We start from the raw sequence: 56,132 nt of genomic DNA, 5'->3' as shown, positions 1-56,132 counted from the left end.
CGTCCAGGCTGATCAACAGCAGAGCCCCCAAGGCCAACCGCATAAACGCTCCATAAATCACCGCAAATTGCAGCTTAGCCAGATTAGACGAGGACACCGGATGCAATTTTGGCCTTGCTCCGCTAGCATTAGCCGCTTCTGCTTCCTTCGCTGCGACGGTTTTCGATGAGTTATCAGGTTCTTGCACGTAAATGGCGTCCGCGCTCGTTCCGCGAAATGGTCGGCCAGACCCATGTGCTCAAGGCTCTGATCAATGCCTTGGACAGCCAGCGGCTGCACCACGCCTACCTGTTCACCGGTACGCGGGGGGTCGGCAAGACCACCATCGCGCGGATCATCGCCAAATGCCTGAACTGTGAAACAGGTATCACTTCTTCGCCGTGTGGCGAGTGTTCGGTATGTCGCGAGATCGACGAGGGCCGCTTTGTCGACCTGATCGAGATCGACGCCGCGAGCCGTACCAAGGTCGAAGATACCCGCGAACTGCTCGACAACGTGCAGTACGCCCCGAGCCGTGGGCGCTTCAAGGTCTACCTGATCGACGAAGTGCACATGCTCTCCAGCCATTCGTTCAATGCGCTGCTCAAAACCCTCGAAGAGCCGCCACCGTACGTCAAGTTCATTCTGGCCACCACTGACCCGCAGAAACTTCCTGCAACGATTCTGTCGCGGTGCCTGCAGTTCTCCCTTAAGAACATGACCCCGGAACGTGTGGTCGAGCATTTGACCCACGTGCTGGGCGTCGAGAACGTGCCGTTCGAAGACGACGCACTGTGGTTGCTGGGCCGCGCCGCCGATGGTTCGATGCGCGACGCCATGAGCCTCACCGACCAGGCGATTGCCTTCGGCGAAGGCAAGGTGATGGCCGCCGACGTGCGGGCGATGCTCGGCACCCTCGATCATGGTCAGGTCTACGGCGTCCTGCATGCGTTGATCGAAGGAGACGCCAAGGCCCTGCTCGAAGCGGTCCGTCACCTGGCCGAGCAAGGTCCGGACTGGAGCGGCGTGCTTTCGGAAATTCTCAACGTGCTGCACCGTGTCGCCATCGCCCAGGCCCTGCCTGAAGGCGTCGACAATGGCCACGGCGACCGTGACCGGGTGCTGGCGCTGGCCCAGGCGCTGCCGGCCGAAGACGTGCAGTTCTACTATCAGATGGGCCTGATTGGCCGACGCGATTTGCCGCTGGCGCCGGATCCCCGTGGCGGCTTTGAAATGGTGCTGCTGCGGATGCTCGCGTTTCGACCGGCAGATACCGCGGATGCACCGAGGCAACCGCTAAAGCCAGTGGGGATCAGCCAGGCCACAGTTGATTCCGCAAATTCAGTGGCTGCCGCGCCAGTTGTTGCGCCGGTAGTCGCTGCGGCAGTTGCACCCACACCCGTTGCGCCTGTCGCCCCGGTGACGCCAATCCCTGAGCCTGAACCGGTTGCAGCGGTGGTGGAGCCCGAGCCGGTGGTCGAAGCCGCTGTGGCTGAAGAAGTGGTCGACTTGCCGTGGAATGACCCGGTCGAGCCTGCTCCGGTTCAGCAGCCAGCGGTCGAGCCGGTACTGGAAACCACCAGCGAACAACCCGAATTACCGCCGATGCCGTTGCCGACGCCGGACAGTGTGGTGCCGGACGCGCCTGAGTGGGCCGCTGCGCCGATCCCGGAGCCGTCCGTGGCCGAAGTCGATGCCGCCACGCCGGGCATCGACATGGACGACGAGCCGCCGCTGGATGAGGACTACATCGAGCCGGACATGGACTCGGCCTACAGCTACCTCGACGAACTGGCCAGCGAACACACTGCCGAACCGGCACCAGAGCCGGAACCCGAGCCTGCCGCTGCACCGGCCACGGGGCTGGCCCTGCAATGGCTGGAGTTGTTTCCAAAGTTGCCGATCTCCGGCATGACTGGCAGCATCGCCGCCAACTGCACGCTGATTTCGGTGGAAGGCGACAACTGGTTGTTGCACCTGGACCCGGCCCACAGCGCCTTGTTCAACGCAACCCAGCAACGCCGGCTCAACGATGCCTTGAACCAGTATCACGGGCGGACCCTGACGCTGACCATGGAGCTGATCAAGCCTGAGCAGGAAACCCCGGCCCAGGCAGCGTCGCGCCGTCGTGCCGACCGTCAGCGCGAGGCTGAGGAGTCGATCCACGGTGATCCGTTCATCCAGCAAATGATGCAGCAGTTCGGTGCGGTAATCCGTAACGATACTATTGAACCTGTCGAAGCCCTGGTCAGTCAGGGCTAATAACTGAGGGCGTTCGGCCGTCAGGGCCGGACGCTGTTTTAATCCAAGTACTTTTGAGGTGATTCCCATGATGAAAGGTGGCATGGCCGGCCTGATGAAGCAGGCGCAGCAGATGCAGGAAAAAATGGCCAAGATGCAGGAAGAGCTGGCCAACGCCGAAGTCACCGGTAAAGCCGGTGGCGATATGGTCACCGTAGTAATGACCGGACGTCATGACGTCAAGCGCGTGACCATCGACCCAAGCATGGTAGAAGGCCTGAGCGAAGACGATCGCGAGATGCTGGAAGCCGTGTTCGCTGCGGCAGTCAACGACGCCGTGCGCAAGATCGAAGCCAACAGCCAGGACAAAATGTCCGGCATGACCGCAGGCATGCAACTGCCGCCGGGCATGAAACTGCCGTTCTGATTCGCCTTTGCGCAGCAGATGAGCTACAAAAAATGCCAGGCATCGCGCCTGGCATTTTTGTTTCTGGCGGTTAGAGGTGGGGTGCGTGCCAGGGCGCCATCGCCAGCAGGATCGAGGTGATCCCCGTGGGAGCCGGCCTGCTGGCGATGATGTCACCTCGGTCCAACTGACGAATCATCGAACGCACCACCGCCACAAAGGTCTTCTCCCTAAACCACCCTATTCATCAATCAAGGAGAGCTGCCATGTCCGACCCCATGACCCTCAATCAACGTATCGTCCTGGTCTCGCGCCCGGTAGGCGCGCCGACACCGGAAAACTTCCGTCTGGAACGGGTCGCTTTGCCCGATCTGGCCGACGGTCAGGTGCTGCTCAAAACCCTTTATCTGTCGCTGGACCCGTACATGCGCGGGCGCATGAGCGATGCTCCGTCCTATGCCGCACCGGTGGAAATCGGCGACGTGATGACCGGTGGCGCTGTCAGCCGTGTTGAGCGCTCGCTCAATCCAAAATTTCAGGAAGGCGACCTGGTGGTCGGTGTCACGGGTTGGCAAAGCCACAGCATCAATGACGGCCGCGGCATCATTCCGGTGCCCAACGGCTTACCGAGCCCATCCATGGCCTTGGGCGTATTGGGTATGCCGGGCATGACGGCCTACATGGGCTTGATGGATATCGGTCAGCCGAAGTCCGGTGAAACCCTGGTGGTCGCGGCGGCGTCTGGTGCGGTGGGTTCGGTGGTTGGGCAAGTGGCGAAGATCAAGGGCCTGCGCGTGGTCGGCGTGGCGGGTGGTGCGGACAAATGCCGCTATGTGGTCGAGGAGCTGGGCTTCGATGCCTGCGTCGACCACAAGAGCGCGAGTTTCGCCGACGAGCTGGCCCAAGCGTGTCCTGACGGCATCGATATCTACTACGAAAACGTCGGTGGCAAGGTGTTCGATGCCGTGGTGCCGTTGCTCAATCCCAAGGCGCGGATTCCGCTGTGCGGCCTGATCGCCTCGTACAACGCCAGCGAAGCGCCAAGCGGGCCGGACCGCCTGCCGCTGTTACAGCGCACGCTGCTGACCAAACGAGTTCGTATTCAGGGTTTTATCGTGTTCGACGACTACGGTGATCGCCAGCCGGAATTCATCAGTGCGATGGCGCCGTGGGTGCGTGATGGCAAGGTGAAATTCCGTGAAGACGTGGTCGAGGGCCTGGAGAATGCACCGCAAGCGTTCATCGGCCTGCTGGAAGGGCGCAACTTCGGCAAACTGGTGGTGCGTGTCGCGCAGAGCGAGTAATTGGCGACGCCATTTGACGCTAAACAGAGGCGCGGGTATAAACCGCGTCTCGTTGTTTTGTCGGACTTTTTCCTCATGAGCTTCAGCCCTTTGATTCGCCAACTGATCGACGCCCTGCGAATTCTGCCAGGTGTGGGTCAGAAAACCGCCCAGCGCATGGCGTTGCAGTTGCTTGAGCGTGATCGCAGCGGCGGCTCGCGCTTGGCGCTGGCCTTGAGCCAGGCCATGGAAGGGGTCGGTCATTGCCGGTTGTGCCGTACGCTGACCGAAGATGACCTCTGCCCGCAGTGCGCCGACACTCGCCGCGACGATACGTTGCTGTGCGTCGTGGAAGGGCCGATGGATGTCTACGCTGTGGAGCAAACCGGTTTTCGTGGCCGCTACTTCGTGCTCAAGGGGCATCTGTCGCCGCTCGATGGCCTGGGGCCGGAAGCCATCGGCATTCCACAGTTGATGGCGCGGATCGAAGAGGCGGGCAGCTTCACCGAAGTCATCCTCGCGACCAACCCGACGGTGGAAGGCGAGGCCACGGCTCACTACATCGCGCAGTTGCTCAGCAGTAAAGGCCTGATCGCTTCGCGCATTGCCCACGGCGTACCGCTGGGCGGTGAGCTGGAGTTGGTGGATGGCGGCACGCTGGCGCATTCGTTTGCCGGGCGTAAGCCGATTTCGTTGTAACGGCAGAACATCGCAGCCTTCGGCAGCTCCTACAGAAAAGCATCAATCCCCGTAGGATTTGCCGAAGGCTGCGATCTTTTAATCTTGTAAACCAAGCAAGCGCTCGGTTAACTTCGCTGAACCCTTCAGTGGAGTTCGCCGATGCCTGCTTTTCAGGAATACTTCGACCCCAGCCACCAAATGGTCCGCGACAGCGTCAGACGTTTCGTCGAGCGCGAGATTCTTCCGGACATCGACCAGTGGGAAGAAGCCGAAAGCTTTCCCCGTGAGCTCTATCTGAAGGCCGGTGCAGCGGGGATTCTCGGCATCGGCTACCCGGAGTCTTACGGTGGCAGCCACGAGGGCGACCTGTTCGCCAAGGTCGCCGCCAGCGAGGAGCTGATGCGCTGTGGTTCGGGTGGCTTGGTGGCCGGACTCGGATCGCTGGACATCGGTCTGCCGCCGATCCTCAAATGGGCCAGGCCTGACATCCGAGACCGGGTGGTGCCGCAGGTGTTGGCCGGGGAGAAGATCAGCGCCCTGGCCGTCACCGAACCCGGCGGCGGTTCCGACGTCGCCAACCTGCAAACCCGCGCCGTGCGTGATGGCGATTTTTACCGGGTCAGCGGCAGTAAGACCTTCATCACCAGTGGCGTGCGTGCCGATTACTACACCGTCGCGGTGCGCACCGGTGCGCCGGGGTTTGCCGGCATCAGCCTGTTGTTGATCGAAAAGGGCACCGCCGGTTTCACTGTCGGACGGCAGTTGAAGAAAATGGGTTGGTGGGCGTCAGACACGGCTGAGTTGTTCTTCGATGATTGCCAGGTGCCTGTAGGCAATTTGATCGGCACGGAGAACATGGGCTTTGCCTGCATCATGGGCAACTTCCAGAGCGAGCGTCTGGCGTTGGCCCTGATGGCCAACATGACGGCGCAAATGGCGCTGGAGGAAAGCCTGAAGTGGGCGCGGGCGCGTGAAGCTTTCGGCAAACCGATCGGCAAGTTTCAGGTGATCAAGCACCGCCTCGCCGAGATGGCCACGCAACTTGAGGTTTCACGGGAGTTCACTTACCGCCAGGCGGCGAAAATGGCGGCGGGGCAGAGTGTGATCAAGGAAATTTCCATGGCCAAGAATTTTGCCACCGACACGTCGGATCGAATCGTTAACGATGCCGTGCAGATATTGGGCGGTTTGGGCTATATGCGCGAAAGCCTGGTGGAGCGGTTGTATCGGGATAACCGGATTCTGTCGATCGGCGGGGGGACGCGGGAAGTGATGAATGAAATCATCAGCAAGCAGATGGGGCTGTAGATGCAAAAGATCGCAGCCTCGGCAGTTCCTACATTGGATTGCGTGCTCCTGTAGGAGCTGCCGAAGGCTGCGATCTTTTGAAGTTTGTTACTTATCGCTCAACGCAAACTGCGTCAGGCAGAACGTCGGGATGCCCATGTCTTGCAGACGCTGCGAGCCGCCCAGTTCCGGCAGGTCGATGATTGCCGCCGCTTCATGCACCCGTGCACCCATGCGGCGAATCAGGTTCGCCGCGGCAATCAGCGTCCCGCCGGTGGCGATCAGGTCATCGAACATCACCACCGAATCGCCCTCGCACAGGCTGTCAGCGTGCACTTCGAGGAACGCTTCGCCGTATTCGGTCGCGTAACCCTCAGCCAGCACGTCGGCCGGCAGCTTGCCTTGCTTGCGGAACAACACGAGCGGCTTGTTCAACTGATAGGCCAACACCGAGCCAATCAAAAAGCCACGGGCATCCATCGCACCGATGTGCGTGAAATCAGCTTCGACGTAGCGGTGGGCAAAGCTGTCCATCACCAGGCGCAGCGCGGTGGGCGACTGGAACAGCGGGGTGATGTCGCGAAAGATCACGCCGGGCTTGGGAAAGTCGATCACGGGGCGGATGAGGGATTTGATGTCGAAGGAGTCGAAGACCATCGTCGAGGTGTCCTGGCAGGCTGCAAACGTCACAGTATAACGGCGGCTGAACCGTTTCGCTCAGCCGCGCTCGTCTGAATCAGCCTTCGATCGAACCGCCGGCCAGGGCGCACAGTTGGATCGGGTCGAGGATGCGGATTTCCTTGCCTTCGGCAGCGATCAGTTCGTTTTGCTGGAAGCGCGTGAACACCCGCGATACGGTTTCCACCGCCAGGCCCAGGTAGTTGCCGATTTCGTTGCGCGACATGCTCAGGCGGAACTGGTTGGCCGAGAAGCCCCGGGCACGGAAACGTGCCGACAGGTTGACCAGGAAAGTGGCGATGCGCTCGTCGGCGGTTTTTTTCGACAGCAGCAACATCATTTGTTGATCGTCACGGATCTCGCGGCTCATCACGCGCATCAATTGACGACGCAGCTGCGGCAGTTGCAGGGCCAGTTCGTCGAGGCGCTCAAAGGGGATTTCACACACCGACGTGGTTTCCAGCGCTTGCGCCGAGACCGGGTGTTTTTCCGTGTCCATGCCCGACAGGCCAACCAGTTCGCTCGGCAGGTGAAAACCGGTGAGCTGTTCTTCGCCGGCATCGCTCAGGTTGAACGTCTTGAGTGCGCCGGAGCGGACCGCGTAGACCGAGTCGAAAGTGTCGCCCTGGCGGAACAGAAATTCGCCTTTTTTCAGCGGGCGACCACGTTTGACGATTTCGTCCAGCGCGTCCATATCTTCCAGATTCAGCGAAAGCGGCAAGCACAGCGGGGCCAGGCTGCAATCCTTGCAATGGGCCTGATTATGAGCGCGCAATTTTACTGGCTCGGACATTTCTTCAATCCTTGTGGGAAAACACACATAAGACGTAAGGGTAACTCACCCAAGGACATCGAGGCCAGCTTGTGGCGCTTTTGTCGCACCTGTCTAGATCACCCGGGAAAAGCGTTGGCGTCCGTGTTCTTCCAGGTACGCATCAAACACCATGCACACCGAGCGCACCAGCAAGCGTCCGGCAGGCAGTACAGTGATTCTTTCGCTATCCATCTCGATCAGCCCGTCCTTGGCCATGGCTTGGAGTTGCGGCCAGAGTTCACCAAAATAGCCCTGGAAATCGATGTTGAAGGCGTGTTCGATGTCGGCGAAATCCAGGCTGAAATGGCAGATCAGCTGCTGGATCACGGCGCGGCGCACGCGGTCATCGGCGTGGCACAACAAGCCGCGACTGGTGGCCAGTTGCGCAGAGGCCAGGGCGTTCTGGTATTGATTCAGGTCGCTGCTGTTCTGGCAGTACAAGTCGCCGATCTGGCTGATGGCCGAAACACCCAAACCGATCAAATCGCAGTGGCCGTGGGTGGTGTAGCCCTGAAAATTGCGTTGCAGGGTCGATTCTTCCTGGGCAATCGCCAGTTCATCGTCGGGCAGGGCGAAGTGGTCCATGCCGATATAGCGGTAACCGGCGTTGGTCAGTTGCTCGATGGTGCGCTGGAGCATTTCCAGTTTTTGCGCCGGCGTCGGCAATTCGTTGCTGTTGATCCGCCGCTGCGGCATGAAGCGTTCCGGCAGGTGTGCGTAGTTGAACACCGAGAGACGGTCCGGTTGCAGGTTGATCACTTCGTCGACCGTGCGGGCAAAGTTTTCCGGGGTCTGTTTTGGCAAACCGTAGATCAGGTCGATGTTGATCGAACGAAATTGCAGGGTCCGGGCGGCGTCGATGACGGCGCGGGTTTCCTCCAGGCTTTGCAGGCGATTGACCGCGCGCTGCACGGCCGGGTCGAGGTCTTGCAGGCCGATGCTGACCCGGTTGAAGCCCAGTTCACGCAGCAGGCCCATGGTCGACCAGTCCGCCTCGCGCGGATCGATTTCGATGCCGTAGTCACCGGAGTCATCGTCGAGCAGGTTGAAGTGTTTGCGCAGGTGCGCCATCAACTGACGCAGTTCGTCGTGGCTGAGAAAGGTCGGTGTGCCGCCGCCGAAGTGCAGTTGCTCGACTTTCTGCGTGGGGTCGAGGTGGCAGGCGATCAGCTGGATTTCCTGCTCCAGGCGCTGCAAATAGGGGAGTGCGCGGCCACGGTCCTTGGTGATGACTTTGTTGCAGGCACAGTAGTAGCAAATGTTCGCGCAGAACGGCACGTGCACGTACAGCGACAACGGACGCAGCGCCTTGCGGCTGTCGCGCAAGGCGTGGAACAGGTCGAAGGTGCCGATCTGACTGTTGAATTGCACGGCGGTCGGATAGGAGGTGTAGCGCGGTCCCGCCAGGTCATAACGGCGGATCAGATCGGTGTCCCAACGAATGGCGTCGAGCATCATGCGGGCATTCCCCCGGATAGGCTGGCTGTGTCGGCCAGTCTAGGGGTGGGGGTGTTTTGGCATCTTGATTTGCATCAATCGGTTAGAAGATCAAAAGATCGCAGCCTTCGGCAGCTCCTACATTGGAATGCATTCTCCTGTAGAAGCTGCCGAAGGCTGCGATCTTTTGATCTGGGCTTCAATGCCCCATCAGCCAATGCTGATGCGGCCCCGGCAAGGTCCAGATGCCGAACAGCATCACCAGCAACCCACCGGCCATGCGCACGCTGCGTTTGCGCAACAGTGCGGTCACCCGTTCGGCGGCTAGCCCGGTGGCGAGCAACACCGGCCAGGTGCCGAGGCCGAACGCCAGCATCAGCAAGGCACTGTCCACGGCATTGCCCTGACTGGCCGACCACAGCAAGGTGCTGTAAACCAGGCCGCACGGTAACCAGCCCCAGAGCGCGCCCAGCAACAATGCGCGGGGGAGGCTCGACACGGGCAGCAATTTGTTGGCAACCGGCTGGATATGCCGCCACAGGCCGCGACCGAGGCTTTCGATACGCGTCAGGCCGCTCCACCAGCCGGCCAGGTACAGGCCCATGGTAATCAGCAGCAGCCCGGCAATTACGCGCATGAACATCGCCGCCGGGCTGTTGGCCACGGCCCATCCGGCCAGGCCGATCAACAGCCCGGCGGTGGCGTAGCTGAGAATTCGCCCAAGGTTATACGCCAGCAACAAGCGTAAGCGGCGGCTGCGTTGTTCCTTGGGAATGGCCAGGGTCAGCGCGCCCATCAGGCCGCCGCACATGCCCAGGCAATGACCGCCGCCAAGCAAGCCGAGAATCAGCGCAGACACCAACAGGGGCGCCAACTCAAGCATGGGGCGGGGCCTTGTCGTCGGGTTTGGCCGAATGACCACTGGCTTCGTCAACCGCCGCGGTGTGATTCGGGTCCTGGTCGTCGAACAGGATGCTGTGGGCCGGGCCGTCGAGGTCGTCGTACTGACCGCTGTCGACCGCCCAGAAGAAAATGTAGACAGCGATGGCCACGATCAGCAAAGCGGCCGGGATCATCACGTAGAGAGCTGGCATCTGGACTCCATGCCCGCGCGGCTCAGGCCGGCAGCGGGCGGGTTTCTGGCGTGGCACTGGCACCCTGGACACCCGGCAGGCGAGTGAGACGGAGCGCATTGAGCACCACGGTCAACGAACTGATCGACATGCCGACGGCGGCCCATACCGGAGTGATCCAGCCGAGGGCGGCGAACGGCAACATGAGGCCATTGTACAACCCGGCCCACAACAGGTTCTCGATGATTACCCGACGGGTGCGCCGCGCCAGGCTGAAGGCTTGCACCAAGGCGTCGAGACGGTTGGACAACAGCACCGCGTCGGCGCTGGTTTTCGCCAGGTCGGTGGCCGACCCCATGGCCACGCTGATGTCCGCCGCGGCCAGCACCGGCACGTCGTTGACGCCATCGCCGAGCATCAGCACTTTGCGTCCTTGCTTGTGCAGCTGTTGCAGCACTTGCAGTTTGTCGTCGGGACGCAAGCCGCCCCGGGCTTCATCAATACCCAGTTCGGCGGCCACACTGGCAACCATCGGCGAGCTGTCGCCGGACAGCAGCAAGGTGCGCCAGCCACGCGCCTTGCACGCTAACAGTAAGGCGCCGGCATCCGCGCGCAGACGGTCGTCGAGGACGAACCAGGCCAGCGGTCCGTGGCTGTCGCCGAGCAGCAACCATTGGCCCGCTTCGTCAGGCATCACGGGCACGGCAGCGCCGCTGAGTTCGCAGACAAAACCCGGGTGGCCGATGCGCAAGCGTTGTTCGCCCACCACGCCTTCCAGGCCAAGCCCCGGCGTGCTGTGCACTTCTTCAGCGGCCAACGGTGCACGACCAAAGGCGCGGGCGATCGGGTGTTCGGAGCGATTTTCCAGCGCGGCGGCAAGCCCCAGGCACTGGTCGCTGCCGAGCTCGCCGAGCGGGCGAATCGAGCGCAGTGCCAGACGGCCCTCGGTGAGAGTGCCGGTCTTGTCGAAAATCACTGTGTCGATCTGGTTCAAGCCTTCCAGAACATGGCCGCGTGTGAGCAGTAAACCGAGTTTGTGCAGGGTGCCAGTCGCCGCCGTGAGGGCGGTTGGCGTGGCCAGCGACAGCGCGCAAGGGCAGGTCGCGACCAGCATCGCCAGGACAATCCAGAACGCTCGCGAGGAATCCAGCTCCCACCACAGCAAACCGATGGCCGCAGCGGCGATCAGCGACAGCAGCAGGAACCATTGCGCGGCGCGGTCGGCAATTTCCGCCAGGCGCGGTTTTTCCGCTTGGGCGCGGTCGAGCAAGCGGACGATAGCGGAGAGCCGGGTGTCCTGTCCGAGCGCCTGGACTTCAACAGTCAGCGCACCTTCAACGTTGAGGGTGCCGGCAGTCACCGCATCACCCGGCACCCGGGGCTGCGGCAGGTATTCACCGGTCAACAGCGACTCGTCGATACTCGATTGGCCGTCGAGGATCTTGCCATCTGCCGGAAGGACCGCGCCCGGATGCACCAGCACTTGGTCGCCCACCCGCAGTTCGCTCAGCAGGATGCGTTCGCTCTGGCCGTCGGCGCTTAACCGCAAGCACGAGGCCGGCAACAGGTTGACCAGCTGCGCGGTGGCGGCGGCGGTGCGCTCGCGGGCGCGTCGCTCCAGATAACGACCGGTCAGCAGGAACAACGCGAACATGCCGACCGCATCGAAATACAGTTCGCCAACCCCTGTAATCGACGTCCAGATCCCGGCGACGTACGCACTGCCAATCGCCAGCGACACCGAAACGTCCATGGTCAGGTGACGGGTGCGCAGGTCACGCATGGCGCCTTTGAAGAAGGGCGCGCAGCTGTAGAACACAATGGGGGTGGTGAGGAACAGCGCGACCCAGCGCAGGATGGTGTGCAGTTCGGGGCTGAGGTCGATGTTGAATTCGGGCCAGGTGGCCATGGTCGCCATCATCGCCTGGAACCACAGCAACCCGGCGACCCCGAGCTGACGCAAGGCCAGGCGATTTTCGCTGGCCAGTTGTTCGCTGGCACGGTCGGCCTGATAGGGGTGGGCGGCGTAGCCGATGTGGCGCAGTTCGCTGAGTATTTTGCTCAGCGGCAGTTGTGCGTCGGCCCAGCGCACGTGCAGACGGTGGTTCGACAGATTCAGTCGGGCTTCAACCACGCCGGGCAATGTACGCAGGTGTTTTTCGATCAACCAGCCGCAGGCGGCGCAGCTGATGCCTTCCATCAGCAAGGTGGTTTCGGCGAGCTCGCCTTCGTGGCGAACGAAGGGCTGCTGCACGTCGATGCGATCGTACAGCGCCAGTTCGTCCACTAACTGCACCGGCAACGCTTCGGGGTTGGCCGAGGCTTCGCTGCGATGCTGGTAATAGCTCTCAAGCCCCCCTGCGACGATGGCTTCGGCCACGGCCTGGCAGCCCGGGCAGCAGAACTCGCGGGATTCCCCGAACACGACGGCGGTAAAGCGGCTGCCGGGTGGGACCGGTAGGGCGCAGTGGTAGCAGGGGAGTGGGGTGGTCATGAAGTGGAGTCTATATCGTCTGGAAGGACCTCATCACTGTAGGAGCTGACGAGTGAAACGAGGCTGCGATCTTTTTGGGATCGCTGCAAAAGCAAGATCAAAAGATCGCAGCCTTCGGTAGCTCCTACTGGTGTTCAGCGCCTTGCAGCGGCTCGTCACCGAGCAGCAAATCCTTGTCATGGCTGACCAGTTCTTCTTCGAACATGCGCCAGATATGGTCGTCTTGGGTGCCCAGCAATTCGATAAAACGGCGACCTTCGATCTTGTCGCTCAATTGGCCGATATAGCGGCCCTGTTCGGTTTCGCTGCGGCTCAGGACGATCTTGCGGTCTTTCTCGGGCTGGGTCGGCGAGATCAGGTTCAGTTCCAGGGTCTTGGGCTGGCTGTTGCCGCTCAGACGCAGGTCGACTTCGCCAGTCACGTCATCCAGATGCACGCTGGCGCGCATCAGCAGGGTTTGCGCCAGCAGTTCGCGATCGAGGGAGCGGTTGATGCCTTTGCCGGCCTCGTAGTAGTTGTCGTTGACCAGGTTGTCCGGGTTGTTCACCGCGATGGTCACCATGGACAGGGTCAGGGTGACCGAGCAGGCCAGAATTCCGATGATGATCCACGGCCAAAGGTGTTTGTACCAAGGACTTGCGGCAGTTGCTGCGGGCATGATCACTTCTCTCAACGATTTTGTGGGCCGATGAATCGGCTCTTGGCTTCAACTTGAATACTGGCGTCATCGGCGTCCTTGAGAATGAACTTCACCTCATTGGTGCTCGATGGCAGGTGTTCCGGCGCCACGGACAATTCGGCCGGCTGGCTGATGATGTCGCCGGCCGCCACCTTGATCTCGCGCCGACCTTGCAGCTTGAGGTCCGGCAGGCCAGTGGCTTCGAGTACATAGGTGTGGTCGCGCTGGTCCTTGTTCATGATCTTCAGGCTGTAAACGTTTTCGATTCGGCCCTCGGCGTTCTCGCGGTACAGCACGCGGTCCTTGCTGACGTCGAAACCCACCAGCGAACGCATGAAGAACGCGGTCACCAGCAAGCTGATCATCGCCAACAGCACCACGGCATAGCCGATCAGGCGCGGACGCAGTTTATGGGTTTTCTGCCCCGACAGGTTGTGCTCCGTCGTGTAGCTGATCAGGCCGCGCGGGTACTCCATTTTGTCCATGATGGCGTCGCACGCATCGATGCAGGCGGCGCAACCGATGCATTCGATCTGCAGGCCGTCGCGGATGTCGATGCCGGTCGGGCAGACCTGGACACACATGGTGCAGTCGATGCAGTCACCCAGGCCCTGAGCCTTGTAGTCGACGCCTTTCTTGCGTGGGCCGCGGCCTTCGCCACGGCGCGGATCGTAGGACACGATCAGGGTGTCCTTGTCGAACATCACGCTCTGGAAGCGCGCGTACGGGCACATGTAAATGCACACCTGTTCGCGCAGCCAGCCGGCGTTGCCGTAGGTGGCGAGGGTAAAGAAACCAACCCAGAAGTAGGACCAGCCATCGGCCTCGCCGGTGAAGAAATCGATCATCAGTTCGCGGATAGGCGAGAAGTAACCGACGAAGGTCATGCCGGTCACGAAACCGATCAACAGCCACATGGCGTGTTTGCTGAACTTGCGCAGGAACTTGTTGGCGCTCATCGGCGCTTTGTCGAGCTTGATGCGCTGATTGCGGTCGCCTTCGGTGACCTTTTCGCACCACATGTAGATCCAGGTCCACACGCTTTGCGGGCAGGTATAACCGCACCAGACCCGGCCGGCGTACACCGTGATGAAGAACAGGCCGAACGCGGCGATGATCAACATGCCCGACAGCAGGATGAAATCCTGAGGCCAGAAGGTCGCGCCAAAAATAAAGAACTTGCGCTCGGGCAGGTTCCACCAAACGGCCTGATGACCACCCCAGTTCAACCAGACCGTGCCGAAATACAGCAGAAACAACACGGCACCGCCCGCCATCCGCAAATTGCGGAACAGGCCGGTGAAGGCGCGGGTGTAGATCTTTTCTCGAGAGGCGTAGAGGTCGACGCTGTTGTTCGCGTTCTTGGAGGGTGGCGTGACGTCGTGTACCGGAATCTGGTTGCTCATCATTGCATCCCACGGCAGTGGAAAAATGCCTCGGTCAGTACGTGCCGACCGCGGTCAAAAAGGTCTGTTGCAGTGGCGCAATGATACGCCTGTCGCTCTAGCCCAAGGGTGCGACCTTTGGTCACGTTTGGCAAAATCAATTGATGGTGTAATGACTTGAATCAATTGACTTGTGAATTATGGACGGGTTTGCGAGGGCCGAGGCTCAATCGGCCCATGGGTTAATCAGCTGCACGCCACTGGATTGAAAATCGCCGACGTTACGGGTGACGACAGTCAGGCCATGAACCAGCGCGGTGGCTGCAATCAACGCATCTGCCTCGTTGGCGCGATCCGGCACATGCAAGCTGGCACACCGAAGGGCCACGGCAGCATCAATCGGCAGGATACGCGCATCGAAAGCCGGGATGACGTGACGCTTGAGCCAGGTGCGCAATACCTTTCCCTGCGCGGGATCACGGCGCTCCATGCGTAGAACGCCGGTCTCCAGTTCTTTCAAGGTAATGGCCGAAATGAACATGCGCGGAGCGATGATGCTTTTGGCCCAGGCGACGACGTTCGCATTAGCCTGGGGTTTGCGTAACTCCGAAATCACGTTGGTATCAAGTAGAAACATCAAGACAAATCCACAGGGCGGTGAGTGATCACGGCACGCTCGGTTTCGAACTCGATGTCTGCCGCTTCTGGCATTACCAACAGCTCGACGATATCGGCATTGATGCCGGTCAGTTTTTGGTAATCCTCAATGCTTAGCAGCACATGGGCCGGTTTGCCTCGGTCGGTGATGAAAACCGGCCCCTGACGCGTGGCTTTTTTGGCACCACTTGTGTCCTGGTTGAATTCGCGGCTGGAAATGGTGGTGATGGCCATCATGGGTGACCCTCCAGAATGTGCAGACGTAGCAACGTTACTACCAGCTCGTTCGGCTCGCAACCTCGTCTCGCCAGCGCTCGACCGCCGGTCGTTGTACATCGGCTGGAGCCGTCGCGACTATTTTGATGACGTACCGGTGTTCCTCAGCGCTGGTGCTTCCAATCAGACGTATCTGATCGCCGATATCGCGCCGGATCGCAAGACGCGGAAAGTCCATCAAGTCAATGGCAACAATTGGCCGAGCCGTCAGCCGATTGCAGTCATTCCTGTCCGATAAACAAAACGCAAAAAAAGGCCCCGTCAGATGACAGGGCTTTTTTTACATCACGCGTTTGCCTTACTGGGCGTCCGCCGCCGGAGCCTTCTCACCGTGAGACAGGCTGTAGACGTAAGCGGCCAGCAGGTGAACCTTGTCGTTACCCTGCATTGCCTCTTGCGCAGGCATCTGGCCCTGACGGCCGTAACGGATGGTCTGCTGCAGTTGAGCGAAGCTCGAGCCGTAGATGAACGCGCCCGGGTGGGTCAGGTTAGGTGCGCCCATGGCCGGGGTGCCTTTGCCTTCCGGACCGTGGCAAGCCACGCAGTTGGCGGCGAACAGCTTCTGGCCGGCAACCGGGTCAGCCTTGGCGCCTTCCGGCAGCTTGCGGCCGTCGAGGCTGGTCAGGACAAACGCCGCCACGTCGGCCACGCCTTGCTCGCCGATCACTTCAGCCCACGCTGGCATGACCGCGTGACGGCCGCCCATGATGGTGGTCTTGATGGTTTCCGGCTCGCCGCCCCAGCGCCAGTCGGCGTCGGTCAGGTTAGGGAAGCCATAAGCGCCCTTGGCGTCAGAACCGTGGCAAACCGAGCAGTTGGAGGCAAACAGGCGGCCACCCATCTTCAAGGCTTGCGGGTCCTTGGCCACTTCTTCGATTGGCATGGAAGCGAACTTGGCGAAGATCGGGCCGAACTTGGCGTCCGACTTGGCCATTTCCTTTTCCCACTCGTGGACGCCGGTCCAGCCAGTCTGGCCGTTGGCGAACGCGGTCTGCTTCTCGTTATCCAGGTAGTTGTAACCTGGCAGCAGGCCTTTCCAGTTGCCCAGGCCCGGGTACAGCACCAGGTAGCCCAGAGCGAAAATGATGGTGCCCACGAACAGCATGAACCACCATTTCGGCAGCGGGTTGTCGTACTCCTCGATCCCGTCGAAAGAGTGCCCAACCGTCTCTTCGGTGGCCTCGGTGCGCTGGCCCTTGCGGGTCGACAGCAGCAGCCAGGTCAGGGAAAAGATCGTACCGAGACTGAGGACTGTGACGTACAGACTCCAGAATGTAGTCATTCTTTGTTACTCCTAGAAGCTTGCTCGACGTGCTTGATGGCTTCGGGATCATCCGCAAAAGGCAGCAAGGTCGCGTCTTCAAACTCCGACTTGCGCTTGGGGCTGAATACCCACAACGCCAGACCGATGAAGGCCACCATCACAACGACGGTGCCCAGGCCACGAATCATCCCGATATCCATTTAGATCACCGTTTGCTTTTGATGATGGTGCCCAGGCCTTGCAGATAGGCCACCAGCGCGTCCATTTCGGTTTTGCCCTTCACAGCATCCTTGGCACCGGCGATGTCTTCGTCGGTGTAAGGGACGCCGAGCGTGCGCAAGACTTCCATTTTCTTGGCGGTGTCTTTGCCGTCGAGCTTGTTTTCCACGAGGAACGGGTAAGCCGGCATTTTCGACTCAGGCACTACGTTGCGCGGGTTGTACAAGTGCGCACGCTGCCAGTCATCGGAGTAACGACCGCCGACACGGGCCAGGTCCGGACCGGTACGCTTGGAACCCCACAGGAACGGGTGATCCCAGACGCTTTCACCGGCGACCGAGTAGTGGCCGTAGCGTTCGGTTTCAGCACGGAACGGGCGGATCATCTGCGAGTGGCAGCCGACACAACCGTTGGCGATGTAAACGTCCCGGCCTTCCAGTTCAAGGGCGGTGCGGGGCTTCATGCCCTCGACCGGCTTGTTGGTGACATCCTGGAAAAACAGCGGAACGATCTGGGTCAGGCCGCCGACACTGACGGCGATAACCATGAAGAAGGCCAGCAGGCCAATATTCTTCTCGACTGCTTCATGCTTCATCAGTGAGCTCCAACTACAGCGATCTGTTCGGCGGCTTCGGCTTCTGCCGGGTTCGAGGCGCGTACGGTACGGAATACGTTGTAGGCCATGAACAGCATGCCGGTGGCGAAGAACGCGCCGCCCAGTGCGCGAACGATGAAGCCAGGGTGGCTGGCTTGCAGCGCTTCGACGAACGAGTAGGTGAGGGTGCCGTCATCGTTGATTGCGCGCCACATCAGACCCTGGGTGATGCCGTTGACCCACATCGAAGCGATGTACAGAACGGTACCGATGGTCGCGAGCCAGAAGTGGGTGTTGATCAGGCCGGTGCTGTGCATCTGCGCACGACCGAACAGTTTCGGGATCATGTGGTAGATCGCGCCGATCGAGATCATCGCAACCCAACCCAAGGCACCGGCGTGTACGTGGCCGATGGTCCAGTCGGTGTAGTGCGACAGCGAGTTCACGGTCTTGATCGCCATCATCGGACCTTCGAAGGTCGACATGCCGTAGAACGCGAGGGAAACGACCAAAAAGCGCAGGATCGGGTCGGTGCGCAGCTTATGCCAGGCGCCCGACAGGGTCATCATGCCGTTGATCATGCCGCCCCAGCTTGGAGCCAGCAGGATGATCGACATCGCCATGCCCAGGGACTGAGCCCAGTCCGGCAGTGCGGTGTAGTGCAGGTGGTGCGGACCGGCCCAGATGTACAGGGTGATCAGCGCCCAGAAGTGCACGATCGACAGGCGATAGGAGTAGATCGGACGTTCGGCCTGTTTCGGCACGAAGTAGTACATCATCCCCAGGAAGCCGGTGGTCAGGAAGAAGCCCACGGCGTTGTGGCCGTACCACCACTGGATCATTGCGTCGGTCGCACCCGAGTAAGCCGAGTAGGACTTGAACAGGCTGACCGGCAGCGACATGTGGTTGACGATGTGCAGCATCGCGGTCACGACGATGAACGCGCCGTAGAACCAGTTACCTACATAGATGTGCTTGGTCTTGCGCTTGACGATGGTGCCGAAGAACACCAGACCGTAGGTGACCCAGACAATGGCCAGCAGAATAGCCAGAGGCCATTCCAGTTCCGCGTATTCCTTGGTGGTGGTGAAACCCATCGGCAAGGTAATGATCGCGCCGACAATCACCGCTTGCCATCCCCAGAAGGTGAAGGCGGCGAGGCTGTCGGAAATCAGTCGCGTTTGGCAGGTTCGCTGCACGACGTAATAAGAAGTGGCAAACAGTGCACAGCCACCGAAGGCGAAAATCACCAGGTTGGTGTGCAACGGGCGCAAGCGTCCAAAGCTCGTCCACGGCAGACCGAAGTTCAACTCCGGCCAAACCAGTTGCGAGGCGATGAAGACACCGAGCCCCATGCCAAGGATCCCCCAGACCACCGTCATGATGGCGAACTGGCGGACTACCTTATAGTTATAAGCAGTCGGACTGATTGCTGTGCTCATTCTAAGGTTCCACGGTTTGGGTGTTTTATTAGGATTGAAAATCGGCCGCAAGTATGGAGAAAGCAGGGGGTCATTGCAACGCGCCATGACCTGAGTCAATGCTTTCAAAAGCTGATTCTGCGGCCTTTCCATGCGCCGCGTAAGGGCAAAATTACCCATGGACAAATCGTCCCGGCGCAGAGATCAGTCGAGGGGGTCAGGTCGGGTGTAACGGGGTGTGTTCAAACGCAACGTTTGGGTGACCGGAGGCAATTGGCGCGACAGCCGGTATCTACCAGCCTTTGCGGCCTGTCAGTCAGCCGATTTGTCGAACACGTCGTTTCAGGGTCGACCTGGAACCGGCACCGGCCAGTCCGCATCGGGGGAAGCTTAGACCCGAATCCGGGGATCCGAAAGGAAGACTGAAGGAGGGTGCGACAATGGGTCGCAAAGAAGGAGGGAACTGCCGCATTGCGAAGAATGCGGCAGCAGAGCGGTCGAGATTTATTCGCGGTTGTCTTCAGCCTGTAAGCGCTCGGTATTCAAGCCGTGGGACAGGCTGTACACATAAGCGGCCAATAGCTGCACTTTATCGTTGCCCAGCAGTTCGTTTTGCGCCGGCATATGGCCCTGGCGACCATGACGAATTGTCTGTTCAAGCTGGGTCAGGCTGGTGCCGTAGATGAAGCCGGCCGGGTGCGTCAGGTTCGGCGCACCCATGGCTTCAGTGCCCTGGCCGTTTGCCCCATGACAGGCTACGCAAGTGGTACTGAACGCTTGCTGTCCGGCTTGCAGGTCGGCCTTGGTGTCGGCAGGCAGTGGCAGGCCGGCCAGTTCATGACGCACATAAGCCGCAACGTTTTTCACGCCGTCCTCACCGAGTATTTCCCCCCAGGCCGGCATGGCCGCCATGCGTCCACCCATGATGGTGGTCTTGATGGTGTCGGCGTTGCCACCCCAGCGCCAGTCGCTGTCCGCCAGGTTAGGGAAACCGAACGCGCCCTTGGCATCCGAACCGTGGCACACCGAGCAATTGGAGGCGAACAGGCGACCGCCCATTTTCAGCGCTTGCGGGTCTCGGGCCACTTCTTCCACTGGCATCGCGGCGAATTTGGCGAAGATCGGCCCGAACTTCGCGTCAGCCTTGTCCATTTCCTTTTCCCATTCGTGCACGCCGGTCCAGCCATTTTCGTAGCCGGGCAGGATGCCTTTCCAGTTGCCCAGGCCCGGGTAAAGGATCAGGTAGCCGACGGCAAACACCAGGGTGCCGGCGAACAGCATGAACCACCATTGCGGCAACGGATTGTCGTACTCCTCGATGCCGTCGAAGCTGTGGCCCATGGTCTGGTCGACACTGCCCTTGGTTTCGCCCTTGCGGGTGCCGATCAACAGCCAGGTCAGGCCGATCAGGCTGCCGATGGTCAGTACGCAAATCCACATACTCCAGAAGGTGGTCATGGCCGGGTACTCCTTGTTTCAGAGGCTTGGGTCGTGTCGGGTTGCGTCTCATCGGCGAACGGCAGCAGGCGCGCTTCGGCGAATTCCGCTTTGCGCTTGGCGCTGAACACCCACAGCGTCAGGCCGACGAAGGCCACGAACACCACGACCGTGCCGAGACCGCGGATCATTCCAGTACTCATTTCAATGACCATGCCTCACCTCTTGCTCTTGATCGCAGTGCCGAGCACTTGCAGGTAGGCGACCAGTGCGTCCATTTCGCTCTTGCCCTTGAGCGAAGCAACGGCGCCGGTGATGTCGTCGTCGGTGTACGGCACGCCGAGGGTACGCATCGTCTTGAGCTTGGTTTCGGTGTGGCTGCTGTCGAGTTGATTGGCGACCAGCCACGGGTAGGCGGGCATCTTCGATTCCGGCACGACGTTGCGCGGGTTGTACAAGTGCGCGCGATGCCAGTCATCCGAATAACGTGCGCCGACTCGCGCCAGGTCCGGCCCGGTGCGTTTCGATCCCCACAGGAACGGGTGATCCCACACGCTTTCACCGGCCACCGAATAGTGGCCGTAACGTTCGGTTTCGGCGCGAAACGGCCGGATCATCTGCGAGTGGCAGCCGACGCAGCCTTCGCGGATGTAAATATCGCGGCCTTCCAGTTGCAGCGCGGTGTAGGGCTTCATGCCTTCCACCGGTTTATTGGTCACGTCCTGGAAGAACAGCGGGACGATCTGGGTCAGACCGCCGATGCTCACGGCGAGCACCATCAACAGCATCAGCAGGCCGACGTTTTTCTCGATTGTTTCGTGTTTCATGCTGGACTCCTCAGGCCATCTGCGCGGCAGCGGCGGCTTCGGCAGGCTGCGAGGCCCGCACGGTGCGCCAGGTGTTGTAAGCCATCAGCAACATGCCGCTGAGGAAGATCGCGCCGCCCACCAAACGCACGACGAAGCCTGGATGGCTGGCCACCAGGGTTTCGACGAAGGAGTAGGTCAGCGTGCCGTCCTCGTTCACCGCGCGCCACATCAGGCCTTGGGCGATGCCGTTGACCCACATCGAAGCGATGTACAAAACCGTGCCGATGGTGGCGAGCCAGAAGTGCGCGTTGATCAGGCCGATGCTGTGCATCTGCGGGCGACCGAAGATTTTCGGGATCATGTGGTACAGCGCGCCGATGGAAATCATCGCCACCCAGCCGAGCGCACCGGCGTGTACGTGGCCGATGGTCCAGTCGGTGTAGTGGGAGAGGGCGTTGACGGTCTTGATCGCCATCATCGGGCCTTCGAAGGTCGACATGCCGTAGAACGCGAGGGAGACGACCAAAAAGCGCAAGATCGGGTCGCTGCGCAACTTATGCCAGGCGCCCGACAGCGTCATCATGCCGTTGATCATTCCGCCCCAACTCGGCGCCAGCAGCACCAGCGACATCACCATGCCCAGCGACTGCGCCCAGTCCGGCAGTGCGGTGTAGTGCAAGTGGTGCGGACCAGCCCAGATGTACAGGGTGATCAGCGCCCAGAAGTGCACGATCGACAGGCGATAGGAATAGACCGGGCGTTCGGCCTGTTTCGGCACGAAGTAATACATCATGCCGAGGAACCCGGCAGTCAGGAAAAAGCCCACGGCGTTGTGCCCGTACCACCACTGCACCATGGCGTCGGTGGCGCCGGCGTACACGGAGTAGGACTTGGTGAAACTCACCGGCAATTCAAGGTTGTTGACGATATGCAGGATGGCGACGGTGATGATGAACCCGCCGAAGAACCAGTTACCGACGTAGATGTGCTTGGTCTTGCGCTTCATCACCGTGCCGAAGAACACGATGGCGTAGGCGACCCAGACAATGGTGATCAGGATGTCGATCGGCCATTCCAGCTCGGCGTATTCCTTGGAACTGGTGTAGCCCAGCGGCAGGCTGATGGCCGCCAGCAGAATCACCAGTTGCCAGCCCCAGAAGCAGAACGCGGCGATTTTCGGCGCAAACAGTTGGGTCTGGCAGGTGCGTTGCACCGAATAGAACGAACTGGCGAACAGCGCGCAGCCGCCAAACGCGAAGATCACCGCGTTGGTGTGCAGCGGACGCAAGCGGCCGAAACTGGTCCACGGTAAATTGAAATTGAGTTCGGGCCAGACCAACTGAGCAGCGAGAAAAACCCCGAGCCCCATGCCGACGATGCCCCACACCACCGTCATAATGGCGAATTGGCGGACCACCTTGTAGTTGTAGGCGGTACTGATAGAAGTGTTCATGGTTCCCCATCCACGGTTCAGTCGAAGTGAGCGCAGCGCAAGACAGCGTCCCTTCGCCTGGAGTTATAGGCAGACTAAAAGCGAGGCAAGCATGGACAAAGGGCACAAGGCCGGTATTGACGGGGATCAATGGGCGCAGTGTGTGCGTGATCACGGATGGCTATGGGACGGCGCTTCAGGCACTGCTTCGGCGACATTGATTCTCGCCCATGGTGCCGGCGCACCGATGGACAGCGGCTGGATGAACGACATGGCCGCGCGCCTCGCGGCGCACGGCGTCAACGTGCTGCGCTTCGAATTTCCTTATATGGCGCAACGGCGCCTCGATGGCGGCAAACGCCCGCCGAATCCGGCGCCGAAACTGCTGGAATGCTGGCGTGAGGTGTATGCGCAGGTGCGACGTCATGTCGCCGGGCGGCTGGCCATTGGCGGCAAGTCCATGGGCGGGCGGATGGCGAGTTTGCTGGCGGATGAGTTGGGCGCCGATGCGCTGGTGTGCTTGGGGTATCCGTTTTACGCAGTGGGCAAACCGGAGAAGCCGCGGGTCGAGCATTTGGCCGGGTTGAAGACACGAACGTTGATCGTGCAGGGCGAGCGTGATGCGTTGGGCAATCGCGAGGCAGTGGAAAGCTATGCGATGTCACCGAGTATCGAGATGTTCTGGCTGGTGGCGGGAGATCATGATTTGAAGCCGCTGAAGGCTTCGGGGTTTAGCCATGAGCAGCATCTGGCGGCTGCGGCGGGGAAGGTTGCTGCGTTTTTGTGAGAAGCAAGATCAAAAGATCGCAGCCTTCGGCAACTCCTACAGGAAATACGCCAGCCTGCGATCTTTTGACTTTGACGTTACCGGTTAAACCGCTCCACCAACGAATATTGCGTGTTGGCGGTTTTGGTCAGCTCTTCACTCAACAGCGCCGAGTTCTGTGCCTGTTCCGAAGTCTGGTCAGCCAGGTGTGAGATGTTGCTGATGTTGCGGCTGATTTCCTCGGCCACGGCACTTTGCTCTTCGGTGGCGGCGGCGATCTGGGTGGTCATGTCGGTGATGTTGGCCACCGCTTCGCTGATGCCCACCAATGCCTGATCCGCTTCCAGTACCCGTGCCACACCCTCTTCAGCCTGACGATGCCCGGCTTCCATGGTTTGCACGGCGGTACTGGCGGTTTGTTGCAGCTTGGCGATCAAGGCGTGAATCTGCCCGGTCGATTCGCTGGTGCGTTGCGCCAGCTGACGAACTTCGTCGGCCACTACCGCAAAACCACGACCCATCTCACCGGCACGGGCCGCTTCGATGGCCGCGTTGAGCGCCAGCAGGTTGGTCTGGTCGGCAATGCCTTTGATCACGTCGACCACGCCACCGATTTCATCGCTGTCCTTGGCCAGTTGGGTCACGGTCTGGCCGGTTTCACCCACCACCACCGACAGGCGCTGAATGGCCTCGCGAGTTTCCCCGGCGATGTCACGACCACGACCGGTCAGGCGATTGGCTTCCTGCGTAGCGTCGGCGGTGCGCTGCACATGGCTGGCGACTTCCTGAGTGGTCGCGGCCATCTGATTGACGGCGGTCGCCACTTGCTCGGTCTCGACGCGCTGGCGTTCCAGACCGGTGGAGCTGTTGTGCGCCAGGGCATCGGATTGCTTGGCCTGATCAGTCAGGTGCTCGGCCGTGTCCTGCAAACGGGTCAGGCAGGTTTTCAAACGTGCTTCCTGACTGAGGATCGACATCTCCAGACGCGCCTGAGCGCCACGGCTGTCGGTGTACATCTGCGCGATCAGCGGGTCAGAAGTGGTCTGCTCGGCCAGGCGCAACAAACGCTTGATGCCGCGTTGCTGCCAGCTCAGGCCCATCAGGCCCAACGGCACCGAGAGCGCAGCGGCGAGCGCGAAACCCCACTGCGAGGTCAGCGTCGCACCGATCATGAAGCTCAACTGGCTGACCAGAATGAACGGCAGCCAGTCTTGAAGCACCGGCAACCATTTATCGGAGGAAGGAATAGCCGACTTGCCCTGATTGATGCGTTGGTAGAGCGCTTCGGCGCGGTGGATCTGTTCGGCGGTGGGTTTGACCCGCACCGACTCGTAACCGATCACTTGATTGCCTTCGAAGATCGGCGTCACGTAGGCGTTAACCCAATAGTGATCACCGCTCTTGCAGCGATTCTTGACAATACCCATCCATGGCAAGCCTTGTTTCAGTGTGCCCCACATGTGCGCGAACACCGCGGCCGGGACGTCGGGGTGACGCACCAGGTTATGCGGCGCACGGATCAGTTCCTCACGAGAAAACCCGCTGATTTCGACGAAATCGTCGTTGCAGTAGGTGATCATGCCCTTGGCGTCGGTGGTGGAAATCAACCGTTGCTGGGCCGGGAAGGTCCGTTCGCGTTGTGTAATTGGCTGGTTGTTACGCATGGCTTTTTAATCCGCAAGGCTTTCAAGTGCTGTATCGGCATGCGCAGTGATTGGTTGAGTTTATTTTTCGAGAATCAGCGGCGCGTCGCAAAATGACCCTTGCGTCAGCCGGCGAGCATCGGATAGGTGAACAGGCCGAAATGCAGCATGTTCAAACCAAAATGCGTGGCGATGGCCGCCGCCAGCCCGCCAAAACGGTAGGCCAGGCCATAGCCGACCCCGGCGAGGCTTGCCAGTAGCACCCATTGCCAACCAGCACCGGCATGCGCCAGGCCAAATAGCAGCGAGGCGAGCATCAGCGCGAGGTGTTCACCGTACGCCAAGTGTTTGAAATACCGGCTCAGGCCGCCCTGGATGTAGCCGCGAAACAGCGCCTCCTCGACCAGCGTTACCAGCAGCAGGTTGTTAAGCAACCACAGCCAGGCGTGCTCCGGCCATTTCGGCGCCCAGCCGATGACGCCCAGCGCCAGCGCACCGCCCAGTGCGAGTACGGCGCTCAAGGCCAACGCCAGCGCCGAGACATAAAAGAAGCTACGCAGCGACCGCCGACCGACAATCCACGGGCAGACAAGCAGCAGCCAAAAGCCGATCAGGGGTTTGTCCAGATTCAGGTACATCGAGAACGGTACGGCGTCGTCGGTAAAACGCTGAGGCGGTATGACGCGACCGTTGTAGAACCCCGGCAACCAGTGCATCGCCAAGGCCAGGGCGAGGAAGATGAACAGCGCGTGGCCGAGATAGCGACCGAACTGAAGTTGCGGTTGGCGAGCGGCGAAGCCAGCGATCAGCAACAAGCCGACGGAGATCCCCGCCAGCCAGCCGAGATGACCGTAGGCCAGGGCCATGCCATAGCCGAGGGAAAGCAGGGCCAGAAATGTCCATGGCAGGGCGAGCATTGTTATTCCTTGTGCATAAAAAAACTGCGGATACCTCAGTCCCTGTGGGAGCGGGCTTGCCCGCGATAGGGCCGTCACATTCAGCATCTCTGCTGCCTGACACTCCGCTATCGCGGGCAAGCCCGCTCCCACAGGGGATGTGTCGGCCGCAACATAGAGGTGGGCGATTGTACGGGTGACTGCCCAAATAAAAACACCGCCCGAAGGCGGTGTCTGTATTTACAGGGCGGTTATGAAGCAATCAACTGCCGCAACACGTAATGCAAAATCCCTCCCGACTTGAAGTACTCCACTTCATTAAGCGTATCGATCCGGCACAAGACTTCGATTCTTTCGCGGGTGCCGTTCTCGCGGGTGATCACCAGCGTCAGGTTCATCCGTGGCGTCAGTTCAACGCCGGTCAGGCCGAGGATATCCAGGGTTTCCGTGCCCCGCAGATTCAGAGTCTTGCGATTTTGATCGAGTTTGAACTGCAGGGGCAACACACCCATGCCCACCAGGTTGGAACGGTGAATGCGTTCGAAACTTTCGGCGATGACCGCTTTGACCCCCAGCAGATTGGTGCCCTTGGCCGCCCAGTCGCGGCTTGATCCCGTGCCGTATTCTTGCCCGGCGATCACCACCAGTGGCGTGCCCGCCGCCTGGTAACGCATGGCCGCGTCGTAGATCGCCAGCTTCTCCCCGGTAGGGATGTAAAGCGTATTGCCGCCTTCTTCGCCACCGAGCATTTCATTGCGAATGCGGATGTTGGCGAAGGTGCCGCGCATCATCACTTCATGGTTGCCGCGGCGCGAGCCGTAGGAGTTGAAGTCCCGCGGCTCCACGCCTTTCTCGCGCAGGTAGCGGCCCGCCGGGCTGTCGGCCTTGATGTTGCCGGCCGGGGAGATGTGGTCGGTGGTCACCGAATCGCCGAGCAGGGCGAGGACGCGCGCACCCGCGACGTCCTTCACCACCGGCGGCGGCCCACCGATGTCATCGAAGAACGGCGGATGCTGGATGTAGGTCGAGTCGTCCTGCCAGACATAGGTCGCTGCTTGCGGCACTTCGATGGCCTGCCATTGTTCATCGCCGGCAAACACTTCGGCGTATTCCTTGTGGAACATGGCGGTGTTCACCTGCTCCACGGCCTCGGCGATTTCCTGGGTGCTTGGCCAGATGTCCTTCAAATAAACCAGATTGCCGTTCTTGTCCTCTCCCAAAGGCTCGCGGCTGAGGTCGATGCGCACGGTGCCGGCCAGCGCATAGGCGACCACCAGCGGCGGCGAGGCCAGCCAGTTGGTTTTCACCAGCGGATGGACCCGGCCTTCGAAGTTGCGGTTGCCCGAGAGAACCGAGGCGACGGTGAGGTCGGCCTTCTGGATGGCTTTTTCAATCGGTTCCGGCAATGGGCCGGAGTTGCCGATGCAGGTGGTGCAGCCATAGCCAACCAACGCAAACCCGAGTTCATCGAGGTACTGTGTCAGGCCCGCTGCTTTGTAGTAATCGGTAACCACTTTCGAGCCGGGTGCGAGTGAGCTTTTCACCCACGGTTTGCGGCGCAGGCCTTTTTCCACGGCTTTTTTCGCCACCAGCCCGGCGGCCATCATCACGCTCGGGTTGGAGGTGTTGGTGCAGGAGGTGATTGCCGCGATCACCACCGCGCCGTTTTTCAGGCGCACCGTCTGACCTTCAAAGTCGTAGTCCACTTCACCGGCCAGATCGGCGTTGCCCACCGCCACACCGCCACCGCCCTCGCTTTCCAGGCGGCCTTCTTCCTTGCTGGTGGGTTTGAGTTGCAGGCCGAGGAAGTCGCTGAACGCTTGCGCGACGTTTGGCAGCGATACCCGGTCTTGCGGGCGTTTTGGCCCGGCGAGGCTGGCTTCGACGCTGGCCATGTCCAGCGCCAGGCTGTCGGTGAACACCGGCTCTTTGCCCGGCAGGCGCCACAGGCCCTGCGCCTTGCTGTAGGCCTCGACCAGTTTCACGGTTTCGATCGGGCGGCCGGACAGGCGCAGGTATTCCAGGGTCACGTCGTCCACCGGGAAGAAGCCGCAGGTGGCGCCGTATTCCGGGGCCATGTTGGCGATGGTCGCGCGGTCGGCCAGTGGCAGGTCGGCGAGGCCGTCGCCATAGAACTCGACGAATTTGCCGACTACGCCTTTTTTGCGCAGCATCTGGGTGACGGTCAGCACCAGGTCGGTGGCGGTGATGCCTTCCTTGAGTTTGCCGGTCAGTTTGAAGCCAATCACTTCAGGGATCAGCATCGACACCGGCTGGCCGAGCATCGCCGCTTCCGCTTCGATCCCGCCGACGCCCCAGCCAAGTACGCCGAGGCCGTTGATCATGGTGGTGTGGGAATCAGTGCCGACCAGCGTGTCCGGGAAGGCGTAAGTGCGGCCGTCCTCGTCTTTGGTCCACACCGTGCGGCCCAGGTATTCGAGGTTCACCTGGTGGCAGATGCCGGTGCCCGGTGGCACCACGCTGAAATTGTCGAAAGCACTCTGGCCCCAGCGCAGGAACGCATAACGTTCGCCGTTGCGTTGCATTTCGATGTCGACGTTTTGTTCGAAGGCGCTGCTGGTGGCGAATTTGTCGACCATCACCGAGTGGTCGATCACCAGGTCGACGGGGGAGAGCGGGTTGATCCGCTGCGGATCGCCACCGGCCTTGGCCATCGCCGCGCGCATGGCGGCCAGGTCGACCACGGCAGGCACGCCGGTGAAGTCTTGCATCAACACGCGCGCCGGGCGGTACTGGATTTCGCGGTCGGAGCGGCGCTCCTTGAGCCACGCGGCAATCGCCTTGAGGTCGGCGCCGGTGACGGTTTTTTCGTCTTCCCAGCGCAGCAGGTTTTCCAGCAGCACTTTCAACGACATCGGCAGCAGGTCCAGGTCGCCCAGGCTCTTGGCGGCATCCGGCAGGCTGAAATAGTGGTAGGTCTTGTCGTCGACTTGCAGGGTTTTCAGAGTCTTCAGGCTATCGAGGGACGGCATTACGATCACTCCTTTGAGTCCGCACGGCTACGGACTGAGGCGACGGGCAGAGCATTAAACCTAGCCCTGTTTTAAGTAGCTGGCTAATAACTGGACTCTATGGACAGACCCCAGGTTCCGATCTCGGCTATCATGCGCCGGTTTTCGTGACAGGCTTTGCTCCAGAGCAAGCCTGGGCATCGCGCAGTGGTTGAATGTCTCGCCATCTGCCCAGGAGTAAGAATGAACACCCTATTCATGCATTGCCGGCCAGGCTTCGAAGGCGAAGTCTGTTCCGAGATTTCCGACCTCGCCGCACAACTGAACGTGGCCGGTTATGCCAAGGCCAAGGCCGCCAGTGCCTGCGCCGAATTTGTCTGCACCGAAGAAGACGGCGCCGAGCGTCTGATGCGTGGTCAGCGTTTCGAACGATTGATCTTCCCGCGCCAATGGGCCCGGGGCATCTTTATTGATCTGCCGGAAACCGACCGTATCAGCGTGATCCTCGCGCACATGGCGGATTTTCCGGTGTGTGGCAGCCTGTGGCTGGAAATGGTCGACACCAACGACGGCAAGGAGCTGTCGAATTTCTGCAAGAAATTCGAAGTTCACCTGCGCAAGGCCCTGCTGGCGGCCGGCAATCTGGTGGACGACGCCAGCAAGCCGCGCCTGCTGCTGACCTTCAAGAGCGGTCGTGAAGTGTTCGTTGGCCTGGCTGAGTCGAACAACTCGGCGATGTGGCCGATGGGCATTCCACGCCTGAAATTTCCCCGCGAGGCGCCGAGCCGTTCGACGTTGAAACTGGAAGAGGCTTGGCACCACTTTATCCCGCGTGACCAATGGGACGAGCGCCTGCACAGCGACATGACCGGCGTCGACCTCGGTGCTGCACCGGGTGGCTGGACCTGGCAACTGGTCAATCGCGGCATGCTGGTGACCGCCATCGACAACGGCCCGATGGCCGAAAGCCTGATGGACACCGGTCTGGTCCAGCATTTGATGGCCGACGGTTTCACCTTCAAGCCCAAGCAACCGGTGGACTGGATGGTTTGCGATATCGTCGAGAAACCGGCACGCAACGCGGCGATGCTCGAAGAGTGGATCGGCGAAGGGCACTGCCGCGAAGCGGTGGTCAACCTCAAGTTGCCGATGAAACAGCGCTATGCCGAAGTGAAGCGTCTGCTGGAGCGCATTGCCGATGGTTTCAAGGCCCGGGGCATCAAGGTCGAGATCGGCTGCAAGCAGCTGTACCACGACCGCGAAGAAGTGACCTGCCACTTGCGCCGGCTGGACGTGAAGAAACCCAAGTCCCGCTAATTGACTGGCCCCCTGTAGGAGCTGCCGCAGGCTGCGATCATTTGACTTTGCTCTTTACGTCATAGAGCAGGATCAAAAGATCGCAGCCTGCGGCAGCACTTATAGGGCGGTGTTGTGTCGGGTAATTTGTTAAGTGCGGCGGCAATGCGCGACAATGCCGGCAAGTTTCAGGAGTTGATCATGAGTGACATGCTAGATTCGCCGGTTGACGGCACCCTCGACGCCAGGGGGCTCAACTGCCCGGAGCCGGTGATGATGCTGCACCAGCACATCCGTGACCTGACACCCGGTGGCCTGCTCAAGGTGATTGCCACCGATCCGTCGACCCGTCGTGACATCCCCAAGTTCTGCGTGTTTCTTGACCACGAACTGGTGGCGCAACACGAAGACGCCGGCACCTATCTGTACTGGATTCGCAAGAAATCCACGTAAAATCCGCAGGAGCCGGCAAGCCGGCTCCTACAGGCCGTGGTGATTAGCGAAGGCTGAGCCGGATTCGCTTGCGCGCACTGCGTGTCAGGCGGATCGACAGCATCAGCGCCGCGCAACTCAAGCCGGCGATCAGACCTTCCCACAGTCCGCTCGGACCGCTGGCCGGACCGAACCAATCGGTCAGCCCCAGCACGTAACCGACCGGCAGGCCGATGCCCCAATAGGCGAACAGTGTCAGGATCATCGTCACACGCGTGTCCTGATAGCCACGCAGTGCGCCTGCGCAAATCACCTGGATCGCATCGGAAAACTGGTACAGCGCGGCATACACAATCAGCATCGAGGCGATCTGGATCACGGCCTTGTCCGGCGTGTAGATAGATGCGATCGGCTCGCGCAGGCACAGGATCAGCGTCGCCGAAAACGCCGCAAACACCAGTGCGGCACCGAGCCCGACCTTCGCCGCGAACCGCGCTTGCCACGGATTGCCGGCCCCCAGTGCCTGACCGACGCGAACAGTCACCGCCATGCCCAGCGAGTAAGGAATCATGAACAGCAGTGAGCTGATGTTCAGGGCAATTTGATGGCCGGCCACCACAGTGGAGCCGAGACTGCCGATCAGCAGGGCGATGACCGCGAAGATGCTCGACTCGGCGAAAACGGCGATACCGATTGGCAGACCGATGCTGACCAGACGCTTGATCACGGCCCACTGCGGGCGGTCGAACCGCACCAACACCCGGGTGCGCGCATAGAACGGCGCCCAGAAGGTCCAGGCGGCCATGCTCAATGCCATGAACCACATGACGATGCCGCTGGCCCACCCGCAACCAACGCCACCCAGGGCCGGTGCGCCGAAATGGCCATAGATCAGCGCATAGTTCAGCGGGATGTTCAGCAACAGGCCGCACAAACCAATGACCATGCTTGGGCGAGTCCGGCCCATGCCATCGCTGTAGCAGCGCAGCACGTAATAGAACGCCATGCCCGGCAAGCCGAAGGCGATCCCGTGCAGGTAGCCCATGCTGGGCTCGATCAACTGCGCATCGACTTTCATCCAGTGCAGGATCGGCTCGGCGGCAAGCAGCAGGCCACTGCCGATCAACCCGACACACAGTGCCAGCCACAATGCCTGGCGCACCAGTGGGCCGATCTCGTCGAACTGCTCGGCGCCAAAACGTTGCGCGACCTTGGGTGTGGTCGCTAGCAGCACGCCGGACATCAGCAGGTAGACCGGAATCCAGATCGAGTTGCCCAGGGCTACCGAGGCCAGGTCCCGCGGGCTGACGCGGCCGGCCATCACCGCATCGACAAAGCCCATGGCCGTGGTGGCCAGTTGCGCGATCATGATGGGCAGCGCCAGGCTGAGCAGGCCTTTAAGCTCAACGCTTACAGGCGTCGTCCGCGAGGGTGCCGCGGCGACGATATTTTCAGTTACAGGATTCAATAGCAAAACGTCCAAAAGGTATTGTTGCACAGGCGCGCATTCTACGCGTTGACGCAGCGGTCAGGAAAAGACCCGTGTTGTGGATTTGTAATTGAATCCGAGAAAGGCACAAGTAGCAGCTGGCGCAGCCTGCGTTCTGCTGCACCGCAGTCGTAAAAACCTGTGCACGCGGTTTTTCTGCTGCACCGCAGGCTCAAACTTCACGACTACCGCAGCCGAACGCAGGCTTCGCCAGCTACTGCGGGTCAGGTGTAATGCTCGCTGGCTGTTCACCGTCATCTCCGCCTACACTGCCGATCCGCCAAAGGAGCCTGCCATGCTGATTGTTGCCGACGAAAATATCCCCCTGCTCGATGCCTTCTTCGAAGGTTTCGGTGAAATCCGCCGGGTGCCGGGTCGCTCCATCGACCGCGCCACCGTCGAACAGGCTGACGTATTGCTGGTGCGCTCAGTGACCAACGTCAACCGCGCGTTGCTTGAAGGCAGCAAGGTGCGTTTTGTCGGCACCTGCACCATCGGCACCGATCACCTGGACCTCGATTACTTTCAGCAGGCCGGCATCACCTGGTCCAGTGCGCCCGGCTGTAATGCCCGGGGTGTGGTCGATTATGTGCTCGGCAGCCTGTTGACCCTGGCCGAAATCGAAGGCGTCGATCTGACCCAGCGCACCTATGGCGTGGTCGGGGCCGGTGAAGTGGGCGGGCGACTGGTCAAGGTCCTGCAAGGGCTGGGTTGGAAGGTGCTGGTCTGTGACCCGCCGCGTCAGGCCGCCGAGAGCGGGGATTACGTCAGCCTTGAGGAGATCATCGAGCACTGCGACGTGATTAGCCTGCATACGCCGCTGACCAAACAAGGACCGCAGTCGACCTGGCATCTGTTTGATAAAAAACGTTTGAACCAGCTCAAGCCTGGCGCGTGGCTGATCAACGCCAGCCGCGGTCCGGTGGTCAACAACGCTGCATTGCGCGATGTGTTGCTGGAACGCGAAGACTTGCAAGCGGTGCTGGATGTCTGGGAAGGCGAGCCGGAAGTCGATGTGGCCCTGGCCGAGCTCTGCGTACTGGCGACGCCGCACATTGCCGGTTACAGCCTCGATGGCAAACAACGCGGCACCGCACAGATCTACCAGGCGTATTGCGATTTCCTCGGGCAACCGGCCCGGGTCAGCTTGAGTGATCTTTTGCCGGCGCCCTGGTTATCGCAAGTGACCTTGAGCGCGCACAGCGATCCGGCCTGGGTGCTGGCGATGTTGTGCCGAGGCGTGTACGACCCGCGCCGCGACGATGCGGATTTTCGCCGCAGCCTGGTTGGCAGTGTGAGCGAACAGCGGGCGGCGTTTGATGTGCTGCGCAAGAACTACCCGTCCCGGCGGGAGATAGATGGCTTGCAGGTGCGGATCGACGGTGATGCGCCTGAGTTGCAGCGGATTGTGGCGGCGCTGGGTGCAACAGCGGTCTGACCCTACACTTAAGTGGGAGCTGCCGCAGGCTGCGATCTTTTGATCTTGCCCTTGAAAATCAAAAGATCGCAGCCTTCGGCAGCTCCTACACAAACAATGTAGGCCTTGTTGGCATAAAAAACCCGGCCATCAGGGGCCGGGTCAAGAAGACGGTGGCTACATCACTCTTGTTCGGCAGGCTTGACCAATCGCTTTTCCAGCTCGCTGCACGCTTGCTGGATCATGTCTTCAGTGATCGGTACTTCGCGGCCCTGTTCATCAATAATCGAGCAACCCAGAGACTGGTCTGGCTGCGTACGGATCACTTGAATCTTGTCATCGCTGCTGTTTTGCAAGGACATGGCCTGTCTCCTCATCAGGTTGTGTGCCTACTTTAAAACCGCCAGGTGACCAGGCTATGACAACTCCCTGCGATCACTCCCGAACGGCAATAACAGTCCACCAGAAATAGCGCGGCGTTGCCACCCAGACCTTAGACCGATAGCGTCTAGCATCTAGGCTTGGTGGTCATAATTAACCTGACTCATTGTGATTTACCAAGTTCCACCCCATTGATCGGTGTAGGTCACCTTTATCAATTGCCCCGTCCTGGATGATGCCAATGCTCACCGTTCGCCACCGCCGCGCCATTCGCCTGGCCAGCCGCTTCATTGCACCTTATCGCTGGCATGCGCTCGGTGCCTTATTGGCGTTGATCGTTACCGCGGGCATCACCCTGTCCATGGGGCAGGGCATCCGCATGTTGGTGGATCAAGGCTTCATGACTCAGTCGCCGCATCTGCTCAACCAGTCCATCGGAGTTTTCATGTTGTTGGTGTTGGGGCTGGCGCTCGGCACCTTCGCCCGGTTTTATCTGGTGTCGTGGATTGGCGAGCGCTGTGTCGCCGACATTCGTCGGCAGGTGTTCAACCATCTGATCTACCTGCATCCCGGATTTTACGAAAACAACCGCAGCTCGGAAATCCAGTCGCGGCTGACCGCCGATACCACGCTGCTGCAATCGGTGATCGGTTCTTCGCTGTCACTGTTTTTACGCAATCTGTTGATGGTGATCGGCGGAATCGTTTTGCTGTTCATCACCAACCCCAAGCTGACCAGCATCGTGGTGGTTGCCTTGCCACTGGTGATCGCGCCGATCCTGATTTTTGGCCGACGCGTGCGCAGCCTGTCGCGCCTGAGTCAGGATCGGATCGCCGACATCGGCAGTTATGTCTCCGAGACCCTCGGCCAAATCAAAACCGTGCAGGCCTACAACCACCAGTCTCAGGACGAACAGCGGTTTGCCGTCACTGTCGAGGAGGCATTCAACACCGCACGCAAGCGCATCTTTCAGCGAGCCTGGCTGATTACGCTGGTGATCGTGTTGGTACTGGGGGCGGTCGGGGTCATGCTCTGGGTGGGCGGCATGGACGTGATTGCCGGGCGCATTTCGGCGGGTGAGCTGGCGGCGTTCGTTTTTTACAGCCTGATCGTTGGCAGCGCGTTCGGCACCTTGAGCGAAGTGATCGGCGAATTGCAGCGCGCAGCCGGTGCTGCGGAGCGGATCGCCGAATTGCTGCGTTCGGAAAACATCATCCAGCCGCCTGCCACCGATGTTGTCGCCTTACCCGAGCGCGTAAAGGGCGAATTGGTGCTTCAGGATGTGCGCTTTTCCTACCCGTCGCGTCCTGGAAGCTATGCCGTTGACGGCTTGAGCCTGAACATCCGGTCGGGCGAAACCCTGGCTTTGGTCGGGCCTTCGGGGGCTGGCAAGTCGACGGTGTATGACCTGCTGCTGCGCTTCTACGACCCGGCCGAGGGGCGCATCCTGATTGATGGCACGCCGTTGACCCAACTCGATCCGTTGGACCTGCGTCGTTGCTTCGCGCTGGTCTCGCAAACCCCGGCGCTGTTTTTCGGCAGCATCGAAGAGAACATCCGCTACGGCAACCCGACGGCAACGCTTGCCGAAGTCCAGGAGGCGGCAAAAATCGCCTACGCCCACGACTTTATCGAAGCCATGCCCAACGGCTACCAGACACACCTGGGCGATGGCGGCCTCGGCTTGTCCGGCGGCCAGCGCCAGCGTCTGGCCATTGCCCGGGCGTTGCTGGTGGATGCGCCAGTGCTGTTGCTCGACGAAGCCACCAGCGCCCTCGACGCGCAAAGCGAACACCTGATTCAGCAAGCGCTGCCAAGCCTGATGAAAAACCGCACCACCCTGGTCATCGCCCATCGCCTGGCCACCGTGAAAAACGCCGACCGAATCGCCGTGATGGACCAAGGCAAACTGGTGGCGGTAGGCACGCACCAAGAACTCATCGCCAGTAATGCGCTGTATGCGCGGTTGGCGGCGTTGCAATTCAGTGATGGCAAAGCTGAGCTTGATATTCACCCGTAGGAGCTGCCGCAGGCTGCGATCTTTTGATCTGCGCTTCTCCGTAGGAATCAAAAATGCCCGCATCGATTGATGCGGGCATTTTTGTTGAAGAAAGATTAAAAGATCGCAGTCCAATGCAGCTTCTAAAGGGGTATCACTGATCGTCGAAGTACCGCTCATGCCAATCCACGATCGGCTGCGGTGAGTTGAGCTTCTGGCCGTAGATCACCGAGTACGACAGCACGTTTTGTACGTATTGGCGGGTTTCGTCGAACGGGATGCTTTCCACCCACACGTCGAAGCTCAGGTGGTCGGCACCGCGCAGCCACTGGCGCACGCGGCCCGGGCCGGCGTTGTAGGCGGCGGAGGCTAGGACGCGGTTGCCGTTGAACTGGCTGTGCACCTGGCTCAGGTAGGCGGCGCCGAGCTGAATGTTTTTGTCCGGATCGAACAGTTGCTGCGGCGAAGCGTACGGAATGCTGAACTTGCGGGCGGTTTCCTTGGCCGTGGCGGGCATCAACTGCATCAGCCCCGACGCGCCGACGCCGGAACGGGCGTCATCCATGAAAGCGCTTTCCTGGCGGGTAATGGCGAACGCCCAGCTTGGGTGCAAGCCGCGATTCTTCGCTTCACGCACCAACGCGTTGCGGTGGGCCATCGGGAAACGTATATCCAGATCGTCCCAATACTGCGCCTGGCTGATCGTGCGAATGGCCGGGAAATACCATTTCAGGTCGTAGGCCAGCTTGGCCTGGGCAACCATTTCGTCACGGCTGAAGTGGCGGCTGACGTGATACCACTCGCGGCGACCGTCGACGATTTGCCCGCGCGCATGGAATTCCAGCGCACGGCGTACACCGGGGGTGTTGCGCACTTTATTGATCAGCGCCTGGCTCATCACCAGCGGTTTGTTGTTCAACGAATAGGCAGATTGCGAACGATCTGCCGCGAGGAATCCATAAAAGTCACGCTCGCGGGCGAGGTTCTTGTAGAGGGACTGCGGTTCCGGGCTTTGTGGTTGCGACAGCTCCAGGCTGCGGGCCTGCCAATAACGCCAGCGATTGGTCGTCGCGAGATCCTGCGGCAGGCGGCGGGTCAACTGGTAGGCGTCGTCCCAGCGGGCCAGGCGTAGCAGCAGGCGCAAACGCCATTCGGACACGGTGTTGTCGCGCAATTCCGGGTCGTACTTGGTCATCATGTCCAGCGCACGGCTGTCGAAACGCTTGGCGAGCGTCAGCCCGATTTCCCTTGCGATCGCGACTTTCTCATCCCGGGAGAAATGCATGCTGCTAGCGTACCCGTCCAGCAGGTTCATGGCCCTGTCCGGGTCTTGACGGGCAAGTCGGCGCAGGCCGAGGCTGACCACGTCGGACATCGGCTCGTCGGCCGGGGTGAAGCGCGATGGCTGATTCAACAGTTCCGGGTTCTGCGCCACATCCACCAGCAAGCGCCCGCGAGGGGCGAGGGTGGTCAGGCCGTTGGTCAAACTGTTGGCCAGTGGGTAATTGCGCGCCTGGGCCGCGAGCTTGGTGCGCTCCCAGCGTTTCTGTTCGGTCAGTTGGCCGTCGGCGGCCCAAATGCCGAACAGCGCATCACACGCCGCCGGTTGGGATTTTCCGGTGAGCCAGAGTTTATTGGCGTTGGCGTATCCTTCGGCTTTCTGGTTGTGAGTGATCTGGTACTGCGCGTTCAGGCAGTCCAGCTCGGTGAAATTCATCTTGGGGTCGTAATACTTGACGAAGGTCGCCCAGTCGCCGCGATCGGCCAGCCAGCGCAACCAGCGCAGTTTCATCCAGTTGGCTTGCGGCAGGTCGCCATGCTCGGCAAGAAACTTTTCGATTTCGGCATTGCTCGCGGTTTTCAGGCGTGCGGTCAGCTCGTCGTAGGCCAGGTAAGGCTCCAGCGGATAATCGGCCAATGCCTGGCTGTAACGGAAATACGGGCCGGTGTCGCCCTTGGCCAGGGCGCGCTTGGCTTCATCGTAATACTGGCGTTGGGTGGACAGGTCTACCGCCTGGGCGGATTGAACGGCAGCGGCAGACAGTAAAAAACACGACAAAAAATTGAAAAGGCGACTGCGCATGAGACGTCCGGACAGAAAAAACATGACAAGTGCAGGCGATGCCCACACTGAATTAACCGTAGCTTAGCCTTTTGCCAGCAGCGGGTGAAAGCTTTGCCGATCTGTCTGCATCAGTTCGCAACATTTGTTGTGCAGAGTGCTTCGACAGTGAAATTGCCGGCCTTCTGAAGCCTCGATTCAGGTAGAATGCGCGCCCGGTTTTTGGAGAAGCTCATGACCCTGCTCAAATTCAGCGATGTGTCCCTTGCTTTCGGCGCTATGCCGTTGTTGGACAAGGTGTCCTGGCAGATCGCCCGTGGAGAGCGGGTGTGCATCATCGGCCGCAACGGCACTGGCAAGTCCAGCATGATGAAGCTCGTCAAGGGCGACCAGAAGCCCGATGACGGCTCGGTTTGGCGCGCACCCGGCCTCAAGATTGGCGAATTGCCGCAAGAATTGCCGGTAGCCGACGAGCGGACCGTGTTCGACGTGGTGGCTGAAGGCCTGGACGGTGTCGGCGCCTTGCTCGCCGAGTATCACCACCTGAGCCAGAACATCGTCACCGACGCGGACCTGGACAAGCTGATGCACGTCCAGCACGACCTCGAAGCCCGCGATGGCTGGCGCTTGCAGACCCTCGTCGACAGCACGCTCAGCCGCCTGCAATTGCCGGCCGACAAGACCCTCGCCGAGTTGTCCGGCGGCTGGCGTCGTCGCGTCCTGCTGGCCCAGGCCCTGGTTTCCGAACCGGACCTGCTGCTGCTCGACGAACCAACCAACCACCTGGACATCGGTGCGATTGCCTGGCTCGAAGAGGCGCTGAAGGATTTCCAGGGTGCCGTGCTGTTCATCACGCACGACCGTTCCTTCCTGCAAAACCTCGCCACCCGCATTCTCGAACTGGATCGTGGCGGCTTGATCGACTGGAACGGCGACTACGCCAGTTTCCTTGTGCATAAAGAAGCCGAACTGGCAGCCGAGGCTACCGCCAACGCGCTGTTCGACAAGCGTCTGGCCCAGGAAGAAGTGTGGATTCGCCAGGGCATCAAGGCTCGCCGTACCCGTAACGAAGGCCGTGTGCGTGCGTTGAAAGCGTTGCGCGTTGAACGCAGCGAACGTCGCGAGCGCACCGGCAAGGCCAACATCCAGCTGGAAACCGCCGACAAGTCCGGCAAGCAGGTGATGGTCCTCGAGAACGTGAGCTTTGCTCATCCGGGCGGCCCGTTCCTGATCAAGGATTTCTCCATGGTCTTGCAGCGCGGCGACCGCATCGGTCTGCTTGGCGCCAACGGTACCGGCAAGACCACGCTGCTCAAACTGATGCTCAGCGGCCTGCAACCTACCAGCGGCAAGGTGGAAGAGGGCACGAAGATCGACGTCGCCTACTTCGACCAGTTGCGCCATCAACTGGATTTGGAAAAAACCGTGATCGATAACGTCGCCGAAGGTCGCGACTTCATCGATATCGACGGCCAGAGCCGCCATGTGCTGAGCTACCTGGGTGACTTCCTGTTCAGCCCGCAGCGTGCCCGCACGCCGGTCAAGGCGCTGTCGGGTGGCGAGCGTGCCCGTTTGTTGCTGGCCAAGTTGTTCAGCAAGCCGGCGAACCTGCTGGTACTCGACGAACCGACCAACGACCTCGACGTTGAAACCCTAGAACTGCTCGAAGAGGTCCTGCTGACCTTCAACGGCACCGTACTGATGGTCAGCCACGACCGGGCATTCCTCGACAACGTGGTCACCAGCACTCTGGTCTTCGAAGGTGAAGGCAAGGTGCGCGAGTACGTCGGTGGTTACCAGGACTGGCTGCGTCAGGGTGGTTCGCCGCGCCTGCTGGGTGTGACCGAGAGCAAATCCGGCAAGGCCGATCTGAACTCGGCAGTGGTCAAGGCCGAGCCTGCGCCGGTTGCGGCTGTGGTCGAAGCACCCGCGAAGAAAAAGCTCAGCTACAAGTTGCAGCGCGAGCTGGAAGCGTTGCCGGGCCAGATCGAAGCCATGGAGCAGCAGATCGCCGCCGTGGAAGCGCAAATGGCGGACTCCGGTTTCTATCTGCGTCCTGCGGCCGAAACCGCCGCCGTGATCGCTCAGCTGTCGCAGTTGCAGGCTGAACTCGACGTGATGGTCGAACGTTGGGCCGAGCTGGATGCCTGATTGATCCCGCTATGAAAAAGCCCGGCGCTCAGTGATGAGCGCCGGGCTTTTCGTAGGAGCTGCCGCAGGCTGCGATCTTTTGATCTTGTTGTGAAAATCAACATCAAAGGATCGCAGACTGCGGCAGCTCCTACAGCTTTTTTGTGCTGTCAGGATTTGCTTTGCAGTCGCACCGCCAGCACGTCGCAAGGTGCACCGTGCAGCACATCGTTGGCGGTGGAACCCAGCAGCAGCGCCAGGCCGTGTCGGCCATGGCTGCCCACCACGATCATGTCGCACCCTTGCTCCTTGGCCAGGTGATGAATTTCCTGGCGTGGCTGGCCGTAAGTCAGGTGGCTGTATTCCTTGGATAGCTCCGGATATTTCAGGATCAACCGCTCAAGGCGCTCCTTGGCCTGATCGAACTGCTGTTGTTGCAGTTGTGACAGGTCCATCGGGACGTCACCGCCGAAGGCCATGGCCATTGGTTCGACAATGTGCACCAGGGACAGCTTCGCACCGTTGCTCACCGATAGCTCGCGAGCGCGATGGATTACAGGGTCGCACTCTTCGGTTAGATCTACAGCGACCAGAATATGGTTGTAGGGCATGAGGTGCTCCTCCTGAGGGATGCAATATTGGTAAGTATGGCTGGTTTCAAGCGCATTGGTTCCAAAGTGACTCAATGCGCTCATTCAAAATCGGGAGTACAGATATGACGGTCTGGATAGTGGTGTCAATCCTGCTGGTGGTTCTCAGCCCCCTGGCATGGTTGCGACCCTCACGCCATCAGAGCGGCCGGATGGCCCTACGCATGGAGGCGCGGCGCATCGGCCTGGCCATGCAATTGGCGCCCCAGGAGTGGCCGCATTGGCTCGCCCAGGAGCCGCCAAACCCTTGCGCACAGTACCACCGACCACGGCGCGGCAATCAGCCGGCATGCTGGATTTACTGGCAGAAAACGCCGGGTGTGTGGGTGAATCAATGGCAGGAAGTTTGTGAAGATCCGGCGCTGCTCAATCATTTCGAAAAATTGCCGGATAACGTCTACAAGGTCGAAGCCGACAAGCAGATGATCGCTTTGTATTGGGGCGAGAAGGGCGAAGCTGAAGTTTTGCAACACATCGATGCCACCCTCAAGGCACTCTCCTAAAAACCGATCTGTAGCAGCTGCCGAGCTTGCGAGGCTGCGTTCGGCTGCGCAGCAGTCGTAAACCGGGCGCCTCGGTGTATAAGGCGCGACCGCGTGCTCACGGTTTGCGACGACTTCGTCGCCGAACGCAGCCTCGCAAGCTCGGCAGCTGCTACAAAGCGCAAAAACGCAGGCAATAAAAAGCCCGATATCAACATCGGGCGGAGTTGGCCAGGCAGGCCGGTAATTCGGTTTGCGCAGATCTTACGCTGGGTATTCACCCATGCGTTCAAAAAATTTTCTATCGGGTCCCGCCAGCGTAGCTCGTTAAACACGGGTTGCCGCGAATTAGGGCGACTTTTCTAATGATTAATCCTATGAATGGCAGTACATGCACCCGCGTGTTAGAGATCTTCGCGTTACGGAAATGACTGCAAAGTCGAGTTTCAACCCGCATTTTGGGCGATTGACAATTGTCGGAAATTCCGTGAAGGTGGCATACCCAAATCAAACGGGCGTATGAATTGAGCGTTTGTATTTCAGACCGCTCCTACAGAATCCCGACTATCGCGTTGGCGGGTGTGCCGGGTGGATTGGCGTAGCATTGACGATCGACGTCCCTGCCAAGCCATTCGCCTGCGTCCGACGTGTACTGTTCAGCTTCCATATCGTGGAGATCAGTTGATGATTTACGAAGGTAAAGCCATCACGGTTAAGGCTCTTGAAAGTGGCATCGTCGAACTGAAGTTCGACCTCAAGGGTGAGTCCGTCAACAAGTTCAACCGTCTAACCCTGAACGAACTGCGTCAGGCCGTAGACACCATCAAGGCAGATGCTTCGATCAAGGGTGTGATCGGCAGCAGTGGCAAGGACGTGTTCATCGTCGGCGCCGACATCACCGAATTTGTCGACAACTTCAAGCTGCCGGATGCAGAGCTTGTTGCAGGCAACCTCGAAGCCAACAAGATTTTCAGCGATTTCGAAGACCTCAACGTCCCGACGGTGGTTGCCATCAACGGCATCGCATTGGGTGGCGGTCTGGAAATGTGCCTGGCAGCGGACTACCGCGTCATGTCGACCAAGGCCAAGATCGGTCTGCCGGAAGTCAAGCTGGGCATCTACCCTGGTTTCGGCGGTACCGTGCGTCTGCCGCGCCTGATCGGTGCCGACAACGCTATCGAGTGGATTGCCTCCGGCAAGGAAAACCGTCCTGAAGACGCGCTGAAAGTAGGCGCCGTCGATGCCGTGGTTGCTCCTGAGAAGCTGCAGGAAGCTGCGCTGGAACTGATCAAGCGCGCCATCTCCGGCGAGTTCGATTACAAGGCCAAGCGCCAGCCGAAACTGGAAAAGCTGAAGCTGAACGCCATCGAACAAATGATGGCTTTCGAAACCGCCAAAGGTTTTGTGGCCGGTCAAGCTGGCCCGAACTATCCGGCGCCGGTTGAAGCGATCAAGACCATCCAGAAAGCTGCGAACTTCGGTCGCGACAAAGCACTGGAAGTCGAAGCTGCAGGTTTCGTGAAGCTGGCCAAGACCTCTGCCGCGCAGAGCTTGATCGGTTTGTTCCTGAACGATCAGGAACTGAAGAAAAAAGCCAAGGCCTACGACGAAATCGCCAAAGACGTGAAGCAGGCTGCCGTACTCGGCGCGGGCATCATGGGTGGCGGTATCGCCTATCAGTCGGCGTCCAAAGGCACGCCGATCCTGATGAAAGACATCAATGAAGCCGGGATCGAACAGGGTCTGGCCGAAGCCGCCAAACTGCTGGTTGGCCGCGTTGATAAAGGCCGCATGACCGCCGCGAAAATGGCTGAAGTGCTCAACGGCATCCGTCCAACCCTGTCCTACGGCGACTTCGGTCACGTGGATCTGGTGGTTGAAGCCGTCGTCGAGAACCCTAAGGTCAAGCAAGCCGTACTGGCTGAAGTCGAAGACAAGGTCAAAGAGGACACTATCCTCGCCTCGAACACCTCGACCATTTCCATCACCTTGCTGGCCAAAGCCCTCAAGCGTCCGGAAAACTTCGTCGGCATGCACTTCTTCAACCCGGTGCACATGATGCCGCTGGTTGAAGTGATCCGTGGCGAGAAGTCCAGTGAACTGGCGGTTGCCACCACCGTTGCCTACGCCAAGAAAATGGGCAAGAACCCGATCGTCGTCAACGACTGCCCGGGCTTCCTGGTCAACCGCGTACTGTTCCCGTACTTCGGCGGTTTCGCCAAGCTGGTCAGCGCCGGTGTGGACTTCGTCCGTATCGACAAGATCATGGAAAAATTCGGCTGGCCTATGGGCCCGGCATACCTGATGGACGTGGTCGGCATCGACACCGGTCACCACGGTCGTGACGTGATGGCTGAAGGCTTCCCGGACCGCATGAAAGACGACCGTCGTTCGGCCGTCGACGTGCTCTACGAAGCCAAGCGCCTGGGCCAGAAGAACGGCAAGGGTTTCTACGCCTACGAGACCGACAAGAAGGGCAAGCAGAAGAAAGTCGCCGATCCATCGGTGCTTGAAGTGCTCAAGCCGATCGTCTTTGAACAGCGCGAAGTCACCGACGAAGACATCATCAACTGGATGATGATCCCGCTGTGCCTGGAAACCGTGCGTTGCCTGGAAGACGGCATCGTCGAAACCGCTGCCGAAGCCGACATGGGTCTGGTCTACGGTATTGGTTTCCCTCCATTCCGTGGCGGTGCGCTGCGCTACATCGACTCGATCGGTGTTGCAGAGTTCGTTGCCCTGGCTGACCAGTACGCTGATTTGGGCGCGCTGTACCACCCGACCGCGAAGCTGCGCGAAATGGCCAAAAACGGCCAGAGCTTCTTCGGTTAAGCGCCCCCAACTAGAGTGAGAGTGAACTTATGAGCTTGAATCCTAGAGACGTCGTGATTGTCGACTTCGGTCGTACTCCGATGGGCCGCTCCAAGGGCGGCATGCACCGCAACACCCGCGCCGAAGACATGTCGGCGCACTTGATCAGCAAGCTGCTGGAACGCAACGTCAAGGTTGACCCGAGCGAAGTCGAAGACGTGATCTGGGGCTGCGTAAACCAGACCCTGGAGCAGGGCTGGAACATCGCACGCATGGCGTCGCTGATGACGCAGATCCCGCACACCTCGGCCGGCCAGACCGTCAGCCGTCTGTGTGGCTCGTCGATGAGCGCCCTGCACACCGCAGCGCAAGCCATCATGACCGGCAATGGTGACGTATTCGTCGTCGGCGGCGTCGAGCACATGGGCCACGTGAGCATGATGCACGGTGTCGATCCGAACCCGCACATGTCGCTGTACGCGGCGAAAGCCTCGGGCATGATGGGCCTGACCGCTGAAATGCTGGGCAAAATGCACGGCATCACTCGCGAGCAGCAGGACGCTTTCGGCGTGCGCTCCCACCAACTCGCCCACAAGGCGACCGTGGAAGGCAAGTTCAAAGACGAAATCATCCCGATGCAGGGCTACGACGAGAACGGTTTCCTGAAAACCTTCGACTACGACGAAACCATTCGTCCGGAAACCACCCTGGAAAGCCTGGCGGCTCTCAAGCCAGCGTTCAATCCGAAGGGCGGCACCGTGACAGCCGGTACTTCTTCGCAGATCACCGATGGTGCTTCGTGCATGATCGTGATGTCGGCGCAGCGTGCACAGGACCTGGGTATTCAGCCTCTGGCGGTGATCCGCTCGATGGCAGTGGCAGGTGTGGACCCGGCGATCATGGGCTATGGTCCAGTACCGGCCACACAAAAAGCACTGAAGCGCGCGGGTCTGAGCATCTCCGACATCGACTTCTTCGAGCTAAACGAAGCTTTCGCCGCACAGGCCTTGCCAGTGCTGAAAGATTTGAAAGTGCTCGACAAGATGAACGAGAAGGTTAACCTGCACGGCGGCGCGATCGCCCTGGGTCACCCGTTTGGTTGCTCTGGTGCGCGTATCTCCGGCACTTTGCTCAACGTGATGAAGCAAAATGGCGGCAACCTCGGGGTAGCCACCATGTGCATTGGTCTCGGCCAAGGCATCTCCACCGTCTTCGAACGCGTTTAAGCGTTTCGTTGATGGAAGCCGGGGCCAAGTGCCCCGGTTTTTGTTTTTCCGGATTTATTTTTGTTTTTATTTTGAAAAAATTTGAGTGAGGGCCAAAGCATGCCGATACAACCTGGGCTCTACCAACATTACAAAGGTCCGCAGTACCGCGTTTTCAGTGTTGCGCGGCATTCGGAAACCGAAGAAGAAGTGGTCTTCTACCAAGCCCTGTATGGCGATTACGGCTTTTGGGTGCGTCCCTTGAGCATGTTCCTGGAGTCCGTCGAGGTTGACGGCGAACAGGTGCCACGCTTTGCTTTGGTGCAGGCCGAAGAAAGCCTTTTTACCAAGCCATAAGCTGAGTTCGCGCAATACCCTGCGCTTGACCTCACCTTGTTGCCACTATATATAGCGGTGCCGCGTCAGGCGCCAACCGCCTTTCACTTCTCGAATTCAGGAATTTTCTGATCCATGGGCAAATCGCTGGTCATTGTGGAATCCCCGGCTAAGGCCAAGACCATCAACAAGTATTTGGGCAACGAATACGTGGTGAAGTCGAGTATCGGCCATATCCGAGACCTGCCCACCAGCGGTTCGGCTAGCGCCAGCAAAGAGCCCGCCGCCAAGCGCGGCAAGGCTGCTGCGGGCGAAGCGCCGGCCTTGTCGCCGAAAGAAAAGGCGCGCAAGCAGCTGGTTGCTCGCATGGGTGTCGATCCCGATCACGGCTGGAAAGCCAAGTACGAGATCCTTCCGGGCAAGGAAAAAGTCATCGAAGAGTTGCGCCGGCTCGCCAAGGATGCTGACACCATCTATCTCGCAACCGACTTGGATCGCGAGGGGGAAGCCATTGCCTGGCACCTGCGCGAAGCCATCGGTGGTGACGACACCCGCTACAAGCGCGTGGTGTTCAACGAAATCACCAAGAAGGCGATTCAGGAAGCCTTCTCGAAACCCGGCGAGCTGGATATCGATCGCGTCAACGCCCAGCAGGCGCGTCGTTTCCTCGACCGCGTCGTCGGTTACATGGTATCGCCGCTGCTGTGGGCCAAGATCGCTCGCGGTCTGTCCGCCGGTCGTGTGCAATCGGTTGCCGTGAAGCTGGTGGTTGAGCGCGAGCGCGAAATCCGTGCGTTCATCCCTGAAGAATACTGGGAAGTTCACGCCGACCTTGGCACCGCCAAAGGCGCCACCGTGCGTTTCGATGTCGCTCGCGAAAAAGGCGAAGCCTTCAAGCCGCTCAACGAAGCCCAGGCCATGGCCGCGCTGGAGAAGCTCAAGGCTTCCAGCTACAGCATCGTCAAGCGCGAAGACAAGCCGACCAGCAGCAAGCCGTCGGCACCTTTCATCACGTCCACCCTGCAACAGGCGGCGAGCAACCGCCTGGGCTTCGGCGTGAAGAAAACCATGATGATGGCCCAGCGGCTGTACGAAGCCGGCTACATCACATACATGCGTACCGACTCCACCAACCTGTCGACCGATGCCGTGGCGATGGCGCGGACCTACATTGAAAGCGAGTTCGGCAAGAAGTACCTGCCGGAAACGCCGAACGTCTACAGCAGCAAGGAAGGCGCACAAGAGGCTCACGAAGCGATTCGTCCGTCTGACGCCAATACCGAGCCAAGCAAGCTGTCGGGCATGGAGCGCGACGCTGAGCGCCTCTACGAGCTGATCTGGCGCCAGTTCCTCGCTTGTCAGATGTTGCCGGCGCAATACCTGTCGACCACCGTGACTGTCGGTGCTGGCGACTTCGAATTGCGCGCCAAGGGCCGCATCCTCAAGTTTGACGGTTACACCCGCGTCATGCCGCAAATCGCCAAGCCGGGCGATGACGACGTACTGCCGGACATGACCCAGGGCGACGTGATGAAGCTGATCAAGCTTGATCCGACCCAGCACTTCACCAAACCGCCGGCGCGTTACTCGGAAGCCAGCCTGGTAAAAGAAATGGAAAAACGCGGCATCGGTCGTCCTTCGACCTACGCGGCGATCATTTCGACGATCCAGGACCGCGGCTATGTGGCGCTGCACAACCGTCGTTTCTATTCGGAAAAGATGGGCGACATCGTCACCGAGCGTCTGGCGGAAAGCTTCTCCAACCTGATGGACTACGGCTTCACCGCCGGCATGGAAGAGAATCTCGATGACGTGGCCCAGGGCGAACGCGACTGGAAGAACGTGCTAGACGAGTTCTACGGCGACTTCAAGAAGAAACTCGAAGTAGCCGAAAGTCCGGAAAACGGCATGCGTGCCAACCAGCCCGTCATGACTGACATTCCGTGCACCACCTGCGGTCGTCCGATGCAGATTCGCACTGCATCGACCGGCGTGTTCCTTGGTTGCTCGGGCTACAGCCTGCCGCCGAAAGAGCGCTGCAAGGCCACGGTCAACCTGGTGCCGGGCGACGAAATCGCTGCGGACGACGAGGGTGAATCGGAATCGCTGGTACTGCGTGGCAAGCATCGCTGCCCGATCTGCAGCACGGCGATGGATGCCTACCTGCTCGATGAGAAGCGCAAGTTGCACATCTGCGGTAACAACCCGGATTGCGATGGCTACGAAATCGAAGAGGGCACCTATCGCATCAAAGGCTACGAAGGTCCGAGCCTGGAGTGCGACAAGTGTGGCAGTGAGATGCAGCTCAAGACCGGCCGATTTGGCAAGTTCTTCGGTTGCACCAATCCGACCTGCAAGAACACCCGCAAACTGCTGAAGAGCGGTGACGCGGCGCCGCCGAAGATGGACCCGGTGAAGATGCCTGAGCTGAAATGCGAAAAGGTCAACGACACCTACATCCTGCGCGACGGTGCGTCCGGTCTGTTCCTGGCGGCCAGCCAGTTCCCGAAAAACCGCGAGACCCGTGCTCCGCTGGTGATGGAAATCATCCCGCACAAGGATGAGATCGATCCGAAGTACCACTTCCTTTGTGAAGCGCCGAAGAAAGATCCGGATGGCTTGCCTGCGGTAATCCGCTATAGCCGCAAGACCAAAGAGCAATACGTCCAGACTGAAGTCGACGGTAAGCCGACTGGCTGGAAAGCGTTCTACGACGGCGGTAAGTGGAAGGTCGAAGACAAGCGTCCTGCTGCGAAGGCGTAAAACGTCGCGGTACTGAAAAGGCCGCATGACAACCCTTGGGTTTTCATGCGGCCTTTTTGTTGCTCCTGTAAAAAGGAGGGCTTGCGGTCGGATCGGGTGATCCACGACACTGTCCGACCTGCATCAAGCACTTATTTCGTTGTGGAGGCTGCCGTCATGGCCCACGAACTCTATACCCGTACCAATCAGAAAATTTACTTCGCCGGCTTGTCGCTGGAAGCTCTTGCCAAGGCAGAAGAGGGGCGGGCAATGAACTCCCTGGCGCTGATTCAGGCGGGGCGCGAATCGGCGTTGTTTCACCTGTACGGGGCGCTGTTGGGGTTGTGCCATGAGATTGCCGGTTTCTATCGCTTGCCTCAGGCCAATGCGTCCCGGGCCGAGTCGTTACTGACTCGCGAAGTCCTGGACAGTATCGCCATTCCTGAAATGGCTGAGATGGTTGAGCTGGCCAACAATCCGGAAACCTGGCTGGCCAAGCTGCTGGCAGCCCACGCAGCGCTGTTTCAACCGCCACGCGCGCCACACAAACCAAAGGGCGATGTGACTCAGCCTTTGATCCTGGCAGTGAATCTCGACGAAGAAGAAGCACCTGATGAACTGAGTCGTGAGGAGCTGGAGAGCTGGCGTCAGAATCTCAAGGGATTGGCGATCCGCTTTCGCGAAGGCCTGAACGAATGCTGACAGAAACAGTTTTGGGCTGGCATCTGGTCAAGATCCCGAGCGAAGCCTGGCTGATGCCTATATAATCCCCGCCTTTCGTGGAGAACAGACCTTTATGCCAACGTCCTTTCTAGAAATTGTCGAGTTACCAGACGGCCGTATCGAGCTGCGAAGGGCTGAGGACGAGGGTTCTCTGGTTACTTTGGATTTCTCCGAGGACGCCAAAGCGTTCCTGCAAGGCCAACACGTTGAAGTCGCCAAGGCGATGTTGAGTGTCGGCGTTCAGATGGCGGGGCGCCTGGTTGAAGGTGAACTCGACAAGGAAGAGGGCTCGCGGGTCCTTCACTGATCCCGTCTGTCGGTTTTTCCAGTACCGATTCATATCGGCTTCTCTGTCCTTGGAGAAGCTAGGCGCGACATAAAGTGTGCGCCTCCTGCGCGTTAACCCAGTCGAATATTCAAGCTTTGCGCGTCCCCGGTTCGGGCGGCGCTGATCAGCTGTTGTCTCGACGTTGTACTCAGCGGGTTCAGCCAGCTGACAACCGTATGACTGCGACCAAGACGAAGGGCTTCGCAGGTCAGTTGCTGGGCACTCTGGCTGCCCCGTGGTTGCAACAGCAGGATGCGTTCGCGGTTGAGTCCGGCGTCTCGCAACCAGGCCTGGGTCAGGCTGGCAGGCGGGGCGATCAGCGTCAGCCAGCGGGCATCCTGATCCTGGCTCAACTCCCTGAGAATCGGTGCCAGAAGGTTCAGGCAGTTCCCGGCTGCACCACGCAGAGACAATTCACTGAAGACTTCGGGTTCGGCGCTCCACGGCGACTCGACCACTTCTTTCAGAATTGGAGCCATCGGCTGCGCCATGAACGCTTCGAACAGCAGAGGCAATTGGGCTTGCTGTGATGTGTGTGGGAACTGCATAAAGCCTCCTTTAGCGGCGAATGACGCCGACACTCAAGCCTTCGATCACCAGATCCTGATCTTTAAGGTTCACTTCGATAGGGGCAAACTCTGGGTTTTCTGCAATCAGCCAGACCTTGCTGCCATCTCGCTTGAAGCGCTTGACGGTCACTTCGTCGCCGATCCGTGCCACCACGATCTGGCCGTTACGGGCTTCGCGGGTGGTGTGGACTGCCAGCAGGTCGCCGTCGAAAATGCCCACGTCTTTCATGCTCATGCCATGAACCCGCAGCAGATAATCAGCGCGAGGGTGGAAGAAAGCCGGATTGATGTTGCAGGATTCTTCAACGTGTTGCTGGGCAAGGATTGGCGCACCGGCTGCAACCCGGCCAATGATTGGCAGGGTGGAGTCATCGGCCTTGGCTTCGAAGCCGGGAATGCGAATTCCGCGGGAGGCACCGGGAGTCATCTCGATGGCGCCTTTGCGAGCCAGCGCCTTGAGGTGTTCTTCCGCTGCGTTGGGCGACTTGAAACCCAGTTCCTGAGCGATTTCCGCGCGGGTCGGCGGGTAGCCGTTGTCTTCCAGGCAGCGTTTGATGAAGGCCAGAATCTCGGCTTGGCGTGGCGTCAGCTTTAGCATATTGATCGCTCTGTCTTTTTATACAGTGACTGGGATTATATACAGTGAAACGGTCTTGGCAATGCCCCTTTTTTTGTCGACTGCCAGACGGTCGATCAGCCTGTTGATTGAAGCTGCGCGGTTGTATGGTTAAATGTCTGACCGACCATTCCCAAAACGAACCGCCAGGCTTGACAACGCACAGGCTGAAACGTATGTTTCAAACAAGTGTTTGTCAGGCGGAGTAGCCATGGCCCAGTCGGAAACCGTTGAACGCATTCTTGATGCTGCCGAGCAGTTGTTCGCGGAAAAAGGTTTCGCTGAAACCTCATTGCGTCTGATCACCAGCAAGGCCGGTGTCAATCTGGCGGCGGTGAACTATCACTTCGGCTCGAAGAAGGCGCTGATCCAGGCGGTCTTCTCGCGATTCCTCGGGCCGTTCTGCATCAGCCTTGATAAAGAGCTTGAGCGCCGTCAGGCCAAGCCTGAAAACAAGCCGACGCTTGAAGAGCTGCTGGAAATCCTCGTTGAGCAAGCCCTGGTGGTCCAGCCACGCAGCGGCAATGATCTGTCCATCTTCATGCGGTTGCTGGGTCTGGCGTTCAGTCAGAGCCAGGGGCATTTGCGTCGTTATCTGGAAGACATGTACGGCAAGGTGTTCCGCCGCTACATGATGCTGGTCAACGAAGCTGCGCCACGTATCCCGCCTATCGAGCTGTTCTGGCGTGTGCACTTCATGTTGGGTGCAGCAGCGTTCAGCATGTCCGGTATCAAGGCGTTGCGCGCCATTGCCGAGACCGATTTCGGAGTGAACACCTCCATCGAGCAAGTCATGCGACTGATGGTGCCGTTCCTGGCCGCTGGCATGCGAGCCGAGTCCGGTGTCACCGACACGGCCATGGCTACCGCGCAGTTGCGTCCACGTAGCAAATCGACACCGGTTGCCGCCAAGGTTTAACCGCTCACGGGTGGGCGCGGCAGCTTACATCCGCTAAGCTAGCCGCCCATGCCGACTCTCGTTCTGAACCCGCTCCCAATCAATGTCGCCGATCTGCCGGGCACTGCCCATGGTGGCGATTTGGCGCGAGCCGGGTTTATCGTTATCAAGGAATCTCTATGACTGCTGGCCTGCAAGGCTCGTTGATGGTGGACGTCGCCGGTACCTGGCTGACGGCTGAAGATCGCCAATTGTTGCGTCAGCCCGAAGTGGGTGGCCTGATCATTTTTGCGCGTAATATCGAGCACCCGCGTCAGGTGCGTGAACTGAGCGCATCGATCCGTGCCATTCGCCCCGATTTGCTGCTTGCAGTGGACCAAGAGGGCGGGCGGGTTCAGCGGCTGCGTCAGGGGTTCGTGCGCCTGCCCGCGATGCGCGCCGTTGCCGATAACCCGAATGCCGAATACCTGGCCGAGCAGTGCGGCTGGATCATGGCCACCGAAGTGCTTGCAGTCGGCCTGGACCTGAGCTTCGCGCCGGTGCTGGATCTCGATTACCAGCGCAGCGCCGTGGTCGGCACCCGTTCGTTTGAGGGTGATCCTGAGCGCGCAGCCTTGCTGGCCGGCGCATTCATTCGTGGCATGAACAGCGCTGGCATGGCCGCCACCGGCAAGCATTTCCCGGGACACGGTTGGGCCGAGGCGGATTCGCACGTCGCGATCCCCAATGACGAGCGCAGCCTCGAAGAGATCCGCGCCAAGGACCTGGTGCCGTTCGCCAAGCTGAGCAAGCAACTGGCGGCGATCATGCCGGCCCACGTTATTTATCCGCAGGTTGATTCCCAGCCGGCAGGTTTTTCTCGGCGTTGGCTGCAGGACATCCTGCGCGGTGAGTTGCAGTTCGACGGTGTGATTTTCAGCGATGACCTGTCCATGGCCGGTGCCCACGTGGTTGGCGATGCCGCCAGCCGCATCGAAGCCGCGCTGACGGCGGGCTGCGACATGGGCCTGGTGTGTAACGATCGTGCCGCCGCTGAGCTGGCCTTGAGCGCTGCGCAACGCCTGAAGGTCACGCCTTCGGCCCGCATCGCGCGGATGCGTGGTCAGTCGTTTGCCAGTACCGATTACCGTCAGGACCCGCGCTGGCTGACTGCCGTCGGCGCGCTCAAAGAAGCTCAATTGATTGATTAAGGACTGTTCGTTATGACGGTTTACGCGATTATCGGTGGTACCGGACTGACTCAGCTCGAAGGCCTGAGTATCCGCCAATCCCTGGCGGTGGACACACCTTACGGAGCGCCTTCCGCCGAGGTGCAGATCGGTGAATACGCCGGCAAGGAAGTGCTTTTTCTCGCACGCCATGGGCATCCGCATCGTTTCCCGCCGCATCAGGTGAATTACCGCGCCAATCTCTGGGCGCTGAAGCAGGCCGGTGCCGAAGCGATTCTCGCGGTCAATGCCGTGGGCGGAATTCATGCCGCGATGGGGACCGGACATTTCTGTGTGCCGCATCAGCTGATTGACTACACCAGCGGTCGCGAACACACCTACTTTGCCGATGACCTGGAGCAGGTCACGCATATCGATTTCAGCTACCCGTATAGCGAACCGCTGCGTCAGCAATTGATCGCGGCACTGGCAGCTGAAGGCGTCGGCTACAGCAGTCATGGCGTGTATGCCTGCACACAAGGCCCGCGCCTGGAAACCGTGGCCGAGATCGCGCGTCTGGAGCGTGACGGTTGCGACATCGTCGGCATGACCGGGATGCCGGAAGCGGCGTTGGCCCGTGAGTTGGAGCTGGATTACGCCTGTCTGGCGTTGGTGGTAAACCCGGCGGCGGGCAAGTCGACGGCGGTGATTACCATGGCCGAGATCGAGCAGGCGCTGCATGACGGGATGGGCAAAGTGAAGTCGACGCTGGCGCGGGTGCTCAAGGGCTGAGTCAGGCTACATCACCGAGTTGGCCCTATCGCTGGCAAGCCAGCTCCCACAGGTCTTGAGTCGATCACAGAATTCGTGATCAATACCGAACCTGTGGGAGCGTGGCTTGCCCGCGATGCGATTTGTCTGGCTCCACACATCTCAGCGCTTCTCCAACTTATCCGGCAACGGCGCAAACAGCGCCTCGATATCATCGTTCTGCAGTTTCCAGTCCCCGGCCTGACGCCCATCCAGCACGCCGGCTGCCAGATCTGACTTTTCCTTCTGCAGGTGCTGAATTTTCTCTTCCACCGTGCCGCGAGCAATCAGCTTGTAGACGAACACCGGCTTCTCTTGACCGATGCGGTACGCGCGGTCAGTCGCCTGGTTCTCCGTCGCCGGGTTCCACCAGGGATCGTAGTGGATCACGGTGTCTGCTTCCGTCAGGTTCAGGCCAACACCACCTGCTTTCAGGCTGATCAGAAAAATCTGACGCTTGCCGCTCTGAAAATCCTTCACGGGGGTGCGTCGGTCGCGAGTCTGTCCCGTCAACAAGGCGTAAGCCACGCCGCGTTTTTTCAGTTCGTCTTCGATGAGCGCCAACATCGAAGTGAACTGCGAGAACAGCAGAATCCTGCGGCCTTCTTCAAACAACTCTTCGAGCATTTCCATCAGGCTGTCGAGCTTGCCTGATGTACTGCCGCGAACCGGCAGGGTGGCGTCGTTGACCAGACGTAAATCACAGCACACCTGGCGCAGCTTCAGCAGCGCTTCAAGAATGATGATCTGGCTGCGAGCCACGCCTTTGCGGGTGATCTCGTCGCGGACTTTCTTGTCCATGGCCAGGCGCATGGTTTCGTACATGTCGCGCTGGGCTTCGTTGAGTTCGACCCAGTGGATGATTTCGGTTTTCGGCGGCAACTCGGTCGCTACCTGCTCCTTCGTCCGGCGCAAAAGGAAGGGTTTGATCCGACCGTTGAGGTGCTGAAGTCTTACTTCGCTGGTGCGTTTTTCAATCGGCACGCGGTAATCGCGGTTGAAGCTTTTCACATCGCCGAGCCAGCCCGGCAGCAAAAAGTGAAACAGCGACCACAACTCGCCCAGGTGGTTTTCCAGGGGCGTGCCGCTCAGGCACAAGCGCTGACGGGCATTCAGTTCGCGGGCGGCCTGGGCGGCCTTGCTGTTGGGGTTCTTGATGTACTGCGCTTCGTCCAGCACCAGTACGTGCAACGGCTGCGCCGCGAGGCGTTCGACATCCTTGGGCAGCAGCGCGTAGGTGGTCAGGATCAGATCGTAATCCGCCAGGTGTTCGAAGTGCTTTTTCCGGCTGGCGCCGTACAGCGCCAATACCTTGAGTTGCGGCGTGAAATGCGCCGCTTCGTCGAGCCAGTTGGGAATCAGGCTGGTTGGCATCACCACCATGCACGGGCGGTCAAGGCGCCCGGCAATTTTCTCGGTGAGCACATGCGACAGGGTTTGCAGGGTTTTACCCAGGCCCATGTCGTCCGCGAGGATCCCGCCAACTTCCAGTTGCCGTAACGACTGCATCCAGCTCAAGCCTTCGAGCTGGTAGGGACGCAGCGTTGCGTTCAGGCCCTCCGGCGCGGTTGCGGTGTAATCCTTGATATCGCGCAGGCGCTGGGCAAAGGTGCGGATCTGCTCGCCACCCTCCCAGAGCAGTGGCAGGTCTTCCAGTGGATTCAGGCGCGTTGCATCGGCCTTGCTCAGGCGCAATGTGGTTTCACCGGGCTCTTGCAGATAGAACTCGCCGAGCGTGGCCAGCACCGGTTTCAGACGGCCGAAGGGCAGGGCCACTTGCAGGGGGCCGTACTCCGAGTTCGGTCGGTTTGGAATGTTCACCAGGATCAGTTCGTCGTCGCGACGTCGGGCCAGGCGCTCCGGATTGAGCAGTTCGGTGTGCGAGCGCATCAGGTTCAACAGGATCGGCAGCAGGCTCAGCCGCTCGCCGTTGACGATGATGCCCAATTCGAGATCGAACCAGTCGCGCTCCGGCGCTTGCTCGACTGTGGCGTACCAATCGTCCACGGCTGTCAGGTCGAAGCCGAAGTCCTCGTTGATCTGCAGCTCCCAGCCTTGGGTTCGCAGTTTCGGCAGTTCGTTGAGGGTGAACGTCAACCAGGCGCTGTCGTTGACCATCTCGAACAGCTCGCCGGCGCTTTCCGGCAGGGCTTTGCTTTGCCGGGTGGCGATTTTGAAACCGAGGATGCGCAACTGTTCGCGGTAGGATTGTTCCACTTCCGGATGGCGTTTTATCCGTAAGGTCTGTGTTTCCTGTCGAATCAGGATGTCAGAGTTTTTCTGACCGGAAACGTACTCATCCAGATAGCTGAAGGACAGCGCGGCGCGGTGTTGAATGTAGCGCTGCATTCGCCCGTTGCGCGGTTCGAAGGCGCTGAACTCGATGCTCGCCAGCCACAGGCGCGGCACCGGTTGCACGTTGTCCACCATGACTTGCGGCGGAGCTTTTGGGTTGCGGTTCTCCAATACGGCCTGAAGTTTTTCCAGCAGTTCGGCGTCTTTGGCAGCCGCGGGGTAGTCGAGGGTTTCCTGCACTTGTAACAGGACCGCCGCGCAATGTTTGCAGTTGCTGTGAACCGGGCAGGAACAAGTCGCATCGACCATCAGCAAGGTGCCTTTGGCTGACTCGCGCAAGCGAATGGTCTGACGGTAAACGTTACCGCCAGAGCCTTCGCAAGCCGCGATGATCGTAGCGTCGCCGGCCTCGACGATCCTGACGCGATTCTCCAGTGCGTAGCGGCGGCCACGCTCCAGGCTCTGTTCCTTGAATCGGCTGACCCAGGA

At 60.0% G+C, this 56,132-nt stretch carries 51 protein-coding genes (2 of these 51 running past the window's edge); 22 read left to right on the top strand and 29 right to left on the bottom strand.

What is annotated here, in order from left to right:
* Positions 1-43, bottom strand: partial view of a substrate-binding periplasmic protein gene (locus KVG88_RS23995; RefSeq protein WP_150701071.1) — the beginning only. It extends 698 nt beyond the left edge of the window; only the first 43 of its 741 coding nucleotides appear in the window; its start codon is at positions 41-43; its stop codon lies off the left edge, out of view.
* 122 nt (positions 44-165) lie between these two features.
* Here KVG88_RS23995 and dnaX point away from each other — a divergent pair, with 122 nt between their 5' ends.
* The 5 genes from dnaX to KVG88_RS23970 all read left to right on the top strand — a co-directional run bounded on the left by dnaX (position 166) and on the right by KVG88_RS23970 (position 5,898).
* The gene (dnaX, locus tag KVG88_RS23990) at positions 166-2,241 is read left to right on the top strand and encodes a DNA polymerase III subunit gamma/tau (RefSeq protein ID WP_217872926.1); all 2,076 of its coding nucleotides are present in this window, start codon (positions 166-168) and stop codon (positions 2,239-2,241) included.
* Between the two features lie 67 nt (positions 2,242-2,308).
* The gene (locus tag KVG88_RS23985) at positions 2,309-2,647 is read left to right on the top strand and encodes a YbaB/EbfC family nucleoid-associated protein (protein ID WP_056856987.1); all 339 of its coding nucleotides are present in this window, start codon (positions 2,309-2,311) and stop codon (positions 2,645-2,647) included.
* A gap of 245 nt (positions 2,648-2,892) precedes the next feature.
* Positions 2,893-3,930: an NADPH-dependent curcumin/dihydrocurcumin reductase gene (gene curA, locus KVG88_RS23980; RefSeq protein WP_150701073.1), complete on the top strand. Its 1,038-nt coding sequence runs from the start codon at positions 2,893-2,895 to the stop codon at positions 3,928-3,930.
* 75 nt (positions 3,931-4,005) lie between these two features.
* Positions 4,006-4,608: a recombination mediator RecR gene (gene recR, locus KVG88_RS23975; protein ID WP_150701074.1), complete on the top strand. Its 603-nt coding sequence runs from the start codon at positions 4,006-4,008 to the stop codon at positions 4,606-4,608.
* Between the two features lie 141 nt (positions 4,609-4,749).
* A complete protein-coding gene (locus KVG88_RS23970) occupies positions 4,750-5,898 on the top strand; it encodes an acyl-CoA dehydrogenase family protein (RefSeq protein WP_217872925.1) in 1,149 nt (382 codons plus the stop codon).
* Positions 5,899-5,985: 87 nt separating this feature from the next.
* Here the strand turns inward: KVG88_RS23970 and KVG88_RS23965 are convergent, their stop codons facing one another.
* The 10 genes from KVG88_RS23965 to KVG88_RS23920 form a co-directional block, all read right to left on the bottom strand.
* Positions 5,986-6,534, bottom strand: coding sequence for an adenine phosphoribosyltransferase (locus KVG88_RS23965; RefSeq protein WP_150701076.1), 549 nt, complete (start codon positions 6,532-6,534; stop codon positions 5,986-5,988).
* 79 nt (positions 6,535-6,613) lie between these two features.
* Entirely contained in the window at positions 6,614-7,348 is a 735-nt protein-coding gene (fnr, locus tag KVG88_RS23960) for a fumarate/nitrate reduction transcriptional regulator Fnr (protein ID WP_095197320.1), read from the bottom strand.
* 93 nt (positions 7,349-7,441) lie between these two features.
* On the bottom strand, positions 7,442-8,824 hold the full coding sequence (gene hemN, locus KVG88_RS23955) for an oxygen-independent coproporphyrinogen III oxidase (RefSeq protein ID WP_217872990.1): 1,383 nt from the start codon (positions 8,822-8,824) through the stop codon (positions 7,442-7,444).
* Positions 8,825-9,005: 181 nt separating this feature from the next.
* Entirely contained in the window at positions 9,006-9,689 is a 684-nt protein-coding gene (locus tag KVG88_RS23950; protein WP_217872924.1) for a sulfite exporter TauE/SafE family protein, read from the bottom strand.
* Positions 9,682-9,900 carry a cbb3-type cytochrome oxidase assembly protein CcoS gene (gene ccoS / locus KVG88_RS23945; protein ID WP_217872923.1) on the bottom strand — a complete coding sequence of 73 codons (219 nt, stop codon included), beginning with the start codon at positions 9,898-9,900 and terminating at the stop codon, positions 9,682-9,684. Before ccoS ends, KVG88_RS23950 begins: the two co-directional genes overlap by 8 nt.
* 22 nt (positions 9,901-9,922) lie before the next feature.
* Positions 9,923-12,373, bottom strand: a complete 2,451-nt coding sequence (locus tag KVG88_RS23940; protein ID WP_217872922.1) for a heavy metal translocating P-type ATPase — start codon at positions 12,371-12,373, stop codon at positions 9,923-9,925.
* A gap of 124 nt (positions 12,374-12,497) precedes the next feature.
* The gene (locus KVG88_RS23935) at positions 12,498-13,031 is read right to left on the bottom strand and encodes a FixH family protein (protein WP_150701079.1); all 534 of its coding nucleotides are present in this window, start codon (positions 13,029-13,031) and stop codon (positions 12,498-12,500) included.
* 11 nt (positions 13,032-13,042) lie between these two features.
* Positions 13,043-14,458 carry a cytochrome c oxidase accessory protein CcoG gene (ccoG, locus tag KVG88_RS23930; protein ID WP_217872921.1) on the bottom strand — a complete coding sequence of 472 codons (1,416 nt, stop codon included), beginning with the start codon at positions 14,456-14,458 and terminating at the stop codon, positions 13,043-13,045.
* A 205-nt stretch (positions 14,459-14,663) separates the two neighbouring features.
* The gene (locus KVG88_RS23925; RefSeq protein ID WP_150701081.1) at positions 14,664-15,074 is read right to left on the bottom strand and encodes a type II toxin-antitoxin system VapC family toxin; all 411 of its coding nucleotides are present in this window, start codon (positions 15,072-15,074) and stop codon (positions 14,664-14,666) included.
* On the bottom strand, positions 15,074-15,328 hold the full coding sequence (locus KVG88_RS23920) for a type II toxin-antitoxin system Phd/YefM family antitoxin (protein ID WP_056857098.1): 255 nt from the start codon (positions 15,326-15,328) through the stop codon (positions 15,074-15,076). Before KVG88_RS23920 ends, KVG88_RS23925 begins: the two co-directional genes overlap by 1 nt.
* 1 nt (position 15,329) lies before the next feature.
* Here KVG88_RS23920 and KVG88_RS23915 point away from each other — a divergent pair, with 1 nt between their 5' ends.
* A complete protein-coding gene (locus KVG88_RS23915; RefSeq protein ID WP_217872920.1) occupies positions 15,330-15,608 on the top strand; it encodes a hypothetical protein in 279 nt (92 codons plus the stop codon).
* A gap of 60 nt (positions 15,609-15,668) precedes the next feature.
* Here the strand turns inward: KVG88_RS23915 and ccoP (KVG88_RS23910) are convergent, their stop codons facing one another.
* The 8 genes from ccoP (KVG88_RS23910) to ccoN (KVG88_RS23875) all read right to left on the bottom strand — a co-directional run bounded on the left by ccoP (KVG88_RS23910) (position 15,669) and on the right by ccoN (KVG88_RS23875) (position 22,568).
* A complete protein-coding gene (gene ccoP, locus KVG88_RS23910) occupies positions 15,669-16,652 on the bottom strand; it encodes a cytochrome-c oxidase, cbb3-type subunit III (protein WP_150701083.1) in 984 nt (327 codons plus the stop codon).
* Positions 16,649-16,834 carry a CcoQ/FixQ family Cbb3-type cytochrome c oxidase assembly chaperone gene (locus tag KVG88_RS23905; protein WP_003175465.1) on the bottom strand — a complete coding sequence of 62 codons (186 nt, stop codon included), beginning with the start codon at positions 16,832-16,834 and terminating at the stop codon, positions 16,649-16,651. Before KVG88_RS23905 ends, ccoP (KVG88_RS23910) begins: the two co-directional genes overlap by 4 nt.
* Before the next feature lie 5 nt (positions 16,835-16,839).
* Entirely contained in the window at positions 16,840-17,448 is a 609-nt protein-coding gene (gene ccoO, locus KVG88_RS23900; protein ID WP_007905434.1) for a cytochrome-c oxidase, cbb3-type subunit II, read from the bottom strand.
* The gene (gene ccoN, locus KVG88_RS23895; RefSeq protein ID WP_150701084.1) at positions 17,448-18,890 is read right to left on the bottom strand and encodes a cytochrome-c oxidase, cbb3-type subunit I; all 1,443 of its coding nucleotides are present in this window, start codon (positions 18,888-18,890) and stop codon (positions 17,448-17,450) included. Before ccoN (KVG88_RS23895) ends, ccoO (KVG88_RS23900) begins: the two co-directional genes overlap by 1 nt.
* 483 nt (positions 18,891-19,373) lie before the next feature.
* Positions 19,374-20,327 carry a cytochrome-c oxidase, cbb3-type subunit III gene (gene ccoP, locus KVG88_RS23890; RefSeq protein WP_217872919.1) on the bottom strand — a complete coding sequence of 318 codons (954 nt, stop codon included), beginning with the start codon at positions 20,325-20,327 and terminating at the stop codon, positions 19,374-19,376.
* The gene (locus KVG88_RS23885) at positions 20,324-20,521 is read right to left on the bottom strand and encodes a cbb3-type cytochrome oxidase subunit 3 (protein ID WP_150701086.1); all 198 of its coding nucleotides are present in this window, start codon (positions 20,519-20,521) and stop codon (positions 20,324-20,326) included. The genes ccoP (KVG88_RS23890) and KVG88_RS23885 overlap by 4 nt, the downstream gene beginning before the upstream one ends.
* Before the next feature lie 3 nt (positions 20,522-20,524).
* A complete protein-coding gene (gene ccoO, locus KVG88_RS23880) occupies positions 20,525-21,133 on the bottom strand; it encodes a cytochrome-c oxidase, cbb3-type subunit II (protein ID WP_150701087.1) in 609 nt (202 codons plus the stop codon).
* Between the two features lie 10 nt (positions 21,134-21,143).
* Positions 21,144-22,568 carry a cytochrome-c oxidase, cbb3-type subunit I gene (gene ccoN, locus KVG88_RS23875; protein ID WP_150701088.1) on the bottom strand — a complete coding sequence of 475 codons (1,425 nt, stop codon included), beginning with the start codon at positions 22,566-22,568 and terminating at the stop codon, positions 21,144-21,146.
* Between the two features lie 91 nt (positions 22,569-22,659).
* Between ccoN (KVG88_RS23875) and KVG88_RS23870 the strand changes: the two genes are divergently transcribed.
* Positions 22,660-23,334, top strand: a complete 675-nt coding sequence (locus tag KVG88_RS23870; RefSeq protein WP_217872918.1) for an alpha/beta family hydrolase — start codon at positions 22,660-22,662, stop codon at positions 23,332-23,334.
* Positions 23,335-23,411: 77 nt separating this feature from the next.
* Here KVG88_RS23870 and KVG88_RS23865 read toward each other — a convergent pair whose 3' ends face one another.
* The 3 genes from KVG88_RS23865 to acnA all read right to left on the bottom strand — a co-directional run bounded on the left by KVG88_RS23865 (position 23,412) and on the right by acnA (position 28,845).
* Entirely contained in the window at positions 23,412-24,977 is a 1,566-nt protein-coding gene (locus tag KVG88_RS23865) for a methyl-accepting chemotaxis protein (protein ID WP_150701090.1), read from the bottom strand.
* A 104-nt stretch (positions 24,978-25,081) separates the two neighbouring features.
* Entirely contained in the window at positions 25,082-25,873 is a 792-nt protein-coding gene (locus tag KVG88_RS23860; protein ID WP_217872917.1) for a CPBP family intramembrane glutamic endopeptidase, read from the bottom strand.
* Positions 25,874-26,103: 230 nt separating this feature from the next.
* Positions 26,104-28,845 (bottom strand): aconitate hydratase AcnA, encoded by a 2,742-nt coding sequence (gene acnA / locus KVG88_RS23855; RefSeq protein WP_150701092.1) that lies wholly within the window; start codon positions 28,843-28,845, stop codon positions 26,104-26,106.
* A 222-nt stretch (positions 28,846-29,067) separates the two neighbouring features.
* Between acnA and rlmM the strand changes: the two genes are divergently transcribed.
* Both rlmM and tusA read left to right on the top strand, forming a co-directional pair.
* Positions 29,068-30,141, top strand: a complete 1,074-nt coding sequence (gene rlmM / locus KVG88_RS23850) for a 23S rRNA (cytidine(2498)-2'-O)-methyltransferase RlmM (RefSeq protein ID WP_217872916.1) — start codon at positions 29,068-29,070, stop codon at positions 30,139-30,141.
* 180 nt (positions 30,142-30,321) lie between these two features.
* Complete coding sequence (gene tusA, locus KVG88_RS23845; RefSeq protein WP_217872915.1) at positions 30,322-30,573, top strand: sulfurtransferase TusA; 252 nt, start codon at positions 30,322-30,324, stop codon at positions 30,571-30,573.
* Positions 30,574-30,616: 43 nt separating this feature from the next.
* Here the strand turns inward: tusA and KVG88_RS23840 are convergent, their stop codons facing one another.
* On the bottom strand, positions 30,617-32,020 hold the full coding sequence (locus KVG88_RS23840; RefSeq protein ID WP_225934125.1) for an MATE family efflux transporter: 1,404 nt from the start codon (positions 32,018-32,020) through the stop codon (positions 30,617-30,619).
* A gap of 316 nt (positions 32,021-32,336) precedes the next feature.
* Here KVG88_RS23840 and pdxB point away from each other — a divergent pair, with 316 nt between their 5' ends.
* Positions 32,337-33,479 (top strand): 4-phosphoerythronate dehydrogenase PdxB, encoded by a 1,143-nt coding sequence (gene pdxB, locus KVG88_RS23835; protein ID WP_217872914.1) that lies wholly within the window; start codon positions 32,337-32,339, stop codon positions 33,477-33,479.
* Between the two features lie 161 nt (positions 33,480-33,640).
* Here pdxB and KVG88_RS23830 read toward each other — a convergent pair whose 3' ends face one another.
* Positions 33,641-33,820 carry a PA1571 family protein gene (locus tag KVG88_RS23830; RefSeq protein ID WP_150701097.1) on the bottom strand — a complete coding sequence of 60 codons (180 nt, stop codon included), beginning with the start codon at positions 33,818-33,820 and terminating at the stop codon, positions 33,641-33,643.
* A gap of 251 nt (positions 33,821-34,071) precedes the next feature.
* Here KVG88_RS23830 and KVG88_RS23825 point away from each other — a divergent pair, with 251 nt between their 5' ends.
* Positions 34,072-35,859 carry an ABC transporter transmembrane domain-containing protein gene (locus KVG88_RS23825; RefSeq protein ID WP_217872913.1) on the top strand — a complete coding sequence of 596 codons (1,788 nt, stop codon included), beginning with the start codon at positions 34,072-34,074 and terminating at the stop codon, positions 35,857-35,859.
* Between the two features lie 133 nt (positions 35,860-35,992).
* Here KVG88_RS23825 and KVG88_RS23820 read toward each other — a convergent pair whose 3' ends face one another.
* A complete protein-coding gene (locus KVG88_RS23820) occupies positions 35,993-37,921 on the bottom strand; it encodes a transglycosylase SLT domain-containing protein (RefSeq protein WP_150701099.1) in 1,929 nt (642 codons plus the stop codon).
* A 213-nt stretch (positions 37,922-38,134) separates the two neighbouring features.
* Between KVG88_RS23820 and KVG88_RS23815 the strand changes: the two genes are divergently transcribed.
* Positions 38,135-40,051 carry an ATP-binding cassette domain-containing protein gene (locus KVG88_RS23815; protein ID WP_150701100.1) on the top strand — a complete coding sequence of 639 codons (1,917 nt, stop codon included), beginning with the start codon at positions 38,135-38,137 and terminating at the stop codon, positions 40,049-40,051.
* 149 nt (positions 40,052-40,200) lie between these two features.
* Here KVG88_RS23815 and KVG88_RS23810 read toward each other — a convergent pair whose 3' ends face one another.
* On the bottom strand, positions 40,201-40,641 hold the full coding sequence (locus tag KVG88_RS23810; RefSeq protein ID WP_150701101.1) for a universal stress protein: 441 nt from the start codon (positions 40,639-40,641) through the stop codon (positions 40,201-40,203).
* Positions 40,642-40,745: 104 nt separating this feature from the next.
* On the opposite strand from KVG88_RS23810, the gene KVG88_RS23805 reads away from it, so the two are divergent.
* The 7 genes from KVG88_RS23805 (at position 40,746) to KVG88_RS23775 (ending at position 49,286) form a co-directional block, all read left to right on the top strand.
* Positions 40,746-41,183, top strand: a complete 438-nt coding sequence (locus KVG88_RS23805; RefSeq protein ID WP_150701102.1) for a hypothetical protein — start codon at positions 40,746-40,748, stop codon at positions 41,181-41,183.
* A 663-nt stretch (positions 41,184-41,846) separates the two neighbouring features.
* Entirely contained in the window at positions 41,847-43,994 is a 2,148-nt protein-coding gene (fadB, locus tag KVG88_RS23800) for a fatty acid oxidation complex subunit alpha FadB (RefSeq protein ID WP_217872912.1), read from the top strand.
* 29 nt (positions 43,995-44,023) lie between these two features.
* Positions 44,024-45,199, top strand: a complete 1,176-nt coding sequence (gene fadA, locus KVG88_RS23795) for an acetyl-CoA C-acyltransferase FadA (RefSeq protein ID WP_150701104.1) — start codon at positions 44,024-44,026, stop codon at positions 45,197-45,199.
* 99 nt (positions 45,200-45,298) lie between these two features.
* Positions 45,299-45,535, top strand: a complete 237-nt coding sequence (locus KVG88_RS23790) for a DUF1653 domain-containing protein (RefSeq protein ID WP_007986363.1) — start codon at positions 45,299-45,301, stop codon at positions 45,533-45,535.
* Positions 45,536-45,649: 114 nt separating this feature from the next.
* Positions 45,650-48,277, top strand: a complete 2,628-nt coding sequence (topA, locus tag KVG88_RS23785; RefSeq protein WP_217872911.1) for a type I DNA topoisomerase — start codon at positions 45,650-45,652, stop codon at positions 48,275-48,277.
* Between the two features lie 156 nt (positions 48,278-48,433).
* Positions 48,434-48,958: a DUF6586 family protein gene (locus KVG88_RS23780; protein WP_150701106.1), complete on the top strand. Its 525-nt coding sequence runs from the start codon at positions 48,434-48,436 to the stop codon at positions 48,956-48,958.
* A 94-nt stretch (positions 48,959-49,052) separates the two neighbouring features.
* Complete coding sequence (locus KVG88_RS23775; protein WP_077047151.1) at positions 49,053-49,286, top strand: hypothetical protein; 234 nt, start codon at positions 49,053-49,055, stop codon at positions 49,284-49,286.
* 92 nt (positions 49,287-49,378) lie between these two features.
* Here the strand turns inward: KVG88_RS23775 and sulA are convergent, their stop codons facing one another.
* Both sulA and lexA read right to left on the bottom strand, forming a co-directional pair.
* Positions 49,379-49,855: an SOS-induced cell division inhibitor SulA gene (sulA, locus tag KVG88_RS23770; RefSeq protein WP_150701107.1), complete on the bottom strand. Its 477-nt coding sequence runs from the start codon at positions 49,853-49,855 to the stop codon at positions 49,379-49,381.
* 10 nt (positions 49,856-49,865) lie between these two features.
* Complete coding sequence (gene lexA / locus KVG88_RS23765; RefSeq protein ID WP_150701108.1) at positions 49,866-50,474, bottom strand: transcriptional repressor LexA; 609 nt, start codon at positions 50,472-50,474, stop codon at positions 49,866-49,868.
* 229 nt (positions 50,475-50,703) lie between these two features.
* On the opposite strand from lexA, the gene KVG88_RS23760 reads away from it, so the two are divergent.
* The 3 genes from KVG88_RS23760 to KVG88_RS23750 all read left to right on the top strand — a co-directional run bounded on the left by KVG88_RS23760 (position 50,704) and on the right by KVG88_RS23750 (position 53,330).
* Positions 50,704-51,411, top strand: a complete 708-nt coding sequence (locus KVG88_RS23760; RefSeq protein WP_056857021.1) for a TetR/AcrR family transcriptional regulator — start codon at positions 50,704-50,706, stop codon at positions 51,409-51,411.
* A 170-nt stretch (positions 51,412-51,581) separates the two neighbouring features.
* Entirely contained in the window at positions 51,582-52,580 is a 999-nt protein-coding gene (nagZ, locus tag KVG88_RS23755) for a beta-N-acetylhexosaminidase (RefSeq protein ID WP_191630445.1), read from the top strand.
* Positions 52,581-52,592: 12 nt separating this feature from the next.
* Positions 52,593-53,330 carry an S-methyl-5'-thioinosine phosphorylase gene (locus tag KVG88_RS23750; RefSeq protein WP_007933168.1) on the top strand — a complete coding sequence of 246 codons (738 nt, stop codon included), beginning with the start codon at positions 52,593-52,595 and terminating at the stop codon, positions 53,328-53,330.
* Positions 53,331-53,471: 141 nt separating this feature from the next.
* Here KVG88_RS23750 and KVG88_RS23745 read toward each other — a convergent pair whose 3' ends face one another.
* Positions 53,472-56,132: the 3' portion of a DEAD/DEAH box helicase gene (locus KVG88_RS23745; RefSeq protein WP_150701110.1), read on the bottom strand. Its footprint extends 33 nt past the window's final position; only the last 2,661 of its 2,694 coding nucleotides appear in the window; the start codon falls outside the window, past its right edge — the gene reads right to left on this strand; its stop codon occupies positions 53,472-53,474.

The organism is Pseudomonas azerbaijanoccidentalis (genome assembly GCF_019145495.1).
Taxonomy (GTDB): domain Bacteria; phylum Pseudomonadota; class Gammaproteobacteria; order Pseudomonadales; family Pseudomonadaceae; genus Aquipseudomonas; species Aquipseudomonas azerbaijanoccidentalis.
This window is presented reverse-complemented; position numbering and strand designations above follow the sequence as displayed.

What these genes read in the sequence shown, in the direction of transcription:
- dnaX (WP_217872926.1), top strand. Translation starts at nt 166, where the DNA reads ATGAGTTATCAGGTTCTTGCACGTAAATGGCGTCCGCGCTCGTTCCGC.
- KVG88_RS23985 (WP_056856987.1), top strand. Translation starts at nt 2,309, where the DNA reads ATGATGAAAGGTGGCATGGCCGGCCTGATGAAGCAGGCGCAGCAGATG.
- curA (WP_150701073.1), top strand. Translation starts at nt 2,893, where the DNA reads ATGTCCGACCCCATGACCCTCAATCAACGTATCGTCCTGGTCTCGCGC.
- recR (WP_150701074.1), top strand. Translation starts at nt 4,006, where the DNA reads ATGAGCTTCAGCCCTTTGATTCGCCAACTGATCGACGCCCTGCGAATT.
- KVG88_RS23970 (WP_217872925.1), top strand. Translation starts at nt 4,750, where the DNA reads ATGCCTGCTTTTCAGGAATACTTCGACCCCAGCCACCAAATGGTCCGC.
- KVG88_RS23965 (WP_150701076.1), bottom strand. Translation starts at nt 6,534, where the DNA reads ATGGTCTTCGACTCCTTCGACATCAAATCCCTCATCCGCCCCGTGATC.
- fnr (WP_095197320.1), bottom strand. Translation starts at nt 7,348, where the DNA reads ATGTCCGAGCCAGTAAAATTGCGCGCTCATAATCAGGCCCATTGCAAG.
- hemN (WP_217872990.1), bottom strand. Translation starts at nt 8,824, where the DNA reads ATGCTCGACGCCATTCGTTGGGACACCGATCTGATCCGCCGTTATGAC.
- KVG88_RS23950 (WP_217872924.1), bottom strand. Translation starts at nt 9,689, where the DNA reads ATGCTTGAGTTGGCGCCCCTGTTGGTGTCTGCGCTGATTCTCGGCTTG.
- ccoS (WP_217872923.1), bottom strand. Translation starts at nt 9,900, where the DNA reads ATGCCAGCTCTCTACGTGATGATCCCGGCCGCTTTGCTGATCGTGGCC.
- KVG88_RS23940 (WP_217872922.1), bottom strand. Translation starts at nt 12,373, where the DNA reads ATGACCACCCCACTCCCCTGCTACCACTGCGCCCTACCGGTCCCACCC.
- KVG88_RS23935 (WP_150701079.1), bottom strand. Translation starts at nt 13,031, where the DNA reads ATGCCCGCAGCAACTGCCGCAAGTCCTTGGTACAAACACCTTTGGCCG.
- ccoG (WP_217872921.1), bottom strand. Translation starts at nt 14,458, where the DNA reads ATGAGCAACCAGATTCCGGTACACGACGTCACGCCACCCTCCAAGAAC.
- KVG88_RS23925 (WP_150701081.1), bottom strand. Translation starts at nt 15,074, where the DNA reads ATGTTTCTACTTGATACCAACGTGATTTCGGAGTTACGCAAACCCCAG.
- KVG88_RS23920 (WP_056857098.1), bottom strand. Translation starts at nt 15,328, where the DNA reads ATGGCCATCACCACCATTTCCAGCCGCGAATTCAACCAGGACACAAGT.
- KVG88_RS23915 (WP_217872920.1), top strand. Translation starts at nt 15,330, where the DNA reads ATGGGTGACCCTCCAGAATGTGCAGACGTAGCAACGTTACTACCAGCT.
- ccoP (WP_150701083.1), bottom strand. Translation starts at nt 16,652, where the DNA reads ATGACTACATTCTGGAGTCTGTACGTCACAGTCCTCAGTCTCGGTACG.
- KVG88_RS23905 (WP_003175465.1), bottom strand. Translation starts at nt 16,834, where the DNA reads ATGGATATCGGGATGATTCGTGGCCTGGGCACCGTCGTTGTGATGGTG.
- ccoO (WP_007905434.1), bottom strand. Translation starts at nt 17,448, where the DNA reads ATGAAGCATGAAGCAGTCGAGAAGAATATTGGCCTGCTGGCCTTCTTC.
- ccoN (WP_150701084.1), bottom strand. Translation starts at nt 18,890, where the DNA reads ATGAGCACAGCAATCAGTCCGACTGCTTATAACTATAAGGTAGTCCGC.
- ccoP (WP_217872919.1), bottom strand. Translation starts at nt 20,327, where the DNA reads ATGACCACCTTCTGGAGTATGTGGATTTGCGTACTGACCATCGGCAGC.
- KVG88_RS23885 (WP_150701086.1), bottom strand. Translation starts at nt 20,521, where the DNA reads ATGGTCATTGAAATGAGTACTGGAATGATCCGCGGTCTCGGCACGGTC.
- ccoO (WP_150701087.1), bottom strand. Translation starts at nt 21,133, where the DNA reads ATGAAACACGAAACAATCGAGAAAAACGTCGGCCTGCTGATGCTGTTG.
- ccoN (WP_150701088.1), bottom strand. Translation starts at nt 22,568, where the DNA reads ATGAACACTTCTATCAGTACCGCCTACAACTACAAGGTGGTCCGCCAA.
- KVG88_RS23870 (WP_217872918.1), top strand. Translation starts at nt 22,660, where the DNA reads ATGGACAAAGGGCACAAGGCCGGTATTGACGGGGATCAATGGGCGCAG.
- KVG88_RS23865 (WP_150701090.1), bottom strand. Translation starts at nt 24,977, where the DNA reads ATGCGTAACAACCAGCCAATTACACAACGCGAACGGACCTTCCCGGCC.
- KVG88_RS23860 (WP_217872917.1), bottom strand. Translation starts at nt 25,873, where the DNA reads ATGCTCGCCCTGCCATGGACATTTCTGGCCCTGCTTTCCCTCGGCTAT.
- acnA (WP_150701092.1), bottom strand. Translation starts at nt 28,845, where the DNA reads ATGCCGTCCCTCGATAGCCTGAAGACTCTGAAAACCCTGCAAGTCGAC.
- rlmM (WP_217872916.1), top strand. Translation starts at nt 29,068, where the DNA reads ATGAACACCCTATTCATGCATTGCCGGCCAGGCTTCGAAGGCGAAGTC.
- tusA (WP_217872915.1), top strand. Translation starts at nt 30,322, where the DNA reads ATGAGTGACATGCTAGATTCGCCGGTTGACGGCACCCTCGACGCCAGG.
- pdxB (WP_217872914.1), top strand. Translation starts at nt 32,337, where the DNA reads ATGCTGATTGTTGCCGACGAAAATATCCCCCTGCTCGATGCCTTCTTC.
- KVG88_RS23830 (WP_150701097.1), bottom strand. Translation starts at nt 33,820, where the DNA reads ATGTCCTTGCAAAACAGCAGCGATGACAAGATTCAAGTGATCCGTACG.
- KVG88_RS23825 (WP_217872913.1), top strand. Translation starts at nt 34,072, where the DNA reads ATGATGCCAATGCTCACCGTTCGCCACCGCCGCGCCATTCGCCTGGCC.
- KVG88_RS23820 (WP_150701099.1), bottom strand. Translation starts at nt 37,921, where the DNA reads ATGCGCAGTCGCCTTTTCAATTTTTTGTCGTGTTTTTTACTGTCTGCC.
- KVG88_RS23815 (WP_150701100.1), top strand. Translation starts at nt 38,135, where the DNA reads ATGACCCTGCTCAAATTCAGCGATGTGTCCCTTGCTTTCGGCGCTATG.
- KVG88_RS23810 (WP_150701101.1), bottom strand. Translation starts at nt 40,641, where the DNA reads ATGCCCTACAACCATATTCTGGTCGCTGTAGATCTAACCGAAGAGTGC.
- KVG88_RS23805 (WP_150701102.1), top strand. Translation starts at nt 40,746, where the DNA reads ATGACGGTCTGGATAGTGGTGTCAATCCTGCTGGTGGTTCTCAGCCCC.
- fadB (WP_217872912.1), top strand. Translation starts at nt 41,847, where the DNA reads ATGATTTACGAAGGTAAAGCCATCACGGTTAAGGCTCTTGAAAGTGGC.
- fadA (WP_150701104.1), top strand. Translation starts at nt 44,024, where the DNA reads ATGAGCTTGAATCCTAGAGACGTCGTGATTGTCGACTTCGGTCGTACT.
- KVG88_RS23790 (WP_007986363.1), top strand. Translation starts at nt 45,299, where the DNA reads ATGCCGATACAACCTGGGCTCTACCAACATTACAAAGGTCCGCAGTAC.
- topA (WP_217872911.1), top strand. Translation starts at nt 45,650, where the DNA reads ATGGGCAAATCGCTGGTCATTGTGGAATCCCCGGCTAAGGCCAAGACC.
- KVG88_RS23780 (WP_150701106.1), top strand. Translation starts at nt 48,434, where the DNA reads ATGGCCCACGAACTCTATACCCGTACCAATCAGAAAATTTACTTCGCC.
- KVG88_RS23775 (WP_077047151.1), top strand. Translation starts at nt 49,053, where the DNA reads ATGCCAACGTCCTTTCTAGAAATTGTCGAGTTACCAGACGGCCGTATC.
- sulA (WP_150701107.1), bottom strand. Translation starts at nt 49,855, where the DNA reads ATGCAGTTCCCACACACATCACAGCAAGCCCAATTGCCTCTGCTGTTC.
- lexA (WP_150701108.1), bottom strand. Translation starts at nt 50,474, where the DNA reads ATGCTAAAGCTGACGCCACGCCAAGCCGAGATTCTGGCCTTCATCAAA.
- KVG88_RS23760 (WP_056857021.1), top strand. Translation starts at nt 50,704, where the DNA reads ATGGCCCAGTCGGAAACCGTTGAACGCATTCTTGATGCTGCCGAGCAG.
- KVG88_RS23750 (WP_007933168.1), top strand. Translation starts at nt 52,593, where the DNA reads ATGACGGTTTACGCGATTATCGGTGGTACCGGACTGACTCAGCTCGAA.